Origin of the sequence: Sphingobacterium sp. UBA5789, assembly GCF_002418355.1 — a bacterium.
GTDB lineage: Bacteria > Bacteroidota > Bacteroidia > Sphingobacteriales > Sphingobacteriaceae > Sphingobacterium.
This window is the reverse complement of sequence record NZ_DIDX01000008.1, coordinates 1-57671: the sequence shown is the minus strand read 5'-3', so window position 1 is coordinate 57671 and position 57671 is coordinate 1. Positions and strand designations below refer to the sequence as shown.

Sequence of the window (57671 nt, the reverse complement as noted above, 5' to 3'; positions counted from 1 at the left end):
TAAGATAGTTTACGGACTATATCAAAGATCGTGCAAAAAGCTTTGAATAGAATTTTGTATCTGAAAAGTCATCTTTTGCAAAATTTATGTTATAAAAAGTCATTTATTTAGTCTTTAATTTTGTTTTTTATTTTTTTCGCCTATTTTTGTGTTGTTAGTATAAAGTAACACGAACCAGAATGTTTAGCAGAAAGCACAGAAAAGTATCAGCATTAATTTGCTTTTTCATCTTCTTCACGAAGATGATGATTTCTGCTACACCTATCTTTTCTTCTTCTGTAGACAAGGATCACATCCTGCAAGTCGTACTACAGATTGAGATTGAGAATAACGCAAAAGCGCCATCTCAGGCTGAAGATCATCAGGATAGTGGTTCTAAATATTTCAGTGGAACTGCCGACATTACTACATTCTCCTGTCCGGAGACAGTCGTCAAGAATAATGAATTCCACTTGTGGGATGAAAAACACATCTGTGCCTTTCACCCGTCTGTACCCACCCCTCCGCCTAACTGTTAATCAACTATCGCATTAGTTGAGCTGAGCACCTGTATCCGGGTCTCAGACTATTATCATTAGATTTTTTAACAGTAAAACACCATTTTTATGTTTGGTACACGTATGTCTGCTTTTCTAAAACTATCGAAAAGAGACTTAAAATATGATTTCCCTTCAAGTATTGTCGTATTTTTAGTGGCTTTGCCATTATGTCTTGGTATTGCCATGGCATCGGGAGCACCTCTTTTTGCAGGCATCTTGACGGGAATAATCGGAGGTATTGTAGTAGCCTCTATCAGTAAATCACCTCTTAGTGTCAGTGGTCCGGCCGCAGGTCTGACGGTGATCGTACTTGGTGCGATCCAGCAACTGGGCGCTTATGAGACATTTTTATTAGCGGTAGTAATTGCCGGAATTATACAATTGATTCTCGGTATCGTGAAGGCAGGTATGATCGGAAATTATTTCCCTTCCTCTGTCATCATCGGTATGCTTGCTGCAATTGGTATCACTATTATCCTCAAGCAAATTCCATTAGCGATGGGACTAACGGAAAAACATGCTTTTGAAATGGATAACGGTGGAGGTGTTGCTGCTTTTGCAGATACATTACTGGATTCAATTAGTTATGGTGCATTGATCATCTGTTTGCTTTCATTAGCGATTCTGATCTACTGGCCTAAACTTCCGAAGGTAAACAAAATTCCGGCACCTCTATTAGTTGTAGCAGTGGGACTTGGTTTAGCGATGGCATTTCAGGGTACTTCCTTTCAGTTAAGTCAGGCACAACTTGTGACTGTACCTGTGGTAGGATCGTTTTCAGAATTTACTGGCCTATTTACGCTGCCGGATTTCTCTCAGATCTTAAATAAAGAGGTATGGATAGTAGCTTTTACAATTGCTATCATTGCCAGTCTGGAGACACTTCTTAGCATAGAGGCTGTAGATAAGATAGATCCGTTCAAACGCAACACACCAACTAACAGAGAGCTGATTGCACAAGGTGTGGGTAATATGGCCAGTGGTATGCTGGGTGGTCTTCCTATGACTTCGGTAATCGTACGTTCTTCTGCCAATGTAAATGCAGGTGGACGCACACGTCAGTCTGCGATGTTACACGGTTTATGGTTATTTATAGCCTTATTAGCTATACCTACTGTATTAAACATGATTCCACTATCTTGTCTTGCCGCTATTCTATTGCATACCGGTTATAAGTTAGCAAAGCCTGCTCTCTTCAAAGAGATGTATGTTAAGGGTTGGGATCAGTTTATTCCTTTCTTCATGACAATCGCTGTAGTAGTATTTACAGATTTGTTGACAGGAGTTGGTGTAGGTATAGTAGTTGCAACGTTCTATATCCTGAAAGCAAATATGAAAAATGCATTCAAATTTGATATTATCAAACAGGATGATAATGAGAAGGCTGTAATTACACTTGCCGAAGAAGTTACTTTTCTGAATAAAGTGCCGATTCAGCAAAAATTATACAGCTTACCCAAGAACATTGATAAAATCGAAATTAATGGGTCACAAAGTAAATTCATTGATAAAGACGTCATTGAGGTCATTAAAGACTTCCAGCAAAATGCGATTAGTAAAGGGCGGGATATTCAATTAACAGATATAGTTTATAAAAAATAAAACATTTAATTACCGAGATTTGTATATATCAAAGCGGTAAATTTTCACGAAGTAATTTCAAATATTAACAATGGAAAATAAAGATTTAAAGTTAGGATTCGACAAAATTTTAGATGGCAACAAGGAATGGATGGACTTTGTTAAAAATGACACCTCCGGCCGTTTTCAACAACTTGCAAAAGGACAAAATCCGGAAATTTTATGGATAGGCTGTGCAGACAGCCGTGTTCCGGCAAATGAACTTACCGGCACAAAGCCTGGTGAGGTATTCGTACACCGTAACATTGCCAATGTATGTGTACACTCTGACATGAATATGCTGAGCGTATTAGACTATGCGGTCAATGTTCTTAAAGTAAAACATGTAATCGTTGCAGGTCACTATGGATGTGGTGGTGTTGCAGCATCTTTAAGCCGTAAACAATTTGGTGTAATAGATAACTGGTTATGTCATATCAAGGATGTATATCGTTTACATGCTGCTGAAATTGATGCAATCGAAGATCCTGAACAAAAAACAAATCGTCTGGTTGAACTAAATGTTGTAGAACAGGTATTCAATCTTTGTACCACATCTATTGTACAGAATGCATGGAAAGAACGTGATGACTTAGCCGTACACGGTATGGTAATCAATATTGGATCCGGAGAGCTGATCGATCTTGACACCACATTCACAAATAATGAATCTTTAGGAAAAGTGTTTGCCTACTCTTAACTAAATCAAAGGAGATCCGAATCGGATCTCCTTTTTTACTACCTGATTATTTTACCGGACTGGTCTGTCCGTACAACAAAAGGTTTACAGTATTTATCGACAATAACAGCAAACTGATATTTGCTTACCGTTTTAGTACTATCATATTCCCCTTCAAATTTTAATTTTTTATGCCAGTCCTGCATGATCTGTTTATCCAGCTCATCTCCCCGCTGACTAACATATTTAATCAGACTCAACAGGTCTTTCCACTTTATAATATCTCCTCCATTATCTAAAAACCAGATCTGACTTCGGGAATACAACTGATTAAACACGGGTTTGATTTCATCAAACCGTACACTATCCTCCCCGTTGAACAGATATCTTCCTTCTCTGAATTCACCTTTCAACACTCCGGCAAGACCGAATTTTTGTAAACCTGTGGCATGCACATCGTCTACCGGAATATCCTCATAAGGGATAATCTTTGCATCATACTGTAGTAATTCATCCTGCAACTTACGGATATCAATCTGGTCAGCATCTGTTTTGAAAAATGCACAATATGCTGCCATGGCGCCCAACGTCTGTCCGACAGCACTTCTGAACGGGATATCATCTGCAGATGCGGACTTAAGTTTGTTGCCTAACGGATTTTGGAAGTAATTATCCTTCTGGCTTTGCAAAAATACGTTTAAAGGAATAGACAATGTCTTTTCAGCCAGACGTCCGCTAGCCAGAATCGTCCGTTGATCCTGAAGAGTATATGCATCCGGCTCCTGCAATTCTATCGTATTCATGAGAGATAACCCGGCCAATGCGACCAGCTCATTTCCTGCAGAAAGATCTATAACAGACAACACTTCATATTTAGCTTTATCAGCTAATACAATATCCCACCGTTTACCCGTTCGTTTTAAGGAGGTAATTTTTTGATTTTTAATCATCCGGAGATTAGGTTCGCCGCTAACCATTCGTTCAATGCCATTCTTAAAAAGCTGAGGATTCGTATCGATTCTTAATAACCGGACTGATGAATCATTTTTCGGAAGAGCTGGATTTGCAGCAAACAGCAGCGATCTCCATAATCCGGCATCCAGATTGTGCTGACCAGACAATGTAATACTTTTTTCTGTGAGAGAAGGAACTAACGTCTGCTGATCGACGATCCACAAAGTAGCCACTCCTGACTTTGCACTTTGCAAGGCTGCAGAAAAAGCTTCAATGTCATTCCCATAAACTAATAATGCTGGTTTTTTGTTTTTTTGAGCAAATGATAAAAAGGGAAGAAACAATGCGAGCAAAATGCCTGTAAATCTGATCATAATGAATACTTGTCAATTAAGGAATTAAAGATAGGAAAACCTTTGAAATACGCGTCTTATGTACGGTGATTAGCATATAAAAATATCATGCTTAATAGCTAACTTTGTAACATGGAAAATGAAGTAAAATCATTAAATTTTATTGAAGAGATCGTTGAGGAGGATCTTCGGACAGGCAAGCACGATGGTCGTGTGTTGACCCGATTCCCTCCTGAGCCGAATGGTTACCTTCATATCGGACATGCTAAATCCATCTGTCTGAATTTCGGATTAGCAAAGAAGTATAATGGAAAAACAAACCTTCGCTTTGACGATACGAACCCTGTGACTGAGGACACAGAGTATGTAGAAAGCATTAAGAAAGACATTCAATGGCTTGGTTTTCAATGGAACCAGGAATTATATACATCCGATTACTTCCAGCAACTTTATGATTTCGCACTCGAACTCATCAGAAAAGGATTAGCTTACGTAGATGACAGCACTGCTGAAGAAATAGCTGCAGCAAAAGGCACACCTACTGAGCCAGGAATACCTACACCTTACCGGGATCGTACAGTAGAGGAAAACATCACACTTTTTGAAGAGATGAGAGCCGGAAAATATAAAGAAGGTGAAAAAGTTTTACGTGCAAAGATTGATCTTGCTAATCCGAATATGCATCTGCGTGATCCGCTTTTGTATCGGATCAAATTTGCAGACCATCACCGTACAGGCAATACATGGCCTATCTATCCGATGTATGACTTTGCACATGGACAAAGTGATGCGATTGAAAAGATCACTCACTCCTTGTGTACACTGGAGTTTATTCCTCACCGCCCGCTGTATGACTGGTGCATAGATAAATTGGAGATTTACCCTTCAAAACAGTATGAATTTGCGCGACTGAACCTGAATTATACGGTTATGAGTAAGCGTAAATTGCTGCAACTGGTAAATGAAAAACATGTTGAAGGGTGGGACGATCCGCGTATGCCTACGATCAGCGGTTTACGTCGTCGCGGCTACACACCTGCCAGTATCGTAGACTTCTGTGAGCGTATTGGTATTGCTAAACGCGAAAATATTATCGATGTAAGTCTGCTGGAATTCTGTATCCGTGAAGATCTGAATAAGACAGCATGGCGCAGAATGGCAGTGTTAGATCCTGTCAAAATGATCATTACCAACTATCCGGATGGACAGGTAGAAGAACTGGAAGGAGAAAATAATCCGGAAGTAGAAGGCGGGGAAGGCTCACGTAAAATTCCGTTCAGCAAGGAAGTATGGATAGAACGTGAAGACTTTATGGAGAATGCTCCAAAGAAATTCTTCCGTTTAGGGCCTGGTTTATCTGTACGTCTTAAACATGCTTATATCGTAGAATGCCATGATTTTGTGAAGGATGAAAATGGTAATATCACAGAAATTCACTGTAACTATATTCCAAATTCAAAATCCGGAGAAGATACAAGTGGCCTTAAAGTAAAAGGAACGATTCATTGGGTATCTGTGCCACATGCACAAGAAGCTGAGGTAAGACTCTATGACCGTCTGTTTAACGTAGAAAATCCTGCTGCAGAAGAAGACTTCAAATCTACCATCAATGCAGACAGTCTTAAAATTATTCCTAAAGCTTATTTAGAGCCTGATATGGCCAATGCGGAATTAGGCAGAGGCTATCAGTTTATCCGACTGGGATATTATACATTAGATACCCGTTCCGCTAAGGATCATCTGGTATTTAACCGTACTGTCACCCTTAAAGACTCCTGGGCAAAAGAAGTCAAAAAAGGATAAGCATATCTCCACAATTAAAAAAAAGTCCTGTTCTGCGAAAGAAGAACAGGACTTTTTTATGTTGCCTGTCTGCATTATTTTCTTCCATTTTCTGAAATATAAAATTGTCTCTGCACTTATTTTAATTCCTGATTCCGATCATATTTTTAAGCTCCTATGCTACTTAGATTTGAAGTAGTTAAACAAATATTATATGCTATGAAAAAGTTATTATTCTCAATTATTGCAATGTTACTTATCGGTACAGCAGCTGTTCAGGCTCAGGGATTCAAAGGAAAATGGTTTATCATGGGCGAGGCAGGTTATTCCACTCAATCGGACGGAAATATTCAGCATTACAGTGTCCTTCCTGTTGTGGGTACATTCGTTGCCCCAACGACCGCAGTTGGTATTGGCGTAGGATATTTAGGTCAGAAAGATAAAACGGTTCCTGATGTTATCGGCAAAGAAGAAGCATTTATCGTACAGCCATTGGCCCGGAAATATTGGAGCATCACGGACAACTTTTTGATTTTTGGTCAGGCAGCAGTTCCTTTGACTTTTGGCAAAAATACCATTGATGCAAATGGGGTAAAAGCTGACAGCAAATTCACCGGATATGGTGTACAGCTATCTCCGGGAATAGATTATTTCCTGAGCAGTCATTTTTCAATAGAAGCATCTTTCGGACTGGTTGGCTGGTCTGCAGTGAAACCTAAGGATGGAGAAACAGCAAATGATTTTAATATTGGTGTGAATTCCGGATTTCAAAACGGAGTCAAATTCGGACTCAAATATATCTTTTAACCCCCAGCATCCTATTTAACAAGCAAGGCCTGTATATGTAATATGCAGGTCTTGTGATTTGTTGATTTAAAACGAATTTAGAACAACTGTTCCACAATTTTTTTGGTGGGTCCCGGATTACTCATGGTATAGAAGTGAAGCACCGGAGCGCCAAATTCTATCAGTTCCTTACACTGCTGTACCAGCCATTCATGTCCTACCTGTTTTACATCGGCATTAGTATGACAATCAGCAATGGCGTCACTAAGCTCTTCCGGAATATCCAGGTGAAAGACACGAGGCAATGTCACCAATTGTTTTTTGGAAGTAATTGGCTTCAATCCCGGAATAATAGGTACATTAATATCATGCTCCCGGCATTTGATTACAAAGTCTTTATATTTCTGAACATTAAAAAACATCTGAGTTACAATAAACTCTGCTCCCATTTCTATCTTCTTCTTTAGAAATTTGAAATCCGTATTAAAGTTAGGGCTTTCAAAGTGCTTCTCCGGATATCCGGCAACACCTATACAGAAGTTGGTTTTTTCTGAAGTTTCGACATCCTCATGCAGATATCTGCCTTGATTCATATTTGACACCTGTTGCAGCAGATCTGTCGCGAAAGAATGTCCTCCTTCTGTCGGGATAAAGTTTGCATCTCCTCTGCGTGCATCTCCTCTTAGCAACAGCACATTATCAATGCCCAGGAAGTTGAGATCAATCAATGCATTTTCAGTTTCCTCTTTCGTAAATCCACCACAAATAAGATGAGGAACAGCATCTACCTTATATTTGTTCATTATTGCAGCGCAGATTGCTACTGTTCCCGGACGTTTACGATAGGATACTCTTTCCAAAAGTCCGTTTTCATGTTCTTTATACAGGTAATCTTCGCGATGGTAGGTAACATCTATAAACGGAGGTTTGAATTCCATCATTTCGTCCATGGTTTCATATATACTCTGTATGCTCTGTCCTTTCGCAGGAGGCAATAACTCAAAGGAAAACAAGGTTTTACCTTTGGCATTTTGAATATGGTCAATAATTTTCATTTAGCCGGCCAAACTTCAACATGTTCATTCATGTTGACACTTTTTAATTTCAATAATAAAATAATGTATGAAGGCTCGTAGAGAAAGACACCAGGTATTCGGTGTTTCCGCTTATCTTTCCCTTCTTTAGTTGGGGTAGAATGTAGCACCTTGTCTCCAAGACAGGTTGCCAAGGCTTCATTGGGTCTAGTCCCTCTGCCTTTCACTATAAGCGTAACTAATATCGATATTCAAAGTGAAAAGTCAAAATTAAAAAAGTAAAACCTGTCACTTATCTCTATTTATTGTTTGTCACTGAGGGCATTCCGGAGATCTTTGAGGTAATAGAAAACAACCAGAAGACCCGATCTTTTATATCGGTTGGCATCTGTATTCTTAAATGTTTCGTACAACATCTCATACGCTCGGTATGCGTCGGTCTCATCATAAAAGATATCTTTCCAGCTCTGCGGTACATCATCCCATTCCCGGAGTACGATACCATTTTCAAGATATCGCAGCGGAGTAGGAATTCCGTCCATTTTGTATCCGTGATAGACCCCTGAATGGAGTACATGCTGAACATATGCACAGACGTAATCCAGATTATTCAATAATCTTGTCTTGATTTCGGCATCCGATTCGCTGTCCAGCGGAGCAATTCTCCATGTATTGACTTCGTATGTAAATTTACTATCCGTCTCAACAGATTGGGTACTATCTAACGTAAAATTAAAATACAGACGCTCATTTGCTGATATTGCACGGCTGCTGACCTCATCAAAAACACCCACAAGCTGAATACAATCCGGTCGCTGTTCCTTGATCTCCAAAATTAATTCAGAACCGTCCTTGTCCTTCAGCTTAACTTCATTCTTTACCAATTCATAATCCCCGTGCATTAGGACATCCTCGATGGCCAGTACGAAAGTATTATCCTTATTCAATACGAGAAAAGAGCGGTGATAAATCTCATGTTCACAGGTAACGTTACACCCTACACTTCCCCTGTCGGTCTTTTTCATAGCCTTATAAACAGACTCTTTATATCCGCATGTCATTTGATAATTCCCCGGTTGAAGCTGGATTGTTTCGGTACACGATCCGATGAAGAAAGGCAAGAGGAATAAAAGAATATATTTCATAATACAGGATTGCAGCAATTCAGTTTTGGTTCCCGAATATAAATAGAAAAAGCTACTCAGAAAAGAGCAGCTTTTTGTTATTCGCTATATAGTTCTACCAAACCTTCCGGCAGGTCTACTTCAATAATCTCTTCTTCAGGATCAATACCCAGTATCAGATCATCATTCAACGGAAACATCAGCTCCTTTCCCTTAAAATCAACCCTTGCTATAAATTGCTGAGGCAATTCCTGAACTTCTATGATTTCCCCCAATTCACCATGTACCTCATCAATAACCAGAAAGCCTTTGAGATCAGTCAGTCTGAAATCATCAGGATCACGCTCTGGCATCTTATCATTAGGAAGATACATTTTCTTGTGTACCAATGGCTGTGCTTTATCAATATGATCTACATCTTCGAGATTGAGGTAGGCCGTACTATTGGATTGTAACTTGATATTTTCTACAAAGTAAGGGACAAGCTTCTTATTGATCTCCACAAAAAGTACATCAATATCCAGATCCTGATAATCTTCAAATTCAAAAAACAGCTGCAGTTCTCCCTTCAGTCCTCTTGTCTTGCTGATGTATCCAATATAAAAACTCTGATCTATGGTCATGATGTAACGTAAAATATAAAAATAAAGATTCAGACGGACTATCAGATTCCATCTTTTACAAAAAAGCCGTCCCGGTTTGCGGGGCGGCTTAATTTTTTACTTCGTGATATGTGATTATCCTTCAGTTTCTTCAGTGTTTTCAGCGCCTTCAGTAGCTTCTGGTGCTTCTACTTCTTCAGCAGATTCTTCTACTGCAGGAGTGTTTTTTGCAGCGATAGCAGCTGCTTTGTCAGCTTTTTTCTTAGCTTCAGCAGCTAATGCAGCTTTCTTAGCTTCTTCTTTAGAAGAAGTCAGACTATCTTTTTTACCATCGATTTTAGCAGTTTTTTCTTTAGACCATTCTGCGAATAGTTCTTCAGCTTTTGCTGCATCGAAAGCACCTTTTTTCACACCACCTTCTAAGTGTTTTTTGTATAATACACCTTTGTAAGAAAGGATAGCGCGAGCAGTATCAGTAGGCTGAGCACCTTTGTTCATCCAATCTAACGCTTTTTCGAAATCCAAAACGATAGTTGCAGGATTTGTGTTAGGGTTGTAAGAACCAAGACGTTCGATAAATTTACCATCACGTGGTGCACGTGAATCTGCTACTACTACGTGGTAAAAAGGTTTTCCTTTTTTACCATGTCTTTGCAATCTGATTTTAGTTGCCATGTTTTAATTTTGTTTTATGTATTCAACATATCCCCCGTACTGTATGTAAGAGGGGACGCAAAGATAAAAAGATTATTCCGGATTGTCAACTCTTATCTAATCAAGGGATTAAATTCATCTGTCTTCAGCCTATAGAATCTTCATAAACGAATTGCGGGCTGACTTTTTGATTAGGAGAAGAGCTCTTGCCAAATAATATGTAACTTCATCCTTTGTAAAACATATGTATTCATTTATGTCAGGGATCTTACCTCTAAAAATACTTAAAGCTTCAGCAGGATCAGGTAAAACATTTAGCCTTGCAGTGCACTATCTGACGCTGTTATTTCATCACGAATATAAATATCGGGAAATATTAGCTGTAACTTTTACAAATAAAGCCACGGAGGAGATGAAAACCAGGATTCTGGATGTATTAAAAGGACTGGCAAACAATGATCCATCTCCAGGAACAGACAACTACAGACAACTGCTTTTAAAAGCCTATCCGCAGTATTCCCATATCGAATTACAGGAACGGGCACAGAAAATATACCGTCGTATCCTGCATGACTACAGCCATTTTTCCGTCAGCACTATTGATGGTTTCGTACAAAAGGTAATTCGGGGATTTGCCTTTGAACTAGGACTTGATGCCGCATATAGCCTTGAAATGAATCTCGACAAAGTGCAGGATCAGTTGGTCGACAGACTGGATCTGGAATTAGATGATAAACCGGAGCTGGTAGAATGGATTGTCGATCTCGCAAAAGAACGTATCGATAATGATAAAAGCTGGAATTATAAAGGAGAACTCCTGAGCCTTACCCGCGAAATATTTAAAGAACGTTTTACTGATTTTGAGACGGGACTTAATGAAATTGGTTATTCGAATATAGAAAAGGAATTTTCGAAATATGTACAATTGACCAAACAGCACATCAGGTATGTAGAAGAATCTTTGGTATCAAAAGCGCAGTCGGTATTACAAGCATTCCGGGACAGCAATCTCTCAACAGACGATCTCAAGGGTAAATCCCGCAATCCTCTGTTGAAACTGACCAAGATCACAGAGAAAGACTTTGGCCAGATTTCCTCCCTGCACAAACTGATTGACACACCGGAAGAGTGGTTTCAGAAGAATACAGATACCAGTCCTTTCTATTCCATCAATCCGTTATTAAAAGACCTGTGTACCTATTTTCAGAATGAAGAAGCATCGTATATCCTGGCCACTCAATTCCAGAACAATGTGTATTACCTTCGTCTTATGCAGGAACTTGCTCTCTTACTGCGGGCATACCGTGAGGAGAGTGGAAATCTGTTAATCAGCGATGCACAGCATTTATTAACCGGAATCACTGAAGATGCGGGAGATAATCCTTCTTTTATATGGGAAAAAATAGGCAACCGGTATCGAAATTTTCTGTTTGATGAGTTTCAGGACACTTCCGTTTCCCAATGGAAAAGCTTCAGATCCTTAGTGCAGAATGCAATCTCTGCACCCAGCGAAGAATTTATTGACCACCTTATCGTTGGCGATACAAAACAGTCTATATATCGTTGGCGTAATGGCGACTGGAGCATACTTGAAAGCGGAGCCAAAGCAGATTTGGGTAGCCATCATATTGTGGATGACAATCTGGAAGATAACCACAGAAGCAGTTCGGCTATTATTGAATTTAATAACTTTTTATACGCTTCCTTTCCCCGTCTACTGCAGGATAAACTCAATTTATTAGTAGCAGAAACCGAAAAGACAGAACTCCTGGACTGGTGGGTTGCCAAAGGCTATCACGATATTATCAATTCTATTTTTGAAAATGTCCGGCAGAATACAACTCCAAGAACCCCGGAGGGGGGAATTATCAAGATCAGCAAATTCAGTAAACAGGAAGAAGAGGAGCGAATATTCAGCGATTCCGTATTTAGAGAATACGCACTGCAGGATACCATTGAAGAAATCCGGCGTATACAGCAGGATTTCCATTATATCTACAGTGAGATGTGTGTACTGGTGAGGACCAATGGAGAGGCAGAGTCCGTTGTAAACGAACTGATGGCTGCAGGTATTCCTGTTGTGTCCGGAGATGCGCTGATGATTACAAACAGCACAGCTATAAAGCTGATCATCAACACTCTGTATATTCTGGTAGGATATGATGAAAATACATCTTTGTATAAGGCTAATTGTATTTCGCTTTATCATAAAATCCGGGACATTGCCATTGACCCTGATATATTCCTGACGATCAAAGGAAAGAGCTTATCACAGCTTTCAGGAATACTCCCTCCTGCCTTATGCGAAGAAGCCAATAACTGGATGCAACTGCCTCTACCGGAACTGGTGGAACGTATCATCCATGCATATGGTCTGGACCAGAAACAGGAATATCTGGCTTACCTCCTTTCATTCCGGGATATTACCGCAAATGCAACAAAACAAGGAGAAAAAGGGATATTAAGTTTTCTGAACTGGTGGGAAGAAGACGGCGTACGAAAAACACTGCCTTCTCCTGATGCTGCTAATGCAGTACAGGTCATGACCATTCATAAATCCAAAGGTCTGGCTTTCCGCGCTGTATTTATTCCATTCTGTAACCTGGATCTGGGCGGAAAGACAAATGGAATATTCTGGGTCCCCGCAGTTAATACGCCCTATGAGGCCCTGAAAAGTATACCTTTGAAATACAAGGATGAATTAGCAAAGTCCAGTGTGGCAAACTATTACTTTGAAGAGAACTTGTACAGCCACATCGATGCCCTTAACATGATCTATGTGGCAACCACACGGGCAAAAGATTATCTGTATATAGGGATCAAGGAAAAGAAAGATTTGAAAAAGATAAGCAATACAGGCGATCTTTTCCAACTTGTTTTAGCAGAACATTTTGAATCTGAAGACGTGTATAATATTGAAAAACCGGTTCGGACAGATCGAAAACAAGATGCTCCTCAAACGATAGGCATGCATACCTACCCTACTTCCGACAGATTATCTGATATATATATTCCCCGGGAGGAAAAAAATGCGGCTCACGTTCTTCATATTGGACAGGCAGGAAGGCAGGGAAGTATACTTCATACCATACTTGCCGATATAAAATCTTTAGCCGAGCTCCCATCCTATCTGGATAGTCTCCTGTTAGAAGGAACAATTATGGAAGAGGAAAAGCTCCTGTTTCTGCAGGAAGCAACACGAGTATTACAACACGAACAGTTAAATGAGTTATTGACTAAAGCAGAGCAGCATTTTTCGGAAAGATCTATTGTCAGTGCGGACGGACATGTCTATCGTCCGGACAAAATACTGATTCAGGACAATTTTGTAGCCGTCATCGATTATAAATTTACATTTCAGGAGCATTCGGAACATTTGGATCAGGTTCGTATCTATATGGATCTTTTAAGTCAGATGGGCTATAAAGATGTGGAAGGATATTTATTCTATGCTACCACTAATACACTTAAACCTGTTATTTAATTGCGCAGTATGAAACCATTTTTAAAAGAAGTTGCAGAAGATTTAGTAGCCAAATTTGGAGATCGCCTTCAGGACTGTGCTATTATTTTTAATAACAAAAGACCTGTGACCTATCTCAATCAATATTTATCAGAAATATACCAAAGGCCTTTCTGGAGTCCTTCCGTATTCACTATACAGGAATTCTTTGCACAATCTACCCATCTGAACGTTGCCGATTTCTACACCCAATTCTTTACTCTTTTCAATCTGTATAATGAATTGTTATTAAAAGAATCCGGGAAACAGATCGAGATGGACAAGTTCTTTCCCGTTGCCAAAACAATTCTTAGTGATTTTGGACAGATCGACATGGATAATGTAGAGGCTGACCGTTTGTTTAAGGAGCTGGAGGATATTGCGGTTATTAATCAACAATTTGACTTCCTGACCGAAGAGCAGCATCAGTTTCTTTCCAGATTCTGGACTTCTTATACAGAAGGCAAACACAAAAGACAGCAAGAGAATTTCATTCGCATGTGGCGCAGAATGCCTCTTTTATATCGCTTATTTCATGATGCACTTAAAGCGAAAGGTCTGACCACTATGGGGCAGATCTACAGACAGCTGGCTCATCAAACCTGCTCTAACTCTCAGTTTGTCAACAATTTTGACCAGGGCAAAGTCATTTTAGTCGGGTTCAATGCCCTAAGCCAGACGGAAGCTATTGTTTTCAAAAGATGGCAGGATCAGGGAAAAACACTCTTCTATTTTGATACCGACAGCTACTATCTAAATGATCCGCTCCATGAAGCTGGTTTATTTTTGAGGAAGAATATCGATCTGTACGGCTTAAAAAATGAGCTGAACAATCAACGGAGTTTGATCACTGAGCTGGCTACACCGACAACTGTATATAAAGTACAGGGACAGACGACACAGGCTAAAATTCTCAACCAGGTTCTAGCTGAAGATTATAAGCAATTAAAACAAGATCCTTCTTATGGCCAGACGGTGATTGTACTGGCTGATGAAAGCTTATTACTACCGACACTGCAGACTATCCCTTCTGATGAACAAAGCATACAGGTTAATCTGAATGTAACTATGGGACTGGGGTATACCTCTTCCCCCTTATTCGGACTGGCAGATTTGTGGTTATCTCATCAGGTTGATATGATGAACACCCGCTCTGCTGAAGAACTGAACGTTCCATACAGAACTGTAGAGAAGTTTTTGACACATCCGCTTATTGCTGTCGATGAGAAAAAACGCACCCAGGTACTGGCTGCCTTTGTAAAAGAGCAATTGGTGGTCATTCCGCTAGAACGGTTAGTTCAGCAAAAAGGCATATTCCAATTCTTTTTCCAAAAAGTCCCGGATGCATTAAGTCTGACCAGGGAGTTAAAATCTCTGCTGGAATATCTTGCCAAACGTCATTTGGAACAGCAAAATTTACGACAGCTGGATGCAGAGTTGTTTGTCAAAACGATTCAGGAGTTAAACAGAATGCACGACACGCTGGCGCAGCACATACAAACCTCCGGAAACAAATTTGCTCCTAAATTTGCCGCAGCATTGATCCGGAAAGCATTGGAAGCTATATCTGTTCCACTAAGTGGCGACCCCCTGAGCGGCCTGCAGGTAATGGGACTTCTGGAAACACGTAATCTTAATTTTGATCATGTGGTAATCTTAGGTCTTAATGATGGTATAATCCCGCAAAACAGTGTCGGAAACAGTTTTATACCCGATAGCTTAAGGCGTGCCTACGGCTTGCCGGTACTCGAAAATCAGGATGCGATATCGGCCTATATCTTTTACAGACTGGTGCAACGTGCGAAAAAACTAAGTTTTGTATACAACAGCCTGACAGACGAAAGTAACACGGGAGAGCCCAGCAGGTTTTTGAAACAGTTAGAGTTTGAAAGCAATTTTGAATTCCGTTATCAGGATCAACATTTGCAAATCAAAGTAGAAGATCAGCAGGAATTGGTGATTCCCAAGACAGCAGCAATAATGGATAAATTAGGGTTATACTTATCCGGTAAACGAACATTATCTGCATCTGCACTTACTACATATATTGCTAATCCTATTGACTTCTTTTACAAGTATGTTGCAGAAATCAGTGAACCTGAAGAGGTCAATGAAGTCGTAGAAGCTAATAATCTCGGAACCATATTACATGGAACAATGGAAGATTTTTATAATCAGCTGAAGGCCGAGAGTAATTTTATCAGTCCTGAACGTATAGCGCAAAAGCGAAAAGAACTCACTAAACTGATTGAGCTAAATTTTATTAAAGAATTCTATCCCGAACACAACAAAAAGGTAAACTTTACAGGTATACAAAGGGTCATCATGGCCATTGTAAAAGAGTATATTCATATTATCCTGGATCATGATGAGCGTTCTGCACCTTTTACTATTCTTCAGATGGAAGAGGAGATGATTGTTCCTTTTGAATTTAACGATATCAATGGCCGGCAACAGGTCATTCATATGAAAGGAATTATCGACCGTGTGGATATCGGACAGGACGGAGTAACCCGTATAGTAGATTATAAAACCGGAAGTGACGAACTGGATTATAAAAGCCTGGAAGAGGCATTCAATACAGATGGCAAAAAGTTGAATAAGGCTCTGGTACAGACATTATTCTACACGTATGTATTTGAAAAAGCGAAAAACATTCGAAATGTAGAACCGAATCTCTATGTAGTAAGGAAAATGAAGAATGGAGGAACGCTATTTCAGACGAAAGTAGAATTTACAGATGATAAAAATAAGATAAAAAAGGCAGATCAGGATCTCTCCGGAGCTTTTCTGGCGGAAGAAAAAGAACGTTTCGCTAATTTGCTGGCTAATAAACTTCAGGAATTGTTTGATCCGCAGGTGTCATTCAGAGTAAGTCAGCACAGCGAAAATTACATATTCTCCCCATACAAGTCGTTAATGACGACATAAAGTGGGTATAAAGTGAAAAGGCTTGATCATATACAGAACATGATCAAGCCTTTTACTATAAGAAGCATGCAAATGCTCCTTACTTATATTTTTTCATTGCGCGGTTTGCCCGGACTTTAGCTGTCTGGATTTTGTAATCAAACCACTTGTCTTTAAATATTTTACGCATTGTATCATCAAAATAACGCGTAATAAACAGATTTCGGGCACCCTTAAGCTTCTCACTAAATGAAGAAGGCAATGCTCTTACTGAGATAGAATAACCTTCCGTAGCATACTGAATATAATGCCACCAACCTGCCGGCATATATAGTGTATCTCCGGGATGGATTTCGGCTTCATAACCGTTTAATAACCTAAGCGCCGGATACTCTTCCAGACTGCTGAACTTCGGATTAGCAATACTATGAAAATTGTAAGGCAACTTATACATCAGATCGGACTGGCTATTCGGAAACAACCATATTTTCTTCACACCCTGAAACTGGGATATAAAGACATGCGACATATCTATATCAAAGTGATTACGTGTAGATGATCCCTCTCCTCCGAAGAACATATACGGCAGCCACTGTAATACTTTGCCTCCGGTTACGTCATTATAGATGACATCTTTTTTCAGTTCCGGTCTGAGTTTTAACAAATCAAACAGAAATAAACGTAATTCTGTAGGCTCTTTTGTAATCAGGTTTAAATAATCACCAAAGGTCATTTTACCTACCGGTGCGCTCGCCGCACGATCCCTGGACTCTTCTTCCTTTCCATATACAGAAATCATTTCGTCTCCGGCTATTTCCTTGAAATAGTCATAGCTCCATTTCTTCCAACATGTACTTTCAGGACTTATGAAGTCCTTTATAATGACAGGTTGACCCTTTTTCAAGTAATCTCTGATAAAATCACTTGGAGCTATTCCTGAGATACTATTGACTGGTTTTAATTTCACAAGATTGACTGTATAATTTATCTTCTAAATACAAACTTAAAAAAAAATATTCCTATTAAGTGCTCTGAGTAGTGATATAATATTTCCTTTTATTAAGACCACTAACTGAGGAGACAAGTTAATAAGAATATTTCTAAATAAGGGTGACAGAGGTCACATTTTTATCTTAATATGACCACAAATCCTGCTCATAGTCCATTAATGTTTTCTTAATTCGCTCAGACTCATATAGTCTGTCTACACCGTCCGCCATATAATCTTTTATCCTCAGATCTTCCGGATTAGACTGCTTTACAATATAGCTGGAGAACATTCTCTTGATAAATACATCATCATAACTAAGCCCTGTAGCATCATTATGTCTGTTTACCACTTCTTTGTTTACAAATACATGTCTTGCTTCCGGGAAATAGATCCAAAAAGCAGGAGTAGCATCTACCTGAGGGGTGAACGTATTCTCCTGAGCTGGCAAAGCTGCTGTTGCAGGTGTCTCTGCTGCAGGTGTTTCCGGTTGTACTGCAAACGGATCAAAAGGATTTCCTCCTGTTGCTGCAGTTGAGTTACCGGGAAGAACTGGTGTAGTTGCCAGACCCTCTATGTTTGGAGTGATCAATGGAGCAATACCCACAATACGTGGCTCAAATACAGAACGTTGCTTATCAAATATCCAGTCTTCTTTTATTCTGAATTTGACAACATTCTCGCCACTGAATTTTCTTGCTTCATAATGTGATTTGACGACCTCATTATTCTCATTGTACTCTTCTACCAAAGTACTGTCTCCCCCAAAGCGGGACATTACCTGATCCACAGGAAGTACATTTTTGAAGCTGTCACCGTTTGGATCATTTTCTGTAGGAGTAGGATCATATGCTGTTAATTCACCTTTCATGACAGCATCTACGATAATATCGATCAATCTGGACTTAGGAGATGCAAATGCCTTATTCATCTTCTCACGCAGATCGATTTCTCTCCATACCCGTTTGCTATAAGCAATATCAGTCTGTCTGACATTCGCATAGGGGATTACTTTTCTTTCTGCGATATCGGATTTCACGGCATATCCATCAACAGGAGGCTCTTCTACCTGAATAGGTTTTGTACTATTCGAGAGGTTCTCCTGTTGTGCAAACACAAATGGTGTGTAAGCAGAAGCCAACAGCAATAAAACACCTAACTTTTTCATCCGTATATTTTTTATTTTTAAACGGCTAAAACACTATCAGATTTTAGATTCCTTGTGGATTTAAAAAAATCTTAATAGTGTCCTATCCCTGTATTTAATTTGTAACCTGGAATGAAATAGGATCCAGATTTTGTGCTACTCCGTCAGGACCAACACCCACAATATTGTAAATCGCAACTAACGTACCAGGAGTAATTGCTCCTAATCCTGTTTTCATCTGTGCCGAGAAGCTCGAACCAGAAGATTGGTAAGGACCAATAGGATCAACTCTTGGTTTCAGGATATACATATTAAATTTAGTAATGCTGAATTTAGCATCAAACTCAAAATTATCTAATGCTGCTGAAACTACATTCTGACCTCTAAGTTGTGCTGCCGAAATAGCGCCACCTGTTTTTCCTGCAACTCTTGCCGCTGGTTTAGGTATACGTTTTACACGAAACTCTGTTGTTCCCAGCTGCTGTACTTTACCGTCAATCTTAGCAGAAACACTTACTGTTGCCTTTCCAGGAGTAGTCACTTTAGCAGCATATTTACCACCTGATCCGGAGATTGTCACTCCGTTTCCTGCCACCTGAATACTACTCATCGGAATACCGGGAGCAGATACTGAAATTGGATTTGAAACTCCAATATACAATACGTTCATAGCGTCCGGAGATACTACTGCAGATGGTTTTGCTACCTGATAAGTCATAGGCTCAGTCAGATACTCTTTCATTGTTCCGTCTGTCTGTTTTACAAGAATTTTACCTTGCCATTTAAACTCTCCTACGGAAGAGGTGTTGACCGAATAAAGTCCCTGACCATCCTTCACATTCAGCGCACCACCGTTTACTGAAATACTAGGATTGGATTTCGAATCATAAGCAGTCAGAAATACTTTAGCAGTATAAGGCTGTCCCTGGATCAAATATGACGTGGGAGCCACTGCTACAGCAGAGAATCTATCCAGATTCACAACAGCCTGATCCATTTTACCGAAAATATGTTTTACAACGGCTGATTCTGTATTCTTAGCATCTGCTTTGATTTTTTCTAATGCGGTGATCGCTGCAGTCAATGGAATACCATCACCGAAGTTAGAATCTTCCCAACTCTTTTTAATACCCGCACGTGGTGCCGGATCCTGAGCAAACAAACTGAAACTGACTTCTTTATTGGTCAATTTTTCTAATTCATCTTTTGTGGAATTAATCATATCCCGCAATTGCTTTCCACGTTTTTCAGTTATCATCAGGCGGTAAGCGATATCTGTATTGTTTCTTTTGATCAGATCTCCTGTTTCACTATCTTCTCCGCCACCTTCCTGTGCCAAAAGTGTTTTCAGTTCATCAACATAAGCTGTCAATTTTGCTGTCAACTGCTGTGCCTTCTCTGCCTTTTCTAGAATAGGTTTGGCACGCTCCGGGTTTTCTTTCATTTTTGTCTCCCGAAAAGACAAAAACATATTATCAATCCCAGCTTGCGTATTCTGGGTTGATGTACTTAAGCTGTTTGCTAAGTTTTTGAATGCATCTAAAATGGAATCACTAACATTCAGGGCTACTAATCCTAGTAGAACCAAATATAGGATCCCAATCATCTTCTGTCTGGGTGTTTCTCTACGACCTGCCATAATGTAATTTTTTAATTAATAAACTTCGATTATTAAAAGATTACTTATGATTTGTTTGGATTCATAGCAGAAAGCATATTTCCATAGATCGCATTTAGAGAAGCTAAGTTTTTATTGAACGTACTTACCTGCTCTTTAAATTGTTGCATATCAGTAGAGGATTCATTAAATGTTTTCAAATCCGCAGCTGCACGGTCAAATGCAGAACTCAGGTTTGCTGCACCTGCTGATGCCGCATTTAATTTATCTGCAAACAGATTTGTTGCAGTAGCGGTATCTGCGACTTTAGAGATAGAAGCGACTTTGTCACTGAATGTACGTAGTCCGTCTCCTAAATTACCAATGAGGTTTTCATCTATTTTAGCATCCTGCAATAATTTGTCTAATGCTGCTGTATTACCTGTTGCTGCAGGAACTGCTGCAACTGCAGGGCGTGCACCAGCTTTTGGCAACTCACCGTTATAATCTTCGTCCAACTCAGGATATACCCTTGTCCAGTCTACTTCTGATTCGCTCGCTAAAAAACCCATTATGAAGAACAAAAGAGCTTCAACAGCCAATCCAATACCTATCATCCACTCACCACCTTTAAAGTGGAGAATTTTAAACATCAATCCAATGATTACGACAGTAGCACCCCAGTTGATCAAGGTGTTGATACCAAATTTAAACTTACGTTTTGTTGCCATTTTCTTAAAAATAATTTATGTCTTTCTTAAAATTAGTAGTTCGCTGTTATTTGGTCACGCCTGTATATCGTGTTACAGATCTGAATCCGATATATGATTTTGCAGTGTCCTGATATTCATACTGACGTGTAGAGTTTTGCAGGAAATAACCAATATCTTTCCATGATCCTCCACGTACAACTTTACGTTTCATAGCATTTTGATCGCTCGCCTTAGCGCTGTGAGCGTAAGTGGGATTCATATCATGAACGAAAGAATAGGCCGATTCGTCATAGCTCGATTGTGTCCATTCTGCAACATTTCCGGCCATATTATATAAGCCGAAATCATTTGGCCAGTAGGAATATACCGGAGCAGTATACGCTGCGCCATCATCGATATAATTACCTCTTCCTGGTTTGAAATTCGCCATCAGACAACCTCTTGCATTTCTGGCTGAAGGTCCTCCCCATGGGTATTGCATACCGTTCTTTCCGGCTCTTGCAGCATATTCCCATTCCGCTTCGGAAGGAAGCTGATAAGGCATGCGTTCTACTTCTCTGTTTTTAGCTGCTGCATTATTAAACAGACGGGTTCTCCAGGTATTAAAGGCCTGCGCCTGTTTCCATGTAACACCAACGACAGGATATTCATCAAATGAAGGATGGGAAAAATATCCTTCTACCATAGGCTCATTCTGTGCATAGCTAAAATCACTTACCCAAACCGTTGTATCCGGATATACCAGGATTGTATCTCGCATTATAAATTCTGATCTGCTGCGGGAAGGATCATTTTTCGCTGCAATTGCTCTGCGGAGATCGTACCACTCGTAATGGTATTTAAGCAATCTTACGTCGATTTCATTTTTCCCGAAGATACGATCCTCTCCCTGATAGTACATGCTGTTGACACGTTCACGTTGGGTCTGATCTTTTGTTTTCCACGGAGATTTGCTCTGTACTTTATTCCAGTCAATATGGCGTTCTCCGGAAGTAGGAGCTGTTCCTTGATTCTGAATAAAATAAGAATCATCACCTAGAAAATTGGTGATGAGGATAGAGTCACGTACCCAGTTCACAAATTGACGGTACTCACTGTTAGAGATCTCTGTATCATCCATATAGAAAGGCGCAATAGTCACCTGTCTGTTTTGAGATACTTGTGAAAAGGTAATATCTTCATCGGACTGTCCCATAATAAAAGTACCTCCGGGAATAAGAACCATTCCATAAGGTGTTTTATTGGCTTTCAGTTTATCTAATCTCACCCCAAGTAACTCTCCGTTATTACCCGGGCCTTTGCAGCTACTGATAAGCAGCGAGCCCATAACAGCAAGAGTAAGAACTTTAAATAAATTATAATTCATTGTTAATTATGCAATTGAACAAATAAGCAGATCAAAATTCAGGACCCTCTTTAACAACATTTTATCGACGGTCAATGTGTAAAAATACAACGTTTAATCAATATTCAGCGTTTTCCTCTTTAATTTTTTTTTTATTGTCAGTATACCCCTACATAATTAACATAGAATTTGACTTTCTGTTCTTCTCAGAAAACAAAAAAGGCGTCATTATAGACGCCCTTTCCTATTAAGATTTTTTTTATTCTATTTATTTACCAACTTTATGTATTGTTCTACAGCCATTGTCATACTCGGAGCTGCAGGAGTAGGTGCCGGAATATCCAGAATCAATCCGTGATCCAATAACGCTTGTTGTGTCGTTGCTCCGAAAGCAGCAATGCGTGTGTTGTTTTGCTTGAAATCAGGGAAGTTTTCATAAAGTGACTGTACACTGGAAGGGCTAAAGAAAACAATGATATCGTAAAATACATCTTTCAGATCCGAAAGATCACTGATGACAGTACGGAACAAAACTGCCGGCGTAAAATTGTATCCATTAACCTGCAGCCAGTTTTGTGTCTCTTCATTCGCCACATCCGAACATGGGAACAGGAATTTCTCTTTGCTGTGCTTCTTCAAAACATCTTCCAGATCTTTTGCGGTCTGTTTTCCGAAGAAAATCTTACGCTTGCGATATTGAATGTATTTTTGAAGGTAAAGTGCAATTGCTTCTGTAATACAGAAATACTTCATTTCTGCCGAAACCTCAAATCTCATCTCTTCGCAAACACGGAAAAAATGATCGACAGCGTTTTTACTGGTAAAGATTACTGCAGTATGCTCTGAAAGGTTGACTTTATCCTTTCTTACATCTTTTGCAGGCACTCCCTCCACATGAATAAAGCCTCTGAAGTCTAACTTTAAGTTATATTTTTCAGCTAAATTAAAATAAGGAGACTTATCATTATCTGGTTTTGGAATAGTAACTAGAATACTCTTTACTTTCTTGGCTCTTTCTACATCAGAAGTTTGCATATTGTTCATTTATTTGCTCAACGTTCTCACTAATATCAATATCGGTGCGATTTCTAGGCAGCAAAGGTACAAAATTAAATAAAAAAGAGAGAACCTAAGATTACCAAACAAATGAAAAGCAGTACGTAAATACCTGTAAATAAACAAAATAAAAACTAAAATTATTGAGAATGATATTACGAATGTAAAATAAGCAGACGGCAATAAACTCAAAACCAAGACTGTTGGCATCAGAATTAACATACTGTTAAAATAAACTAAATATAGAACCGCAATGTATTCCCTTACCAATTTATCCAATTCGAATACAAAAGAAATAAATCTTATAAACAGAATTTTGAGAATAAACAGGACTCCAACGATCAGCGAAATTTTGAGAAAATTATTTAATGTCAACGAATAGCCGTTACCTGACATATAGGCATCGTACATCAATAAAAACAAGCCTAACGTGAAACTGAAGATAATATACAGAAAGATGTAAGACCAGGAGGTTGCCATGTTATCTTCTTTACTGACCTGTTGTAACAGCCGGTCCTTAAAATACGCTTCAATAATAACATTGAAATCCAATGGGAAAAACATGCGCACCAACGCTACTGCAAATACGAGTATCATAATAATGCTTACAATCCATACCGGACGATTTTCCCTAGCATCCCCTGACCTGAATGCATCCGGCTGATCTTTCTTTAATGTATCCGCGAACTTCATCCATTTAATAAAATCTCCGTTTGTAACAATTACCTTATCCTTTATTTCCTGTGGAATGCTAATTCCACGATCAGGATCCGGCATAATAAGCGGGTACATCTTTTGAAGAGAAGAGGCACTATCTACGTACAAGGAGTCAGTTTGTATACTTATATTTGCTACCGAACGATACGGCAACAAAAAACCCATTCCGACTATCAAAAATAAAATAACGAATTGCTTCGCAGATATAGACATAGCTCTTTTTTTGAAGATGTAAAGTTAAAATAAAAAATCAGAAGACCACTTAAACATAATCAATATGCCAAAATCAGTTATAAGGTGTTCCTGGTGTGGAACAGACGAACTATACAGTCAATACCATGACAAGGAATGGGGTAAACAGGTAAAGGATGAAAAGACACTATTTGAGTTTTTGGTGCTTGAATCTGCACAGGCGGGTTTGAGCTGGATTACCATCCTGAGAAAAAGAGAGAATTATCGCCGTCTCTTTGCCAACTTTGAATATAAGAAAGTGGCTGAGTTTACAGAAAAGGATGTGGAGGAATTAATGCAGGATGCGGGTATTATCCGTAACCGATTGAAAATAAAGAGTACGATCGAGAATGCGAAGATCTTTATGAAGGTACAGCAGGAATTTGGCAGTTTTTACAATTACCTGTATTCCTTCCTGCCGGATAATTCCCCGATCATCAATGAAGTAAAATCCATGAGCGATGTACCCGTCAGCACACCGGAGTCAGATGCGATTGCAAAAGATTTAAAGAAAAGAGGGGTGAAATTCTTTGGGACAACGATCTGCTATGCTTACATGCAGGCGGTAGGTATGGTGAATGATCACATTGTTACATGTTCCTTCAGAGATCGTTAAGATCTCGAAGGAATGTGTTGATAGATATCCGGAAGATTACGGCATTGTCCGTTATAATCGAGCCCGTATCCGATAACGAACTCTTTCTCTATTTCAAAACCTATATACATGATGTTATCAAACTGCACCTGAAGATTGGCCGGTTTCATTAACAATGCACAAACTGAAATACTGGCTACTCCTAATTTTTCCAAAGCATCCATTGTATATTTCAATGAGTGGCCCGAGTCAATAATATCTTCGACAATAATGACATCCCTGCCCGTGAGATCCATCCCTACGCCTATCAGTTCTGCAATATCTTCTTTCTCCACTCCCTTGTATGAGGCTAGTTTAACAAAGGAAAGTTCTGAGGGAATAACAACCTGTTTCATCAGATCTGACATAAACATAAAACAGCCGTTTAACACACCGATAAATACAGGGTGCTTATTTTCAAAACGCATATTCAGATCAATCCCTATCAAACGTATACGTTTTTGTATCTGATCATGATCAATCATAATCTCAAATTCCAGATTATCTACTGTAAGGTATTTCATATTATTTATTCTCCTCTTCGTCTGTTTTCTTTCTTCCTAATATTTTATCAAAGAGGCTTCTTTTTTCCTTTTCTTCATTTTCCAGTTCCTTGATCATTTCTTCCTGTTCATCATCCATATTCTGCAAGGAATCTACAACCAGTCCGGCAGGTCTTGACGGTCTGAGATGCGGTTGAAGAACAACGGTATAGAATCCGTAATTAGCCACAGTGGTATCTCTGGCCAGTTGACCGGTCTTGACCATGATATTTCCATAGGTATTAAAATACCTCGACATCTGTGGTTTCAGATGTCCTGTATAATCAAAGGCGTACAGTCCTTTTTTGGGACGGGGAACAATGCTTGACAAAAATAAGCTTTCCCCCAGCGTGATTTCAGAAGGCTTTTTACCAAAATAATAATTTGCAGCCTCTGTAATACCGTACACATTATTTCCCCATTCGATTACATTCAGATAGACCTCGTACAATCGTTCTTTGCTCACCTGATGAGAAGATTCCATCAGCCAGACGAGTACAATCTCTTCCAGCTTACGAACCAGTGTCTTATTTCTGTTCAGAAAAACATTTTTCACTAACTGCATGGAGATGGTACTTGCTCCACGTTTAAATTTTCTTTCTTTTATGTTGGTAACAATAGAAAGCTTGAAAGCCTCTTCCTGAAATCCGTTATGTTTAAAAAAGAAAGGATCTTCTGTATTCAGTAATGTGGTACGCATATACCTGGAAATACTTTCATACGGAGCAAATTTGGGGTTTTGAGGACCAACCAGAATTTCGCGCATAACTTTTTCATCTTCATACGCCGTATATACAAACGGAGAATTGAGTTTACTGATATCCGCTTTTCCCCACTTAACAATCTTGAGGTCCTTATCATCCATACGGGAAGAAAAGTTAAGCTGATCCGGTTTTTTGAGATTGACCTCAAAGTCCAGATCATACTGAATCTGTCCCGAAACCTGTATGCCCTCTACAGATTCAAAAAGTCCGTTTGGAATAGCATCAAAGAATTTCTGTGCTTCAAATTTACCGGTATGAACAGCTAACGCAACGATCTGCTGGGGTTTATGAATATACTTTGCCTTCGGACTGAATTCGAAATCCCTGACCCTGACTTTGCTCCCCTCTTGAAGCTCTATAGATTGCGCACCAATATTTACTCCTCCCTCTAAAGTGGCTTCCGGCAGATTAATATCATGATCAGACAATCTCCAATGATGCAACTTCAGGTTTTTAAAATGCCAGTCCCCGCCAAGGGTTAACATCTCTTTCCCTTTTCGGTCTACTTTATTTAAATCAAATTCGATTTCATCAAAGCTTAGTCGCACTCCGAATTTACTCTTCAGAAAAGGAAACTCCGTATCTTTCTGTTCAGAAGACAGTTTGAGATTCAGTTCCTGCCGGTCAGGATTTACATATCCTGCCACATTCCATTGTGCATCATTATCATTCAGAAACAAGGCAGCATCTATATCACCTCCGCTAATCTCGGCACGGGGTATCCGTAAGCGCTGATAAGTACTGTCATCTCTGAAAGACACTTCAAAATCCTGAACATCCATATTTCTGGGAATTTTGAAGAAAACCTGTTTCAGAATTCCATCTGCTAAAGCTGCCAGATTTTTTTCGGCTTTGGGCGTATCAACAGAATCCTTATTTTTCTTTCTAAACAGGAAATCATAATTGCTTATGCTATCCTTTTTGATCAGTGTAAAATTGGCCTTATTCATTTCAATCTGTCCGATTTTTACATCTCCGAACAACAAAGGCCATATACGCACCGACACGGCGAAATCATCTATATGTGCAAGCTGATCTTTTCCTTTAGGCGTAACATATACGTTTTTGAAAATAACTGTTGCTAATCCCTTAAATCCGTAATATTGAATTTTCAGATCAACCCCATATTTTTTATCCATTTTCTCTTTGGCAGAAGCTATTGCTCTTTGCAAAATGGCATCCCGCTTACTCAACCCATAGGAAACGCCGACAATCATCAACAATATAATGCCGGACAGTATCCCGATGATCCACCGCTTCTGTGTAGGAGTAATTTTATTAAAAAACTTTTTGAGCATAATAAATGAACGAAAAAAAGCCTGTTTTCTTATCTGTTATACAATACAAGTATAGGCAAATTACATCATTCTTGGAGCAGGAAAATAAACTAGTTTCTTTGATTTGGAATGTATTTCAGAGCTCAGGAATATTGTTCCGTTCGACCTTTATCTATATTATCACAGCTCAAAAGAATGAGGTAAGATCAAAATTGCACTTTAAAAACATCCAAATGACAGGATTATGTTTTGCAATAGTTAGTTTTGTAGTTTGATACCATAGATATGATCACAAAAGAACAGATATTAAATGCCCTGAGTCATGTAGAAGAACCGGATCTAAAAAAGGATCTCGTAACACTTAATATGATTCAGCATATCGAAATATTTCCGGATAAGATAAAATTTGATGTTGTATTAACTACGCCGGCCTGCCCGCTTAAAGGGCATATCGAGCATGCCTGCCGAAATGCGATAGCCTTGTTTATAGACAAAAATCTAACTGTAGATATCAATATGACCTCCAATGTGACGAGCCGGGAGGGTAATCAGCTTTCGGGTATCAAAAATATTATTCTCGTTGCATCCGGAAAAGGTGGAGTGGGTAAATCTACGGTCGCTGCAAATCTCGCCATTGCACTTGCTGAAAAAGGTGCAAAAACGGGGCTTTTGGATGCAGACATCTATGGTCCTTCAGTTCCGATTATGTTTGGACTGGAAGGAGCCAAACCTCAATCTGTCCAAACGGCGGATGGTAAAACAAAAATTTTACCGATTGAGAAATTTGATCTTAAGTTATTATCCATCGGTTTTTTCACAGATCCAAATCAACCTATTCCCTGGAGAGGTCCTATGGCCACATCAGCGATCAAACAATTATTCAATGACGCAGACTGGGGAGAACTGGATTACCTCGTGGTAGATATGCCTCCCGGAACAGGCGATATTCATATTACTGTTGCTCAGACTTATCCTATATCTGGAGCTGTCATCGTAACGACTCCTCAGCAGGTAGCCTTAGCTGATACCATAAAAGGGATAGGGATGTTTATGATGGAAGGGATTAATATTCCTATACTGGGAATAGTAGAAAACATGGCTTACTTTACGCCTGCTGAATTACCGAATAATAAATACTATATCTTCGGAAAAGATGGAGGGAAGAGATTAGCGCAGGAAAATAAAGTTCCTTTTCTTGGAGAAATTCCTTTGGTAAAGGGAATTTCGGATGCCGGGGATAATGGATTTCCTATATTACTGGATAAAGATGACCCAGTAAGTACGGCCTTCCTGGATATTGCAGGACGTACTGCACAGCAGTTATCGATTGAACTGGCCAGACATTAAGTTCGCTTAATGCGTAACGATATTCACCTATCTTAATTATCACCAGACACATGTGCTTTTATTAGTATGGATGGTTTGGTGATAATAAAATATTTTGTTAACTTTAGTATACATCCGACTCTCCTGTTTTAGTTGCTGAAAATTCTATGGAAAGAATCAATATCATATATGATGTATATCAAAGAGCTATTGGCAAGTATACCGTCTCTATCAGGTCATTCTATTCTGCGGAAACGAAGTTAGGAATTGGCTTATTTGTAAATGAGGTAGACACGCCTCTTTTCTACTATAAAACAGACAAAAGCAACAGCATTCCTTATCTGGGCTTCAATCACAGCCAGATAAAGGTATTTATGGATTCCGATAATTATGAGAATAAAAATGTGGAATCCCGTTTTATTAATTTCACCTCTCTGATCAAAATGTTTGAATTCTATGCATACGCACACTTTGACGCCAAGCCTCAGGAATTTATTACTGAAAATCAGGTCTACATAGCTTACATTACCGCTTTCGAAAAGAAAATGAGTCTATTAAAATAGATCCCTGATTCTATCTTAAGAATATTATTCAAATGAGGATGTCACAGCCGGAGTAGCAGACTGCTTCTCGTTTGATGCAGTCCCACCCAGAACAGACTGATTTTGTCCACTCTTATCTCCACTGGTTGCAACATCATTTCGCTGGCTGAATATTTCAGGAATATTCAACTGACTTACGCCCTTGATTGTCATTAACCGGGAAACATAGAATTTTTGAGTTGTAGTTTTTGTTTCTACCTTATTATTTACCTTATCAACTACCGCAAATGTGAGGTAACTCTCCATATTCATTGGTGTAGCATCTACTGAGAAGGAATCAAAACGCGCTGGCATCAGATTGCCGTCTATAGTTGTAATATTCACTTTTTGAGACAAGGGTTTTTGATAGAGCGATCCAAACTGACGCTTTAAAGACAGGAAGTTATTTTCAATATAGGAATGGGGAGGAACAAACAGCATACTTTTAGGTAATGTTGCACTTCCATTTACATTTCCGCTTAATGAAGAATAACCGACGCTGTTGCCATTACCAAGATCATAGCCGCTTGTCCAGGAACCAGCGTTAACACGTGCATTGAGTTTAACTTCATTTCCTGAATAGCTAATCGCCTGACCGTTTACCACTAAGGCAGAACTGCCAAGGTCTACAGCGATAGGTACACCCAATTTATTAGTAATACGGGTGTGTACACTTGTATTACTGCCATTAAATCCATATTCTATTTTAATAGTGTCATTCTCAAACACAAATTTTCCTGATTTCGCATCTTTAGAAAGAGATTGACTGTCAATGGTTGTTAAATAGGTAGTAGAACAACTGTTTAATATAAACAAAGTGCACAGTGCAACTAAAAAATACTTTAATGCCTTCATATCCAAACTTTACTTAATTTCAAAGTAAGTTAAACAAAAAATATAATACTTATTACAGGACGACTCATATTTTCATGTTAAGCTTTTGTAAACTATTTTTCAGTTAACATTGGGTAATAATAAGACGTATGATGGCTTCAAAAAGAAGGCCTTCCGGAGTTTTCCGGAAGGCCTTAAGATTAACTATATCGGTCAATAGATTACTCTAAAGCACCGTTATAATCTGACTCACGAAGAGGGATTCTCCATGTCCATTTATTATTTTTTTCCGGTGTAATGACTTTTGCCAGGTCGGTTATAAAGTTTCCTCCGTTTGCGTATATTTTGCGGTCAATAGAATCGCCCCATCTCTTCATATCAAACCAGTCAAAACCTTCTCCCCATAATTCGATTGCTCTATACTTTTTGATTTCTGCCAGCAGATCTTCTCCTGTAGCAGTTGCATTGTACTGCGCATCTCTTCCCGACTTAGCAGTCAGGTTATTCAACACGGTCTGTACTTCTGAAGCGGATTTATTCTGGAAGTATTTAGCTTCTGCTTCTATCAGGTACATCTCAGATGAACGGAAATGATTCAAATTACCTACACCAGGCATATCTGTAGCCTTAAGTTTAAACTGCATATAAGCATATGTTGTAGCATTTGACTGCAAGGCCGGGAACAGTTGAAAAGCTCTTGCTTTCAAAGCCGTTCCTGCAACACCTGTACTTGTTGTATAAGCATCTGTTTTAGGATCTAAAAACAAACCTTTTCTGATATCCGTAGCAGGGATTTTATTGAACAACTCTCTACTGATACATTTTGGTGTATTCCTTACTGCACCTGCACTTGAATTATATCCTATATATGAGAAAAAAGAATAAAAATGTAAATTCTCATCCAACGCTCCATAACTGCTCCAGATCCATTCAGCATTCGGTGTGCTGAATCCCGCTTTGTAATCATTTACAGACATTAACGGATAATCCTGAACAGCTAATTTTGCATATTTTTCAGCGTTAATATAATCCTGTTTATTTAAAGCCGCACGTGCATAGATAGCATACGCAACATCCTTGTTGACTTCAAAGTTTTTAGCTCTCTTCAATCCGGATTGTTCATATAATGCTAATGCTGTGTTCAGATCATCATATATTTGCGCATAAGATTCTCCCAAAGTAGATAATGCCTTATCTCCTGTTGACATATCTGTACGTAAGATCAATCCTGAAGTACTTCCGTTATTAGAATCACTCCATCTGTATCCGTAGATCTGCGCAAGCATCATAAAGCTGTAGGCTCTGTATGTCAGTGCTTGTGCTTTAAGAAATTGTTTCTCACTTTCCGGACCCGTAGCAGCGTCCACAGAGTGAATAATGATGTTAGCATTACCGATTATTTTGTAGTAGTAATACCATGGATAATACAAATAAATGCTTGTTACGTTCTCATTATATCCGGCATTGATAATATTGGCCCAACCACCTAAGTTGACAAAGAAATTGTTTCCCGGGTAATTTCCATAATACATCTTTATGGTTCCTTCACCATTAAAACCTTGCGATTCCAGATATTGTGAAGTCATCATTTTTGCCAGACCGTTTACGGCAAGCTTTACATTGGCCGTTGTCTCAAATACGGTAGGTGTACCAATTTTTTCTGTTGGTACGGTATCTAAATAATCCTTATTACAAGAAGCCAGGAACAAAGCTCCTAAAGCTAATATTTTTATAAAACCTGTGTTTTTCATGTTCGTTTATATTATAATCCTACTTTCACCCCTACTGATACTGTTCTTGGAGTCACCCAGGCATTGGTACTGACTCCGTTCCACTGTTGTTGCGGATTCATTCCTTTTAACTTTGTAAAAGTTGCCAGATTCTCGATCCCCGCATTTACAGAAACAGAAGATAAATCAAATCTGTTCACAAGAGTTTTTGGAAGGGAGTAGCTAATTGCTATATTTTTGATAACCAGATAAGAAGCATCTTTCAGGAATCGTGTAGATGTGAAATTGTTAAAATTACTTTGAGAGAAGTTAATTCCCGGAGTTCCGTTAGGATCAATTCTGTTTTCAGATGTTAAAGTCATTCCTTCCGGAGTACCATTCCAGGAATTTAACAGATCAGCATGCAGCGAGCTTGGTGTACCTGACATGCTCATCAATGTTCTGTATGACTCATCAAAAGTTTTACCACCGATAGCGTATGTAAATATTCCGGACAGACTGAAACTTTTGTAGGTAAACAACGTATTAAAACTACCGTTCATTTTAGGGATAACACTTCCTGACCAGTCTCTCTTACCATAAGAAGATGGGTTTGTAACATAGTACTTGCCATTGATCTCAACCAAATCAGCAGCAGGAATAGGGTCTTTTCCAGGGGCAGATCCATTGACATTGAAACGCTCGGTATCTGCAAGATACAGGGACTGACCAGTCATTTGATCAACACCGGCAAATTGCCATAACCAATAATCGTATCGGCCATGTCCTTCCATCCACTTGAAGTATCCGTTTACAATACCATTCTTTCTGTTTTCCTCAGGTAAGGACAACACTTTATTTTTCAACCAGGTCGCATTCGCTCCGATATTCCATCTGAAATCCTGATTTTTGATAACATCCACATCGAAGGTCACTTCAATTCCACGATTAGACATCGAACCAATATTCTTGGTAATAGTAGATACAGCATTTGTATTAGATGTCGCTCCTGCAGAAAGTGGAAGATTAAGATCAAAAATCAAATTCTGTGATTGTTTATCAAAATATTCGACCATGAAGTTCACTCTATTGAACAGTCTTCCTTCTAAAGCTGCTGAAAATGAACTTGAGGTTTCCCAGATCAGGTCTTTAGCTGCATTTTGAGAAAGATATAAAGCAGCTACATTTGCATTTTGTGCAATGTTATACAATGCAAGGTGTGCGTAATAATCAGCACTTTCATCATTGCCAACTTCACCATAAGAAGCTCTTAATTTCAAATTGTTTACCGTATTAAGCGCGTCTTTAAAGAAGTCTTCCTTAGAGATAGACCAGCTACCGCCTAATGACCAGAAGCTACCCCAACGGTTTTCAGGAGAAAAGCGGGAAGATCCGTCTCTTCTGAATGATGCTTCCGCAAAGTATTTATTAGCGTAATTATAACGTGCTCTTGAAAGGAAACTCTCCGTTCTGTACTCTTGCTGATAATCGTATAAGCTGGTAATATTTGTGAAATTATTAAGATCTGGCTTACCTGCAAATGTTTCTGTGGTTTTAAATCCATACAGATAAGTACGGTTGTACCAGTAATTTTCATGACCAGCCAACACATCTATATGATGCTTTCCGTAATCCTTATCCCAGGATAATAATTGTTGAGTAGTATAATTTTTATAACGATAGATTCTTCTTACTCCTCTACCTTTATTCCCCATACCATCACCAATAATAGCATTATAATAATTCCGGTCTTCGGAGTTTCTTAAATTTAAGTCCCCGTTTACGGAGAATTTAAAATCTTTTAGAAAATAAAAGTCTAAGTAGACACGACCATTCAGGGTGCTGCGTATAGTATTATAGCTATTCAGTTCATTCTCCCAAATATTATGACGGCCCATATATTGCATACGTGTATCTGAACCTTCATCATATTGTTTGTTACCGGCAGCATCCAGAGCATAGGAACCATCGGCTTTATGCAGATGAATAGGATAAATCGGAGCTATACTTCTGGCATAATTAAATGGATTTGAATAAGAACTTTCATCATCATTAGTCGCAGGAATCATATTTGAGTTTTGATGAGAACCGGATAGGTTCATTCCATATTTAAACCATTCCTTTGCTTTCAAATCTGCATTTACCCTTCCTGTAAAACGGGAGAAATCTGACCCTTTTATATAGCCCTTCTCTTTCAGATATCCGGTAGAAAAATAAATATTGCTTTTTTCTGTGGCATTACTTCCGTCAATGTTGTAATTCTGACGGTGGCCTAAACGATCTACAGCACCCATCCAATCTAAATCTTCCTGATAACCTGGCAATATCTGTGCGTCGCTTACCATTTTACCATTACTGTCAAATAACTGATCACTCGGCTTATTGTAAATATTTAATTTTAAATAATCGCTGACCAGAGCTTTAGTAGCCTGTGCACCAGCTAATTCCTTTGTCGGATAATCTTTTGGATTACTAGTCAACAGGTTATTTCTGAAACCCTTCCACATGGCTTCCATAAACTGATTTGGATTCAATCTGTCATACTCTGCTATACCTCTGGAATAAAATCCCTGATCTGTACCTACATTTATTTGGGAGCGTCCAAGTTTTCCTTTCTTGGTAGTGATAATAATCACCCCATTTGAGGCACGGCTTCCATACAAAGCAGATGAAGAAGCATCCTTCAGGACAGATACACTTTCGATATCATTTGGGTTAATATCGGATACATTTCCACCAAAAGGCACACCATCTACAACATATAGAGGGTCATTTGATCCGTTCAGAGATGAAAATCCACGGATTCTTATGGTTGGTTCGGCACCAGGCTGACCTGAGGTATTATTGATCTGTATACCTGCCGCAGACCCTTCCAAAGCACCCAAAGCATTTGTAATAGGTCTTTTTTCAAGATCTTTAGAAGTAATTGAAGAAATAGAACCAGTCAAAGACTCCTTCTTCGCGGAACCGTATGCTACCACGACAACTTCTTCAAGCGCATGCTCATCGCTGTTCAATACAACATTTAGTTGTGTCTGACGCGTCAATTTAATTGTCTGACTTGCAAATCCGACGAACCTGAAGACCAGAGATGAATTGGCAGTTGCAGAAATACTGTAGTTACCATCAGTATCTGTTTGGGTAGCCTTACTAGTCCCTTGTACTATTACGGATACTCCGCTAATAGCTGACCCATCAGAGGAAGATGTGACCTTGCCTTTTACTGTAAAATCCTGTGCGTATGAAACTCCTATAAAAAGAGCGAACACAAGAATAAAACTGAGTAATTTTTGTTTCATATGTATATAATTTGTTTTTCAATTGTCATCTGCCCGTTGGCGGATCCAAACATATTCATCAGTACTTCCGCAGATTGCGCTACATGGATAATTATATGTCCTTTATAAAAATGTCCAAAACAGGACGGTAGTTAAGCAACGAAAGTTGGCTCCTTTTAAGAATTTGTGTTCAAAAAATGTCGAAAAAGAGTAGATAATGAGGTCGTCGTCAGCAACTGTTAAAAAATGTTAAGCGCAAAAATATAGTTAAAATCGAGAAAAACAAATAATTGCATAAAAAACTATTATTAGTTATAAATCATCTATTTATAACCTATTAATTATAAATAAATAGTAGAAAAACCATTTAGCAAAATTTGTAAAAATTAATTGTCTATATTACTACAGTTGTGACATGTAAGTATGAAAACTGTTTATATACCCTTAACATTATGTAAATCAGCACCCTATTTTCATCATAGTATTATCTCTGCCATCCTCCTTCATTTATAGGTATCCCTCTGTTATCATATATCTTCTTACAGATCGATCATAAGCATGCATAAACAGACATGATGCTTTTGTAATACATTTAAACCCAACCTTATAAATATAACCCCAGGTTGTGGTTTGTATCGCATATATTAAATAAATTTAATTCGATATATGGACGAACTATATAAGCTAATCAATAACAAAAACCAACAATATGAAAAAATTAAAAATCCTAAAGGTATTACTATTACTAGTGACGATAACTACAGCCTTCAACTCCTGTAGAAGAGATATTGAAACTGCTCCGGACAATCAAATGCAAGGAGATACGACTTCTTTTCAAAAGCTCTTGATTAATGGTAATGAAGTACTTATTAAACAGGAAAATGGAAAATACTATATCTCTGATGATGAGGTTCTAAGTGAGAGACAATTGAATATACTTAAAGATCTTTCACGCAGGAATACAGGCACAGCCAAAAGAAGCGCTGCCATCAGTGATGTAGTAAAAAAATGGCCAAATGGTGTCTGGTATTACAAAATTGCATCTTCCAGGGGAACAGAAATTTTGCAGGCAATGTCCTGGATATCCGCTAATTCAAATATCACATTTGTGGAAAGAACAAACCAAGCTAATTATGTAACCATTTATGATATCAATACAGGAACATCGGGATCGAATCATGTTGGTATGGAAAGCGGAACAAAAGAAATACACTTAGCGGTATCCCAAGGAGTCGGAACAATAGCACATGAAATATTACATTCGTTAGGTTTTTTTCACGAACAAAGCAGGCCTGACAGGGATCAGTATATCAATGTTTATTTAGATAGAATTTCCGACAACGATACAAGACGACAGTATCAGATAAATCCGTTGGCAACAGGTATCGGAAATTTTGACTTTAATTCGATTATGATATATTCATCAAATGGAATTATGGAAAAGAAAAACGTACAAGGTTGGAACGGATGGATCGCCCAACGGAATTTCTTATCCTCAGGCGATATAGAAGGACTGGCGTACCTCTATGGTCCAAAGATTACGAATGGTCCATCATTTATTTGTAATGAAGGAACATATACTGTAAATGCGGGAACAGTAACTCTTGAAAATGCCACCAATATAGCAACACTGAGTTCATTAGGAAATAACCAATATAAAGTTACCAGAATTGCTAATTCTGCAGGATCTGTTACGTTAAAAGCGGTTTTTCAAGGAAAAACTTATACTAAAGATATTTTAATTGGAATTCCATCTTCTTTAAATATTTTATCTAATGCAGGAGGTAATATGCAGGGAGGTGCAATATATGGCTTTCATCTAGAAGAAAACTATCCATTAACATCTATTAATTGGAATATAACCGGAGGAACTATTCTTTCCGGACAAGGTACCAGTAATATTTCCGTAAAGGTGGATCCAAATCCATTTCAAACATATAATAATTTAGGTATAAGCCTGCAGTATACAAGCGATTGTGGAAATGGTTCAGGAAACAAAACTTTTTATATTGCACCTTCCGGAGGAACAAGTCCTATTGATCCAGGAGAGCCTTTGTAAATAGAATTTGAATAACATAAAATGGCTTTAAACATTAAAATTGCATTTATTGGTGCGAGCATATGCTTGCACCATAAAAATCGTTTATAACAACTAAATAAAAGCTTAGAATTTCTTGCTAAAACAGGAATCTTATCTTCTAAAAATTCTGGCTAAAACATATTAACTTTATTCCATCCTTGAAAGATTCTTCGATATGTAAACGTGAAAAAAATCATTACACCATTATGCATACTGGACTTAAGCAACAAATCAAATCCTATATACCGATATACTCTTCCAATTTTAAATATAATAAAAAATGCCTCCAAAAGTCTTGGAGGCATTTCTATTGAAATTCAGATTACTTACTAGTAATCCTGATTTTGAACTAAATTTGGATTTTGCTGAGTTTCTGCAAAAGGGAATGGGAAAACTACACGAGCTGATCCCCAAGCCTGCAAAGGAATTGTTCCGTGAGCAGGAATATCTCTTCCTGTGCGTAAGAACTCAAAAATCCCGTGACCTTCAAATGCCAGCTCAATTCTTCTTTCCGTCAATATAGCACTGATTAATGCCGCCTTGTTAGCAGCTGCAATTGTTGTTGTAGGGTCTGAACGATGTCTGATTTCATTTACCAAAGCAAGAGCATCAGCATCTACAGTTGTTCCTGTCGCAATATTTGCTAAAGCCTCAGCTTTTGTCAACAGAATTTCACTGTAACGAAAAATTGGTGCCCAATCTCCAATATTGGTATACTTGGCATTCCAAAATGAACTCTGAGCAACAGTAATCAGATCTTTTCTTCTCAAATCCTCTGGCTTCATCAAATTCACCAACTCAGAAGAAGCTTGAATGTCTGCTCTCAAATTAGGGGCATAGTGCTGTGCCAAAGCATTATTTGTATTTGGATTGTCACTACCATTATGTGCTACAGAAAAGATACTCTCCTTAGTCGTAAATTCTGTAAATGTTGTTTTAGGAGAAGCATTTAAAGCATAGCTGTTTGTTGTAATTACTTTATTTGCGAATTCTAAAGCTTTTGGATAATCTTGCTGATACAGATAAATTCTAGAAAGCAAAGCATTAACAGCATTTTTATTTGCACGAGCAACGCTACTAAAGTCTCTGGTAGTTGGATTTACATCCGGAAGACCAGGTAAAGCCTCAGTTAAATCAAGTATAATTTGATCATATACCTGTTTTACTGTACTTCTAGCTACTCTATTCGCTGGATCAAATGGAAGATCACTTGCAGTAAGAACCAAAGGAACTCCCAAATGAGATGCATCAGCCGTAAATTTATAAGGCTGTGCCCATAGATTCACCACATAAAAATACGTTAATGCACGAATAAATTTAGCTTCTGCTTTATATTTAGCTTCGTTCTGAGGTGTAGCAACACCTGCGTACTTTTCTATATTCTTTAGAAAAAGGTTTGCTTCATAAATAGTTCTATATGCCCCAACAAAAGCCCTCTCTACAGTCAAGTCATTGGAATTAAGGTTTCCAAAATTTGGAACATTTGTAAAGAAGGTAGGAACTCCTCCATCAATACCTCTAATATCAGCATAAATTAAAACACGTCCTCCCAGAAACTCTCTGTTTTGTAGCGCATCATACATCCCAGTAGCTGTTTTCTCAATTCTTTCCGGAGTCGAAAAAGCACTTTCTGGAGGTAAGTATGCATACGGATCTTCAAAAACCTGCTTTTCACACGATGAGAACAAAGATCCTAAGATCAATGCACCGAATAGTATATAATTAACTTTTTTCATTTCTATCAAAATATTTTATAGTGAAACATTCAATCCAAATGTATAAGTTCTAGGCTGAGGCACTGCTCTGTTGTCCACCCCTATAGCAATATTTGAATTATTTCTATTTGTATTAACCTCCGGATCCTGACCAGAATAACCTGTAATTATGAAAGGATTATAGACTTGAGCAAATACCCGTAAGTTATTTATTCCGATTCTTGAAAGTGTTTCACCACCAAAGTTATATCCTAAACTAATTGTTCTAAATCTTAAGAAATCACCTTTTTCCAAGAATCTGGTTGATGCTTGATTTGCAGCAGGGTCACTTAAGAATACTCTAGGTACATCAGTTTGTTGACCTACTGTAGTCCAACGATCCAAGATCTCCGTACTGTTGTTAAGGAATGAGTTCGTTAATAACCCTGATCTTGTTGTGTTATAGATATAGAAACCACCCGTGTATACAATTGATATACCCAAATCAAACTTCTTATATGTAAAGTTATTATCTAAACCACCGTAGTATTTTGGTAAACCACTCTTATCTGTATAAACCGCATCATTTCCTGAAATTGCAGATGTAGCAGTTCCATCTTCCAGTCTCCATGTTCTTGTTTCAGGAACATAAATTTTCTTTGTTCCATCAGCACTTAAGAACATTGGGTTACCAGTATTAGGATCTACACCAGCCCAACGAGTCAATTTGTATGTTCCTAATGAACGGCCAACACTTGCTACTGAGTTTCCTTCAATAATATCAACATTTCCTGTAACTAACTCTTTAACTTCGTTTTTGATTGTTGTAAAATTCAAAGAAGTATTCCAGGTGAAATCTCCTCTTTTCATTGTCTCTACATTTACGGTAAATTCTAATCCTTTATTGGACATTGAACCAATGTTTGTAAAGATAGCACCAGCTTCACTTGGAGTAGCAGAAGGAACCCCTACTGTATAAAGTGGTTTCGCTTGCAATACTAACCCAGAGATATTATTATAGAAGTAATCGATAACAAAGTTGAATCTATTATTCAAAATATTGAAATCTACTCCAACGTTATATTTGTTTGAAGTTTCCCATTGCAAATCAGGATTACCTAACTGATATGCAGAAAAACCATTCTGAGTTGCGTAAGAACCTCCTGTATAAAGAGTTCTGGAAGCATAAGAAGCTATACCTCTTGAGTTTCCTACTTTACCATAACTCATACGCAATTTCAGATATGAAAGCCAATCTGTATCTTTCAGGAATTCCTCTTCAGATGCCACCCATCCCAAAGAAGCCGATGGGAAATATCCCCATTTTGAATTCACTCCAAATGCGGAGAACGCATCTGCTCTAAAAGCAAGATCTACTAAATATTTATTGTCATATACATACCCTAATCTTGAGAAGTAAGACTGAAGGCCATTTGAAAAAACTGTACCGCCAGTTAAGCCCAATACATCTTCTGATCCAGGAGCAGTACTTGTAAACGTACCATCAATAATGTCAGTAAAAAATGGATCACTTATGTTACTAGCTCCTGCATAAACTTGCTTTTCTTTTGTATACTGATATTCTGTACCAACTGTAGCTGAGAACCGGTGAACACCAGCAAAAGTCTTATCATAGTTTATATAGTTCTGCCATACCCATTGATTTCTGTTTCTGAAGTTATCTTGAATAAGACCTCCATAAGCAGTTCCTAATCCACCAATTTTTGGGTGACTATATTGATGTTCATAATTGTTTAAATAATCGATTCCAAACTTACTCGTTGCTCTTAAACCTGGTAATGGCTGAATTTCAATATATCCATTAGCCAATAATTGTTCAGGAGTATTTTGATTTTTTTGAAGATTAAGAGTTGCAAGTGGATTGGCAATATTTCCGGAAAGATTGGTAGACTGCAAGCTGGTTATATTATTTCCAGCTCCAAGATATCCATTGCTACCTAAGTTATAACCGTCAATCTGATTCTTATTATAGACAGCTACAGTTGGAAATGCATTTAAAGCAGCAACAGTTGCACCTGCAATATATCTATCTGTTAAAATTCCATCATTTGCAGTTTTAGAATATGAAACTGAGATACCTGTTTTCATCCATTTCGTAGGATTTATATCTCCGTTCATACGTACTTGACCCATCTTCAACTGATTCTGCAAGATAATTCCTTTTTGATCCAAATATCGTGCTGAAGCAAAGAAATTTCCTTTTTCGCTCCCTGAAGAGATAGACAATGAATTATCATAACCATAGCCTGTCCTGTAAACTTCATCTAACCAATTAGTTCTATCATTTACACCGTCTCCATCGATATCACTTTCTTTTGCAATCTCAGTCACTACACCTCCAAAGCGAGGGGCAGCATTTCTAGCCTTTTCGTTACTGATCTCAATAAACTGATCACCATTTAATAGCTCGACCAGTTTAGACGCTTTACTTGAAGTGAATTTTGATTCGAAACTAACATTCGAGACACCTTTTTTACCTCTCTTGGTTGTAATGATTATTACACCATTAGCAGCACGAGATCCATATAATACTGCAGCACCAGCATCTTTCAATACTTCAATGGATTCGATGTCGTTACTATTTATCATAGCTAACGGGTTAAAACGAGTTCCGTCACCACTATTAAATGTATTCACATTTTCAACAGTATTCATCGGAACTCCATCAATCACATAAAGAGGTAAAGAACTAGCTGATATAGAGTTTACACCACGAATACGTACAGAAACCCCATCTCCAAGTGTACCACCTGTAGAACCGATCTGTACACCCGCCAATTTCCCAGACATAGCCTGTTCAAAACTCAATATTGGTTCTGCCGCAAGTTTTTCACCTTTAACACTTCCCTGAGATCCCGTTAAATCCTTAATCTGTCTTACACCATAACCAGTCACAACAACTTCTTCCAGAGAAGTTTCATCACTTGTTAATTGTACATTGATAGTGGAGCGGTTGCCTACTGCAACTGTTTGACGTTGGTATCCAACATAGGTGAATACTAATGTAGCATTTCCGGCTACATTAATGGAATAATTTCCTGATCCATCTGTCTGGGTCGCAGTTGAGGTTCCTTGCGCTGCAACAGACACACCTTGTACAGGAGAGCCGTCTAAAGCAGAAGTAACTTTACCACTCACCTGACGATTCTGTGCATAAACAACTCCTACCAGAAGTGTACACACAAGAAAAACTTTGAGTAATTTTTGTTTCATATGTTTGTGTTTATTAATAAATATCTCCGAAGAGATGTTAGTTAAGCAGAAAATATTTGTCTTCTAGGATATAGACACATCATAGCTAGAAAACGGGTTAGTAACGTACTTTAAAAACACTTTGTTAAAAAATGTTAAAACAAAAATAATTTTTAAAATCATAAAAACAAACGATTGCATAAAAAACTAATTTAGAACAATACCTAAAAAGAGCATAACTAATTGATTATAAGTTATTAAAAATACAATGCAGACATAATAATTTATTAATAAACATGTCGAACTAACGATAATTATGTAACAAAAAAAGCGGCCGTAAAATTTACGGCCGCTTTGCTTGCGTTTTTATTATAGGTATCCTGAGATCTTATTATTTAACGTCCCACCACACCGGATTGGAAACGCTGATTGTACCCGGATATTTGGCATTGGTAGTTGCCTCACTATTCGGATACACCATTCTTACCGGAAACAAACCAGCTCCGATAATAGATTCTTTTGACACGGTGAAGAAGGTTGGGTATCCTGTTCTTCTCCATTCATTCCAGGCTTCAAATCCCTGAAAGCCACACATGGCATAATATTTCTGTGTAATAATAGCTTTCAATTGCGCTTCTTCTCCTGTTCCAAGCTCTGCATCAGGAGCTGAAGTGAGGTATGCGTTAGCTTCAGCAGAAAGTCCTACTGCTTCAAAAGCAGCACGTACACCAGATTCGTACAGTGACTGTACAGAACCTGATCCCCAACCCTTCAGAGCAGCCTCTGCCTGCAGAAAGTAACTCTCGGCCTTAGAAATAAGTTTAACAGGAGCTAAAGCAGAATTTGGAATGTTGGCATTCGCCCCCACTATTGCTGAAGGTGGCGAAACCAGTTTTCTATTCATCCCTCTGTATCCTCCCTGAGCGATCCACGCAATTGTATCCTGACCAGAAATCTTTTCAAACAATACGAACTGTCTTGGATCATTATTTGCTTTGAAAGCATTGATCACTGTACCGCTGGCAACAACATTCTGCACACGTCCTAAAGCAACCATTTCGTTGTACATAGGATTTTCATTACCTCCTGTAGTAGTATATGCAATGGATACATCTTTAGAAATAAAGGAAGGATTAGCAGCATACAATGCTTTGATACCCGCTTCTGCTTTCGCAGGATTGACATTGGAGATTCTCAGATATGCCCGAAGTTTCAATGTATTTGCAAAAGTAATCCATTCATTTGCATCTCCTTTGAACAGCATATCCTGATCACCCGGATTATTCGCGATCGATGTATTCAAAGACTTTAATTCACTTATCCCTTTATCGATATAAGTAAAGATACTATCATATACCACCTCTTGCTTTTCATAAGCAGGATTCAGATTATCTCCAGCTTTTAACGCTTCGGATAAAGGTACATCACCGAATGCATCCGTCGCCAGCTGAAAAGCATATGCTTTCAGAATGTAGGCCGTTGCCCTGTATTGTGCATGTGTAGGTCCTTGTGTATTAATAATAATCTCTGCATTATTTAATGCCCCACGATACAGATTAAGCCAGGCACGATCTGAATTCGTACCTCTCATATTGTATTGATCTATGGTCTGATATTGAGAAGATGACGGGTTTTGAGTCCAGTACTGTGCCCACATGTTTCCATAGGTCTGAAATTGATTTCCGACAACCTGACTTATTGCAGCTTCTACAGAAGGCAATAAAAGGCTAGGGTCAGATTTTTCCGGATTATTTGGATTATCATTAATATCCAGATATTTATTACAGCTTACTAATGCTGCAGATCCCATTACTGCAGCAAAAAGCAGTGATTTAATATTTTTTCTCATTGTTTTCTTTTTACTAGAATGAAACCTTAACATTTATTCCATAATTTCTCAGAGAAGGCTGAGCAGTATAGTCAAATCCTTGTGCATTGCCCGCTCCTGCAGAGTTTACTTCAGGATCCGCATATTTATTTTCACTCGGAGTCCAGATAAACAGATTATTTCCAAACAGACCTACTGATGCACTACCGAACGGTGTATTTTTCAGTTGGTTTTTAGAGAATTTGTAAGAGATTGCCAGACTACGTAATTTGACATAAGAGGCATCTACCACATTTAATCCGGCTTCTCTGGTTGGGAAGTAATCCACTTTATCGTATGTTGCAGTAGTATTAACTATACTGTTACCCGCATCATCCAGATAAACTGAATTAGGGAAAATCTGACCAAATCTATCTCCTCCTGTCTCTTCAGAAGTACCTGTGAAAGCCATGATATCTCTTGTTCTTGAGAAAAATACACCTCCATGTTTCATATCAAATAAAGCGTTCAGTGACCAGTTTTTGTAGTTTACGTTGGTTCCTAATGAAGCCTGAAACTTCGGATTGTAACTCCCTAAGTATTGAGGTTCGTCTGTGATTACCGGCAAACCTGTTTCTGCGTCAACAATTGTTCTTCCTTGTGCATCTGTTGCGTTTGTTACCGCATAAAACTCACCATATGGTTTACCTTTTGCTGCTACAATAGACATTCCGCTAAATCCACCTAAAGAAACCTGATCTACACCTTCCATCAGTTCTATTACCTTACTGTTATTTTTAGTGAATGTACCCATCAGTTCCCATGAGAAATCTGCTGTTTTAACCGGCGTACCTCTCAGAGATAATTCGATACCTGAGTTTTCAACTTTCCCTGCATTAATAACGCTGAATCCATATCCTGTAGAATTCGGGATCGGAATACTTAAGATCTGATTTTTCGAACTGTTTTTGTAGTAAGAGAAATCTAAAGATAATCTGTTCGCAAAAAATCCTAACTCTGTACCCACCTCATATGAAGTCGTGATCTCTGGTTTCAACAGAGCATTACCGATAGTTGAACTCGACATTAAAGCAGATACATTACCAAAAGGGAATGTAGTCGTACCAAAACCGCCATTAATCTCTCCTCTGGAGAATGTGGTAATTAACTGATAAGGATCTGTATCATTACCTACTTTCGCAATATTAGCTCTTAACTTACCATAACTCAGGATTTGTCTTGCTTCAGGTGACATCAGTTCAGAGAATACAAATGAACCGCTTACACTTGGGTAGAAAAATGAATTGTTGGCTTTTGGTAAAGTTGAAGACCAGTCATTACGTGCTGTTGCCTGTAAGAACAAATAATTTTTATAAGATAAATTTAAGTCTGCATATACCCCAACCAATCTTCTTTTACTCCATGAATCTTCAATCAGATCCAGTGGTCCGTTACTGTTTGCCAGATTATACCATCCCGGCATCACTAGTCCCGCACTCGCATTTGTAGCGGTGCTATTATTAGTAGTCTGACGCTGACGGATATTGTTTCCTAACATTAAAGAAGCTTCAAAATCATCGTTAAACTTATGATTAGCGGTAACCATGAAATCATGAATAATTTCTGTTACATTAAACTGGTCAATGCGGTATTGGCCTACTTCAGTTTGTTTATTTGCGGATTGAGAATAGTTATCAGTTGTATTGTCTGCCGGAGCAAAAGTAAACTTAGGAGATTCTGACCGGCGTCTGTCTGAATAGTGGTCTACACCAATACGTTCTTTAATATCCAACCATTCAAAAGGCTTATATCCCACATTTACATTACCCATGATGCGGTTTACATCATTGAAGTTATTATAATTGTCCAATACCCAATACGGATTCATAGAATATGCACCATAATAACCGTATAGATCTTCTCTCAGGTTACCGGAAGCATCTCTTATCTGACCATAACCGTTGTACGGGTTTGTCAGATCGCCCATATCCGAGACTGGAATATCTCTTGGGGTCTGCAACAAATTATTGTAAACAGATCCGCCTCCTTGCCCTCCGGCAATATTATTACTGTTTATTTTATTGTAATTCGCGGAGATTCCGGCATAGAATTTATTAGAAAATTCTGCTGTTCCATTGAAACGAACTCCGTATCTGTTGTATGTATCTTTTTTACCCGGATACACACCGTTTGAATTCAGCGAGTTAAGACCTAAGTAGAATGTTGTCTTTTCTCCGCCTCCGGACAAACTCAGGTTATTATCAGAAGCAACTCCCAGATCAAAGAAATCTCTTACATTATTTTTGACCGCTGAATATGGTTTTGTCTGACGGACTCCGTTAATAGCTTGTCCCCACTCTTGTGTTTCTCCGGTAAAAGGAGCGCCCCATGACCAGTTTTCTTTCGGATCGTTTTCGAATAATACATTACCTGCATCATCATAGTAAGAATATCCTTGTCCATATTGATTTTGAAAATCAGGAAGTTTCAGAATAGAGGACAGTGTATTTGTACTGTTAAAAGTGATCTCTGTTTTACCTGCACCTTGTTTCCCGCTTTTTGTCGTAATGATCAACGCACCGTTAGATGCACGCGATCCGTAAAGAGCAGCGGCAGCCGGGCCTTTTAACACTGTCATGGAAGCAATGTCATCCGGATTGATATCATTTCCTCTGTTACCAAAATCGACACTGCTCAAAGAAGAAGCTCCACCAATTACACTGGAGTTGTCAATTGGTACACCATCAATAACGATCAATGCCTGATTATTTCCGGCAATGGAAGATCCTCCTCTTAAAACAACTCTTGAAGAGCTTCCTGGCGAGTTGGATGTAGAAGTGATGTTAACACCAGCTACTTTACCTGCTAACGAATTGATTGCACTTGCATTTTTTCCGGAAGTCAGCTCTTCATTGTTCAGGGTAGGAGCTGAATACCCTAATGTTCTTTTTTCTCTCTTAATTGCATTTGCTGTTACGACAACTTCTGCCAGTGCATTGTCCTGATCGTCTAATGACACATTAAATGAAGTTGCTGAAGGAGATACAACAATAGTCTTTTCGTTAAATCCAATTGAACGAAATACCAGTGTCTTTCCTGCCGGAACATTTAACGTGTAATTACCATTTGCATCTGTTTGTGTAGCAAGGTTTGTCCCTTGTACAACAACAGTAACACCTGGTAAAGCCTGTCCTGTAGCGGAAGTTACTTTACCACTAATTTTCTTCTCCTGACCAAATGCTACTGAAGTCAGTATCATTGTCCCAACGAGAAAACTGAGTAATTTTTGTTTCATCTGTTGTTTTTTAATTAATTATATGATGTATTAAAATGCATCCAACTTATTGTAATGGTCTTCAGATTAGTGTAAACCATGTTATGCCAACAAAAGCCATTTGAAATCCATTCTATCAGATCCGCAAAAGCGAATAAATGGTAGAGAATATAGTTGAGACTATTATTATTGGGGAGAGCAAATATATAAACGCACTGTTGTTATTGCAAGTATTTTAACATTACACACCTTACGTTTCATTATTTTCAGAATAAGAAGACAAAATTTATCTTTTTGAAAAAAGAATATAGTTTGGAATGTATTAACAAAAACAGAATATCAGACACAATTAACAATTGTTAACAAAATTTTTAACAAAATTTTAACAAGACAAATTTTACACTGAGGAATGTAAAAAAATCGTAACAAAAGCAATTATTGTATAAGCAATATGTGTTTTGACTTATAAATATCAGAAAAGTTACAAAAACAAAAAAAGTCCGCTATGATAAGCGGACTCCTTCAAGGTTAATAAATAGGTAGTTATTAATACGCTAATACTTTTATTTCAGTACGGCGATTTGCCTGATGTTCAGCGTCTGAACATTGCACGCCATCTGCACATTTATTGACAAGTTTACTTTCACCATATCCTTTAGCAACAATCCGATCACGCGCTATGCCGAGACTTACAATATAGTCTACTGCTGCCTGTGCACGATTCTGAGACAACTTCATATTGTATCGTGCGGTAGCACGGCTGTCTGTATGACTGGAAAGTTCGATCTTAAGTGTAGGATTATCCCGCATAGTTCTTACGAGTTGATTAAGGATTGGTTTGGCATCCTCCCGAATATTATATTTATCCAGATCGTAATAGATATTTTCCAACACAAAGCTAGTTCCTTTTTCTATTACTGGTTGTAAACGAAGAGTCAACCTGATCGTGGTATCTTTTTGGGGATAGAATGCAGCAATAGCCACAGAATCACCGTGGAACTTAACTTTTTCCGCTACTATACGATAGTTGGTACGGGCATCTAACGGAAATGTAAATGCACCGCCTGCATTACTCAACCTTCTTAACACCACCTGTCCGTTATCATCCAGTAATGTAAGTTGTACATCTTCTATCTGATCTGAAGTCACTTTGTTAAGTGTCTGCCCTTCCAGACGGATAATAATTTTTGGTTTATCGTACGAAAAAGAGTAGATATCATCCAATCCTTTACCTCCGTTGCGATCTGAAGATACATATCCGTAAAATGATTCAGGACTATCACTTACCATCACATAGCAAAAATCATCGGAAGCTGAATTAACGGGAAAGCGCAGATTGTGTCGGTTACGGAATGCATTCTGCTGCCCTTCCGCAACAAATACATCCAGCCCCCCCATACCTGCAAAACCGTTACTGGAATAGTACAATTTATTGCCGAATACTGAAGGAAACATCTCATCGCCGGCAGAGTTGATCTCTTCTCCTGCATTTACCGGGCTACTCCAGCTACCATCTGCCAGACGAGTGGAATACCAGATATCTACACCACCTTTACCTCCGGGCATATCTGAAGCAAAATAAAGTGTTTGTTCATCATCACTCAAGGCTGCATGTCCTACAGAATAGTTCTTTACATTATTATAAGGAAATGGGGTTTCGGTCCAGCTATCTCCTGAGCGGGTGTAGATTAACAGTTCCAGATTGTGTTTTTTAAATCTGTAATTACCTGAACGCTGTTTCTCAGCATCTTCTCCCGGATGAGTGCGGGTAACAAAGAGTACATTTTCTTCTTTATTAGCGGCTACAGGTCCTACGTGATAAGGTGCATTATTAAATACATCAGGCAAGATACTTGGATATTTTAAGGTAATACCATCAGCTTCTTTGCTTGAAGAATAAATACGCAGATAAGGGCGTCCTGTCATACCTGACGTTTTTCCATCCCATCCACTTGGCTCGCCGACATACAAGACACTGTTATAAAGCGGTGTTGTACCAAATTCAGAGTAACGTGTATTGATTGTTTCTTCATTCTTCAGCTTATGAAGGGTCGGATTGGCCATCCATAGTACTGCAGAGTCTGCTCCTTGAATCGCCAGAGCTACTTCAGAAGTTTTTCCGGTACGTGTACCATATTGGGTAAACTGTTCTTTTGCTGCAGCATAATTACCGTTCTTTTTAAGCGTTTCAGCATAGTTCAGTTGAGACTGATCCGAAAACTTACCCCCGTCAATTACTCGGGCATACCAGTTTTGGGCTAACGTATAATCATTAATCCGGTAATAGCATTCTGCAAGGCGTTCCATATCCTGTACACGAGGCTTTTTGGTGTCTACCAATTTTGCATAAATCCGCGAAGCATTATAATATTCGTACTGATAATACAGTTTCTCTGCTGTAGAACGGAGGCTAATCTGCTCCTGACCTTTGACAGAAGTTAATACGCCTATCAGGAGTATGGTAATAATGAGCGCCCTATATATATTCTTTACCTTCATTGTATTTGTATGTGATCGTGTATGTTGTACTATATAAATCCGTATCCGGTATCTCTAACAGTACTAAAAAAAACGTGGACTCAGATACTGACTTGCTCCTCTGCGGCCAAATGTAAGTCCCAGCGTAATCTCATGGGATCCGTTTTGCAATCCGCTCATTCTGTTAATCATAGCATCGTAAGAGTATCCGATACGAAGACGTTCTGTCGCGTAGAACTGTGCAATACCTGTGATCGCATTCGTCGCACTTAATTTGTCTACTGTTCGATCCTGATAGGTACGGTTGAAGATCCGGGCACGTGTACGGTATCCCGCTCCGATCCAGAATTTACTGTTGAATACGAACATGGCATTTACATCCAACGAAGTAGGTCCTTTAAAATCTTCTTTGATCAGCATACTTGGTCTCAGGTGTACGCCCTGACTCAATTCGAAAAGAGCTCCTGCAATCAGATATCCACTGATTGTACGATACAAACTTTCCGAAGTATTTTGGTTAAATCGGTAATCTGATCCCGAATTTGTCCCATTGAACAAATCCTGAACGGAAACCCCTGCATACCAACGTGGATTATAATAATATACACCTAAACGAATATCCGGAGCCCAGTCTGATATTTTGCCTGTCGGAATGGTTGGATCTCCGGGTTGATTTGGGTCCAGCTTATTTCCATCAAGACTATACTGTGTAACTCCCCCCGCAATACCAAGACTTAGTCGCTGGGTATCTTCTTCATCCAGCTGAAGACGGAAAGCATAATTGCCATATATGGATGTTGCGGCTTGAGCACCCAGTTTATCGGCAGTGATATTCAGACCTACACCATGACGTTTGGATACAGGATCCACTACTCCATCGATAGATACTGTACCCGTTTTCGGAGCTCCTTCCCAGCCCGTCCACTGGCTACGCAGACCAACCTGTGCAAACCACTCTTCCTTGTATCCGGCATAGGCCGGATTGACACTCATCGAATTGAAGATATATTGTGTAAACTGGATACTCTGCTGCGCTTCAACCATACGCAGGCCTAGTATTCCCACAACCATCAGTATATATTTTCCGTATTTCATCTCAACTAATTTTGATGTCGATTTCTTATTTCTTTATCTAATTCCGTTTGATCAGCACGTCCCCTTTAAATATACGGCTTTTACCATCTTTCACCGCTTCGATAATATAGAAATAGGTGCCAGAATTAAGGCCGCTACCCTCCCATCTGTTATCATAGCTGTTATTGCGGTATACTTCATTTCCCCAACGGTTCACAATAGTCACTCCTATACGGTCATAATATTCATAACCGATAATTTCAAAGTAATCATTGATTCCGTCTCCGTTAGGGGTAAATACATTCGGAATATGCAGGTCACGGGCATTTACATTAATGGTAACTTTGCCTGTATCAGAAAGACCGTTTTCATCCGTGATACTATACTCGAATTCATCCACTCCAACAAAGCCCGGATCCGGAGTATATGTGACGGTTCCATCTATATTTACGGTAATCTTACCGTGCGACGGAGGTGTTACTATCGTTACAGATGATACGACTATCGGGCTGGTTCCGGCCTCATCATTCTGCAGAATATGGAATACATTTTCATTTTTTGTATAGTCATCTGCGTAAGGCAGATCAAAGGTATCGTCATTGGCAACAGGTCCTTTGAAACTTAATTTGGTCATCCAGGTACCTGAAATGGTTCGGGCAGCATAAGTTTGAAGAGCTTGTCGTGTGTGTACACCAGAAGATTCCAGCTTAGTCACATCTCCTACCCAGTTTCCGTTGCCGGTATACTGCATAATTTCAGCTGTTTTATCGACATACATTTTACCGTTAGTAATTGACTGATGGATAAGTGTATAATCTGAAAGCAGGTTTTTATCAGCGAACACATGCCATACTCTGTCCATACCGATCTCCTTATCTTTAAGTTCTATATTTGCGCCTGCAGCCTCATAATCTACCACTCCGACATAAAGTCTGGTCTCTCCCTGAGGAGTCAAAATTGCAGGTGTATAACTGCTCTCATCAATGCCTACCGGAAACAGGAATTTCTCTCCTGCTTTTAAACTTTTAATCAAAAGACTCTTCGTAATATTGCCTGTAACCACATATCCATTTATATTCTGATTAGGACTGTTGACACTGCCTGCGTTCAGCAATTGTGCTTCAGATCCCAGTACAAGCTCATATCCATTCAGCAGAATATCTCCGCCCTTAACATTGAAATCTATATTGGAAGCAACTTTCAGGGCTGCAATATTATCTGTTGTCTCTTTCAGGTTATATCCCGGATCGGCTATATCGGCCAGCTTAATATTTGAAGGATTATCAATGATGATATTCACAGCGATAAATTCTCCGTTATTACCATCAATAACTGTTGCCTGATTTCCCCAACCGGCATAGTACGGATTAGTCCCCGGATCTTTGAGAATCAGTTTACCTGTACCACGAATCTTGGCAGTAGGTGCTATCCAGATTTGTTTACTATATACATACAGATCTCCGTTGATCTGCCAGTCTGCATTAGGACCAATATATAGACTTTCTGAATACAAAACATCTGATGTTCCTTCAGCCACCACCATACGTCCGTTGTCTGAAAACAAACTTTTCTTACCATCCTGTGCAAACCCTTTGAGCGCGAATGGTAACATCAGAATTAACAAAAATATTTTTATCTTATTGATCATATCAGTTCTTGTTAGAATGATTCATTCCTTTTTATTTCCTGCCTTTACCGGGCAACATCGGATTTGTTATTGCTGACACGTTAGTAAGTGTCTGATGGTGTTTTCTATATGGGTTTGTATCAAAAGCAGCTGTTGCAAACCTTCCGGAAGGAAGGGTACGTTGTCCGACGACAGCTTGTTGCGTAAGCAGGTTACAAATAAATACAAAAAACAAAATCTTTCTCATACACTATTGTCTACGGCCCCTATTGATCAACATGGGGTTAGTTATTACCTTACAGTTTTTCACTCTGATAGTTACGACATTTGTAAATCCGGATTCACAGGTATTTCCTGAGGACAAAGATACTGTGATTCTACGGAACTGTGTGGTTTTATTTAATTTACCAGGTTGCAATGTTGAGGAAGTTCCGGCAACATTATTCCAGGTCGATCCACCATCTAAAGATTGTTCCCAACGATATGTTAGTGCTGTATTTCCCGATATTGTACCATTCTGAACAGAAGTAATTAATTGCGGCACCGTATTTTCGCATATCACCTGATCCGTGCCTATACTACCTGCAGTAGGAACCGGCTGTACAATTACCTGAATAGGCGTCATCGGGCCTTCACAATTACCATTTGTCTGAGACACGTAGTATGTAAATGTACCAGCAGTACTGGTGGAAGGTGTAGGCGCATTTGCCAAAGGCACTCCTGTTGTCTGTGTATACCATCTGAGGATATTCGATCCGTTTGCTGTTGCAGTAAGAGGAACGGCTTTTTCACCCAGACAGTAATATATAGGGCTAAGAGCAGCAGGGGCAACAGGAGGAGCAACCATATTTATGGAGAGACTGTTATTGCCTCTGTTGGCTACCGGTTCTAATTCGGTTGTACTTGTAGTTGTTCCGGAAAGATATTTGACAGAAGTCTGGTCCGTATATGAAGTCACACCACTGTTTGGTTTGAGGTTATACTTAATCGGATTAGGCGCAACTATTCCTGATCCCAGAGCTAATGTAGCGGTATAAGTATAAGTAGATCCTGATACGGTACGCGTCCATCCGGCATAATCAGATGCAGCCTGAGTAAATACAACATTGGAAGGGATCACTTTTGTCACCACAATTCTGTTTGCTGCTGTTGTGGGTTGATTACCTTTATTTACAACTTTGATTTCAAAATTGTTTCCTGCACCTGGGTCTATACATGCATCCGGAACATTACTTAATAAGGTAAGATCCACATTTTCTGCTATGACCGGTGTATTAACGACTGAAGTATTATTTTCCAGATCCTCATCAGTAATATCTGTAGGCATCACATTAGTCGTATTTGTAAGAATATTTCCGACCGGAATTTTATTCAATGTCCCGGTGACAGTTATTCTTCCTGTAGTCTTTTTTGCCATGTTTAACGATCCGGAGAATTCATTCGTTGCAGAAGTTGACGGAAGTGTGGTTCCTGCTGAAAATCCGGAATAGGAAATACTGTTAATTGTAAACATGTCAGGAGTAATCAGGTTTCCGTCTCCGTCTGTTATCTTGTCCTTAAAATCAATTTTTGTCAGATCCGCATCTGTGTCGTTAACAACTTCTATGGTATAAGTTACCTTATTTTCATTTCCTGTGCCTGAAATACTTCTTAGTATGTCTTTATCCGCTTTTTTCAAAACCCTGAGGTTTCCCGGCGTTGTTACCAACAGATTACGCAGTTCGTGAAAGTTCACTGCCCACCCTGTAGAAGCCGCAAAACCTAATTTCAGAATTGATGGGGGAGGTTCGGTAGTGGTATACGTAATTAACTCTTCAAAGTTCGTCTGTCCCTCTCGTTTCCATCTAAGTGTAATATTATACTTATTTCCTGCAATCGGAATAACCTCCAATTGCACTCTTCTGTAGAAAACAGCATCCGTAGGTCGTGATGTAGGATAAGATCCTGCACTGGTTCCGCTACTTTTATTGTAATCAATATGATTTTCCCAGCCATTTCCCAGAGTTCCTGTAAAATTAGCGGGAACATCGGTTTTCGTACCTGTACCTGAGCCTGATATATTCACACTTTTCAGAAATGGATTTGATGTAGCATCATCTGCTGTTTTAGTACTTCCTCTTAATGTAATGGAATTTGAGACTAACTGATTAGCTCCGGTAAATTTATTCGGCGAATTTTTATTTGTAAAATTACCAAAAGCATCAAAACCGATGCCGATGTAACCGTTCTTTAATCCGGGTATATTACTCGGAGCTTCTTTATTTCTAGCGTATCCTAATGAACCTCCATACCCACCAAGGGCAAATTGAGAAGCTGTGGTCGTTCCGTCAAAAAGAAAGATAGAAAATCCGTCCCCGCCATCATTTAATCCACCACGACCATCCTTGGTTCTCCACATTTTATACTCAAAATCTGCAATAATTCCCAGTGACGATGGAAATGTCTTATTTATGAAAGCGTATCCTTTTTTATTCTGATCATCCGGAGTCAGTCTTAACCATCCTGCACCTACAGGATCTTCCTGACCAGAGGTAAGTTTGGCGTCATCACCCAGGATAATATCCGGGCTTACCGCCCCTTTGAAGTTCTCTGTTATTGTAAATTGTGCCTCTGCATTTTTTTGCATAAAAAAGAATGCAATAGCCAGGACTGTCATTTTTAAGACAGCCCTGAATTTAATATTGTGCGTATTCAAATTTACTTGTGTCATTTTTATTATGGTTTTACAGCAAACACAATATTCATGAATGACCCTACTGTTACGTCAGCATTTGCTTTTATTGTATACGTCAGAATCCCTGAATTGTTTACAGACACACTCGCAAATACATTTGTATCATACCATGTAATATAGTAATCTAATTCACCTGAAGGTAGAACCGGTAGCGCTGTTGTAACACCAGCGTTCTGAGCCATAGGTGTACCAAACTGTTTCTTGTAACGGTCATAAAGATTGATCGTTCCGAAAGATTCTCCTGATACGCCTGTTTCTGCTACAAACTGATCTGCAGCTGTAGGAATAATAATAGAAGGCATATAGAAGAATTTCGGCATAGTTGCTTTAACTTGTTTCAATACACCGCTGGCATCAGCTACAACTACTCTATCTGTACTTATTCCATTTGTACCGTTATAAGCCGCTGCTGCTGTATTCTGTAATCCTGCTACCGCAAGCGTATTTGTCGCTGTTGCTGTGATAGTAGTTGCTTTTGTTAGATTACCACCAAGCTGTACATTATTTCCTGTTTTTGTCAAACCATTATCTGCAGTTGTATTATCCGCCAGAGTAGACTGCGCAACCCACTGTGCATTTGCACCTGTAGCATCTGTCACTAAGACCTGATTTGCTGTTCCCGGTGCAATCTTACCTGCAGTAACATTTTTATCTGCTAATTTAACCGTTGTAATTCCGGCATCTGCCACTTTCACATTTGCATCAACCAGTGTCGCTCCGCTTCCTGCTCCCACAACAATTGATCCATCTCCTGCTGTCAGATTCTTAGCATTTGTAAGATTGGTTGCAGAAATAGCCTGATAAGTAACTGTTCCATCCGCGTTTGCTGTAGCCACTTTTCCGGCATCAGCCGCTGCTGCACCTAATTTGGCCGCTGTCACATTTTTATCAGCTAATTTGATAGATGTAATTCCTCCATCTGTAACCTTAACATTTGCATCGACTAAAGTTGCTCCTGTTCCAGAAGCAACTGAAATAGATCCGTCTCCTGCTGTCAGGTTTTTAGCATTCGCTAAGTTTGTAGCAGAAATTGCCTGGTAAGTAACCGTTCCATCTGCATTTGCTGTAGCTACTTTTCCGGCATCGGCTGCTGTTGCGCCTAACTTGCTTGCCGTTACTGCTTTTGCTTTAATATTAGCTGTAACATCCTTTAATAGAGCTGTCGGTGCATTAGCAGACAGATCCAGATCTGTTGAAGTCAATGCTTTACCTCCTGTCACACCTGTTACGTCTACTGAAGGTACTTTCGGAGTCCAGTTTGTACCATCATATGTCAACACCTGATTTGTAGTAGGTTTAGTTGCGCTTACAGGTGTTCCCTGAATTTTTTCTACTTTAGTTGCGTTTGCTGCACCAGTAACATCACCTGATAATGTAAGAGTCGCAGGGTTTGCAGATACCGTATAAGTAGTAGTATTCGTTCCCTGAGTAGGTGTAACAGTGATACCTGATCCTTCAGCAACTATTGTTTTGTGCTGACCCGCCTGTATTGCATCTTTCAGATCCACAGAAGCAGAAGCTACTCCGTTTACTGTAGTCACAAGTCCGGTTCCGGTGATTGTATTACTTACTCCGTTTACAACCGGCGCTGTAGCCACCTTACCATTTACTGTAGAAGTAAGGGTATTTGTACCATTATTTGCTAATGCATTTGAGGTTTCAGGAGCAATGGTAGTTTTATCAACCCATTTAGTAGTTGTACCTTCTGTTACCAATACCTGACCATCTGTACCTGTAGTGATCTGATTATTTGTTACTTTACCCCCAATATTCTGTAAACTTAATTTTGATTCATCCACATCTATAGAGAAAGCTTTCAGAGCTGCTCCGGTTGGAGTTCCTCCTAATACGACTTTGTTCGTTGCTGCAGTAACATTTTGACCTGATATAGAAGTGCTTGGAATAGCATTTGAATAAGTTACATTACCATCCTTATCTGCAATTGCAACACGTCCGTCTGTTCCTGTCCCAGCAGTTAATTTATCAGATGTAACATTTTTACCTGCTATTTTAGCTGTAGTAATTCCTGCGTCAGCAACTTTAACATTTGCATTAACTAATGTTGCTCCGGTTCCGTTACCTACTACAACTGATGCGTCTCCTGCAGTCAAATTTCCTTTTGTGCCTTGAATAGTTTTAATCGTTGCAAGTAATTCATCGATCGCACCCTGTACATCTTTTGATGTCAAACCCGAAGTCGTATTATTATAGGTAATATGATCTGCATTTGTATTGATTGTTGTCAATACATTTCCTTCCGCATCTTTAAAAGTATAAACTCCGTTTGCAAAAGTCACATTAACCATACCAGGATCCAGAGTTACCTCTTGTTGTTTTTCATTTTTATATGTATACGTTCCGTTAGCATTCTTTACTAAGGTAGTAACAGTCTCGTTCGCTTTTACAATGTTT

Annotated in this window: 38 protein-coding genes and 1 riboswitch; of the genes, 11 read left to right on the top strand and 27 right to left on the bottom strand. The window is 38.9% G+C overall.

Translation table 11 applies throughout. The features are described from left to right. Positions 1-242 precede the first annotated feature (242 nt). The 3 genes from B4B65_RS21225 to B4B65_RS21215 all read left to right on the top strand — a co-directional run bounded on the left by B4B65_RS21225 (position 243) and on the right by B4B65_RS21215 (position 2859). Positions 243-518, top strand: coding sequence for a hypothetical protein (locus B4B65_RS21225; RefSeq protein WP_201681660.1), 276 nt, complete (start codon positions 243-245; stop codon positions 516-518). 87 nt (positions 519-605) lie between these two features. Continuing rightward, positions 606-2141 (top strand): SulP family inorganic anion transporter, encoded by a 1536-nt coding sequence (locus B4B65_RS21220; protein WP_201680800.1) that lies wholly within the window; start codon positions 606-608, stop codon positions 2139-2141. Between the two features lie 70 nt (positions 2142-2211). Beyond that, positions 2212-2859, top strand: coding sequence for a carbonic anhydrase (locus tag B4B65_RS21215; RefSeq protein ID WP_115168940.1), 648 nt, complete (start codon positions 2212-2214; stop codon positions 2857-2859). Between the two features lie 38 nt (positions 2860-2897). Here the strand turns inward: B4B65_RS21215 and B4B65_RS21210 are convergent, their stop codons facing one another. After that, positions 2898-4166 (bottom strand): hypothetical protein, encoded by a 1269-nt coding sequence (locus tag B4B65_RS21210; RefSeq protein ID WP_293918666.1) that lies wholly within the window; start codon positions 4164-4166, stop codon positions 2898-2900. A gap of 111 nt (positions 4167-4277) precedes the next feature. On the opposite strand from B4B65_RS21210, the gene B4B65_RS21205 reads away from it, so the two are divergent. Next, a complete protein-coding gene (locus tag B4B65_RS21205; protein ID WP_201680802.1) occupies positions 4278-5948 on the top strand; it encodes a glutamine--tRNA ligase/YqeY domain fusion protein in 1671 nt (556 codons plus the stop codon). Positions 5949-6146: 198 nt separating this feature from the next. Beyond that, complete coding sequence (locus B4B65_RS21200; protein WP_236582310.1) at positions 6147-6734, top strand: outer membrane beta-barrel protein; 588 nt, start codon at positions 6147-6149, stop codon at positions 6732-6734. A 77-nt stretch (positions 6735-6811) separates the two neighbouring features. Here the strand turns inward: B4B65_RS21200 and B4B65_RS21195 are convergent, their stop codons facing one another. From B4B65_RS21195 to B4B65_RS21180, 4 genes are all read right to left on the bottom strand, one after another. Then, positions 6812-7768 (bottom strand): methylenetetrahydrofolate reductase, encoded by a 957-nt coding sequence (locus tag B4B65_RS21195; protein WP_293918662.1) that lies wholly within the window; start codon positions 7766-7768, stop codon positions 6812-6814. 108 nt (positions 7769-7876) lie between these two features. Beyond that, positions 7877-7982, bottom strand: a riboswitch (SAM riboswitch). A 67-nt stretch (positions 7983-8049) separates the two neighbouring features. Further along, on the bottom strand, positions 8050-8772 hold the full coding sequence (locus B4B65_RS21190) for a hypothetical protein (protein WP_293918660.1): 723 nt from the start codon (positions 8770-8772) through the stop codon (positions 8050-8052). A 197-nt stretch (positions 8773-8969) separates the two neighbouring features. After that, the gene (gene rimM, locus B4B65_RS21185) at positions 8970-9494 is read right to left on the bottom strand and encodes a ribosome maturation factor RimM (RefSeq protein ID WP_201680806.1); all 525 of its coding nucleotides are present in this window, start codon (positions 9492-9494) and stop codon (positions 8970-8972) included. A gap of 114 nt (positions 9495-9608) precedes the next feature. Beyond that, entirely contained in the window at positions 9609-10148 is a 540-nt protein-coding gene (locus B4B65_RS21180) for a 30S ribosomal protein S16 (RefSeq protein WP_002999808.1), read from the bottom strand. A 235-nt stretch (positions 10149-10383) separates the two neighbouring features. On the opposite strand from B4B65_RS21180, the gene B4B65_RS21175 reads away from it, so the two are divergent. Together B4B65_RS21175 and B4B65_RS21170 are read left to right on the top strand one after the other, a co-directional pair. After that, positions 10384-13611 carry a UvrD-helicase domain-containing protein gene (locus B4B65_RS21175; protein ID WP_293918657.1) on the top strand — a complete coding sequence of 1076 codons (3228 nt, stop codon included), beginning with the start codon at positions 10384-10386 and terminating at the stop codon, positions 13609-13611. A 9-nt stretch (positions 13612-13620) separates the two neighbouring features. Beyond that, positions 13621-16560: a PD-(D/E)XK nuclease family protein gene (locus B4B65_RS21170; protein ID WP_293918655.1), complete on the top strand. Its 2940-nt coding sequence runs from the start codon at positions 13621-13623 to the stop codon at positions 16558-16560. 79 nt (positions 16561-16639) lie between these two features. Here the strand turns inward: B4B65_RS21170 and B4B65_RS21165 are convergent, their stop codons facing one another. The 7 genes from B4B65_RS21165 to B4B65_RS21135 all read right to left on the bottom strand — a co-directional run bounded on the left by B4B65_RS21165 (position 16640) and on the right by B4B65_RS21135 (position 24315). Then, positions 16640-17506 (bottom strand): cupin-like domain-containing protein, encoded by an 867-nt coding sequence (locus B4B65_RS21165; RefSeq protein WP_201680809.1) that lies wholly within the window; start codon positions 17504-17506, stop codon positions 16640-16642. Positions 17507-17672: 166 nt separating this feature from the next. Continuing rightward, positions 17673-18695, bottom strand: a complete 1023-nt coding sequence (locus B4B65_RS21160) for a gliding motility protein GldN (protein WP_293918653.1) — start codon at positions 18693-18695, stop codon at positions 17673-17675. Positions 18696-18789: 94 nt separating this feature from the next. Continuing rightward, complete coding sequence (gldM, locus tag B4B65_RS21155; protein ID WP_201680811.1) at positions 18790-20313, bottom strand: gliding motility protein GldM; 1524 nt, start codon at positions 20311-20313, stop codon at positions 18790-18792. A gap of 44 nt (positions 20314-20357) precedes the next feature. Further along, positions 20358-21002 carry a gliding motility protein GldL gene (gldL, locus tag B4B65_RS21150; RefSeq protein WP_201680812.1) on the bottom strand — a complete coding sequence of 215 codons (645 nt, stop codon included), beginning with the start codon at positions 21000-21002 and terminating at the stop codon, positions 20358-20360. A gap of 46 nt (positions 21003-21048) precedes the next feature. After that, entirely contained in the window at positions 21049-22350 is a 1302-nt protein-coding gene (locus tag B4B65_RS21145) for an SUMF1/EgtB/PvdO family nonheme iron enzyme (protein WP_201680813.1), read from the bottom strand. Between the two features lie 243 nt (positions 22351-22593). Continuing rightward, positions 22594-23373, bottom strand: coding sequence for a uroporphyrinogen-III synthase (locus B4B65_RS21140; RefSeq protein ID WP_293918649.1), 780 nt, complete (start codon positions 23371-23373; stop codon positions 22594-22596). Then, on the bottom strand, positions 23374-24315 hold the full coding sequence (locus B4B65_RS21135) for a DUF4271 domain-containing protein (RefSeq protein ID WP_293918647.1): 942 nt from the start codon (positions 24313-24315) through the stop codon (positions 23374-23376). It abuts the gene before it with no gap. Positions 24316-24379: 64 nt separating this feature from the next. Between B4B65_RS21135 and B4B65_RS21130 the strand changes: the two genes are divergently transcribed. After that, entirely contained in the window at positions 24380-24949 is a 570-nt protein-coding gene (locus B4B65_RS21130) for a DNA-3-methyladenine glycosylase I (protein ID WP_293918645.1), read from the top strand. Here B4B65_RS21130 and B4B65_RS21125 read toward each other — a convergent pair. Both B4B65_RS21125 and B4B65_RS21120 read right to left on the bottom strand, forming a co-directional pair. Further along, positions 24946-25491, bottom strand: coding sequence for a phosphoribosyltransferase (locus tag B4B65_RS21125; protein WP_201680817.1), 546 nt, complete (start codon positions 25489-25491; stop codon positions 24946-24948). The genes B4B65_RS21130 and B4B65_RS21125 overlap by 4 nt on opposite strands. A gap of 1 nt (position 25492) precedes the next feature. Then, entirely contained in the window at positions 25493-27571 is a 2079-nt protein-coding gene (locus tag B4B65_RS21120) for a transglycosylase domain-containing protein (protein WP_293918643.1), read from the bottom strand. A gap of 264 nt (positions 27572-27835) precedes the next feature. On the opposite strand from B4B65_RS21120, the gene B4B65_RS21115 reads away from it, so the two are divergent. Next, complete coding sequence (locus B4B65_RS21115) at positions 27836-28897, top strand: Mrp/NBP35 family ATP-binding protein (protein WP_293918641.1); 1062 nt, start codon at positions 27836-27838, stop codon at positions 28895-28897. 146 nt (positions 28898-29043) lie between these two features. Further along, positions 29044-29439, top strand: a complete 396-nt coding sequence (locus tag B4B65_RS21110; protein WP_293918639.1) for a hypothetical protein — start codon at positions 29044-29046, stop codon at positions 29437-29439. Positions 29440-29463: 24 nt separating this feature from the next. Here B4B65_RS21110 and B4B65_RS21105 read toward each other — a convergent pair whose 3' ends face one another. The 3 genes from B4B65_RS21105 to B4B65_RS21095 all read right to left on the bottom strand — a co-directional run bounded on the left by B4B65_RS21105 (position 29464) and on the right by B4B65_RS21095 (position 35299). Next, positions 29464-30312, bottom strand: a complete 849-nt coding sequence (locus tag B4B65_RS21105; protein ID WP_293918637.1) for a hypothetical protein — start codon at positions 30310-30312, stop codon at positions 29464-29466. 200 nt (positions 30313-30512) lie between these two features. Next, a complete protein-coding gene (locus tag B4B65_RS21100; protein WP_293918635.1) occupies positions 30513-32042 on the bottom strand; it encodes a RagB/SusD family nutrient uptake outer membrane protein in 1530 nt (509 codons plus the stop codon). A gap of 11 nt (positions 32043-32053) precedes the next feature. After that, positions 32054-35299 (bottom strand): SusC/RagA family TonB-linked outer membrane protein, encoded by a 3246-nt coding sequence (locus B4B65_RS21095; RefSeq protein ID WP_293918633.1) that lies wholly within the window; start codon positions 35297-35299, stop codon positions 32054-32056. A 688-nt stretch (positions 35300-35987) separates the two neighbouring features. Between B4B65_RS21095 and B4B65_RS21090 the strand changes: the two genes are divergently transcribed. Continuing rightward, positions 35988-37337 (top strand): M12 family metallopeptidase, encoded by a 1350-nt coding sequence (locus B4B65_RS21090; RefSeq protein ID WP_293918631.1) that lies wholly within the window; start codon positions 35988-35990, stop codon positions 37335-37337. A gap of 350 nt (positions 37338-37687) precedes the next feature. Here the strand turns inward: B4B65_RS21090 and B4B65_RS21085 are convergent, their stop codons facing one another. The 10 genes from B4B65_RS21085 to B4B65_RS21040 all read right to left on the bottom strand — a co-directional run. Further along, entirely contained in the window at positions 37688-39094 is a 1407-nt protein-coding gene (locus B4B65_RS21085; protein WP_293918629.1) for a RagB/SusD family nutrient uptake outer membrane protein, read from the bottom strand. A 15-nt stretch (positions 39095-39109) separates the two neighbouring features. After that, a complete protein-coding gene (locus B4B65_RS21080; protein ID WP_293918627.1) occupies positions 39110-42286 on the bottom strand; it encodes a SusC/RagA family TonB-linked outer membrane protein in 3177 nt (1058 codons plus the stop codon). A gap of 370 nt (positions 42287-42656) precedes the next feature. Further along, positions 42657-44114: a SusD/RagB family nutrient-binding outer membrane lipoprotein gene (locus B4B65_RS21075; RefSeq protein ID WP_293918625.1), complete on the bottom strand. Its 1458-nt coding sequence runs from the start codon at positions 44112-44114 to the stop codon at positions 42657-42659. Positions 44115-44127: 13 nt separating this feature from the next. After that, complete coding sequence (locus B4B65_RS21070) at positions 44128-47367, bottom strand: SusC/RagA family TonB-linked outer membrane protein (RefSeq protein WP_201680828.1); 3240 nt, start codon at positions 47365-47367, stop codon at positions 44128-44130. 525 nt (positions 47368-47892) lie between these two features. Next, on the bottom strand, positions 47893-49845 hold the full coding sequence (locus tag B4B65_RS21065) for an OmpA family protein (protein WP_293918622.1): 1953 nt from the start codon (positions 49843-49845) through the stop codon (positions 47893-47895). A 63-nt stretch (positions 49846-49908) separates the two neighbouring features. Further along, the gene (locus tag B4B65_RS21060) at positions 49909-50919 is read right to left on the bottom strand and encodes a PorP/SprF family type IX secretion system membrane protein (RefSeq protein ID WP_293918620.1); all 1011 of its coding nucleotides are present in this window, start codon (positions 50917-50919) and stop codon (positions 49909-49911) included. Positions 50920-50956: 37 nt separating this feature from the next. Further along, on the bottom strand, positions 50957-52546 hold the full coding sequence (locus B4B65_RS21055; protein WP_293918618.1) for a gliding motility-associated C-terminal domain-containing protein: 1590 nt from the start codon (positions 52544-52546) through the stop codon (positions 50957-50959). A gap of 31 nt (positions 52547-52577) precedes the next feature. Then, a complete protein-coding gene (locus B4B65_RS21050; RefSeq protein WP_293918616.1) occupies positions 52578-52772 on the bottom strand; it encodes a hypothetical protein in 195 nt (64 codons plus the stop codon). A gap of 3 nt (positions 52773-52775) precedes the next feature. Further along, the gene (locus tag B4B65_RS21045; RefSeq protein WP_293918614.1) at positions 52776-55235 is read right to left on the bottom strand and encodes a hypothetical protein; all 2460 of its coding nucleotides are present in this window, start codon (positions 55233-55235) and stop codon (positions 52776-52778) included. Between the two features lie 5 nt (positions 55236-55240). After that, the coding region (locus B4B65_RS21040; protein ID WP_293918612.1) for a beta strand repeat-containing protein at positions 55241-57671 on the bottom strand (2431 nt) is incomplete at its 5' end.

Coding starts and splice junctions, on each gene's coding strand:
- B4B65_RS21225 (WP_201681660.1), top strand. CDS start 243: ATGATGATTTCTGCTACACCTATCTTTTCTTCTTCTGTAGACAAGGAT.
- B4B65_RS21220 (WP_201680800.1), top strand. CDS start 606: ATGTTTGGTACACGTATGTCTGCTTTTCTAAAACTATCGAAAAGAGAC.
- B4B65_RS21215 (WP_115168940.1), top strand. CDS start 2,212: ATGGAAAATAAAGATTTAAAGTTAGGATTCGACAAAATTTTAGATGGC.
- B4B65_RS21210 (WP_293918666.1), bottom strand. CDS start 4,166: ATGATCAGATTTACAGGCATTTTGCTCGCATTGTTTCTTCCCTTTTTA.
- B4B65_RS21205 (WP_201680802.1), top strand. CDS start 4,278: ATGGAAAATGAAGTAAAATCATTAAATTTTATTGAAGAGATCGTTGAG.
- B4B65_RS21200 (WP_236582310.1), top strand. CDS start 6,147: ATGAAAAAGTTATTATTCTCAATTATTGCAATGTTACTTATCGGTACA.
- B4B65_RS21195 (WP_293918662.1), bottom strand. CDS start 7,768: ATGAAAATTATTGACCATATTCAAAATGCCAAAGGTAAAACCTTGTTT.
- B4B65_RS21190 (WP_293918660.1), bottom strand. CDS start 8,772: ATGAAAAAGACCGACAGGGGAAGTGTAGGGTGTAACGTTACCTGTGAA.
- rimM (WP_201680806.1), bottom strand. CDS start 9,494: ATGACCATAGATCAGAGTTTTTATATTGGATACATCAGCAAGACAAGA.
- B4B65_RS21180 (WP_002999808.1), bottom strand. CDS start 10,148: ATGGCAACTAAAATCAGATTGCAAAGACATGGTAAAAAAGGAAAACCT.
- B4B65_RS21175 (WP_293918657.1), top strand. CDS start 10,384: ATGTCAGGGATCTTACCTCTAAAAATACTTAAAGCTTCAGCAGGATCA.
- B4B65_RS21170 (WP_293918655.1), top strand. CDS start 13,621: ATGAAACCATTTTTAAAAGAAGTTGCAGAAGATTTAGTAGCCAAATTT.
- B4B65_RS21160 (WP_293918653.1), bottom strand. CDS start 18,695: ATGAAAAAGTTAGGTGTTTTATTGCTGTTGGCTTCTGCTTACACACCA.
- gldM (WP_201680811.1), bottom strand. CDS start 20,313: ATGGCAGGTCGTAGAGAAACACCCAGACAGAAGATGATTGGGATCCTA.
- gldL (WP_201680812.1), bottom strand. CDS start 21,002: ATGGCAACAAAACGTAAGTTTAAATTTGGTATCAACACCTTGATCAAC.
- B4B65_RS21145 (WP_201680813.1), bottom strand. CDS start 22,350: ATGAATTATAATTTATTTAAAGTTCTTACTCTTGCTGTTATGGGCTCG.
- B4B65_RS21140 (WP_293918649.1), bottom strand. CDS start 23,373: ATGAACAATATGCAAACTTCTGATGTAGAAAGAGCCAAGAAAGTAAAG.
- B4B65_RS21135 (WP_293918647.1), bottom strand. CDS start 24,315: ATGTCTATATCTGCGAAGCAATTCGTTATTTTATTTTTGATAGTCGGA.
- B4B65_RS21130 (WP_293918645.1), top strand. CDS start 24,380: ATGCCAAAATCAGTTATAAGGTGTTCCTGGTGTGGAACAGACGAACTA.
- B4B65_RS21125 (WP_201680817.1), bottom strand. CDS start 25,491: ATGAAATACCTTACAGTAGATAATCTGGAATTTGAGATTATGATTGAT.
- B4B65_RS21120 (WP_293918643.1), bottom strand. CDS start 27,571: ATGCTCAAAAAGTTTTTTAATAAAATTACTCCTACACAGAAGCGGTGG.
- B4B65_RS21115 (WP_293918641.1), top strand. CDS start 27,836: ATGATCACAAAAGAACAGATATTAAATGCCCTGAGTCATGTAGAAGAA.
- B4B65_RS21110 (WP_293918639.1), top strand. CDS start 29,044: ATGGAAAGAATCAATATCATATATGATGTATATCAAAGAGCTATTGGC.
- B4B65_RS21105 (WP_293918637.1), bottom strand. CDS start 30,312: ATGAAGGCATTAAAGTATTTTTTAGTTGCACTGTGCACTTTGTTTATA.
- B4B65_RS21100 (WP_293918635.1), bottom strand. CDS start 32,042: ATGAAAAACACAGGTTTTATAAAAATATTAGCTTTAGGAGCTTTGTTC.
- B4B65_RS21095 (WP_293918633.1), bottom strand. CDS start 35,299: ATGAAACAAAAATTACTCAGTTTTATTCTTGTGTTCGCTCTTTTTATA.
- B4B65_RS21090 (WP_293918631.1), top strand. CDS start 35,988: ATGAAAAAATTAAAAATCCTAAAGGTATTACTATTACTAGTGACGATA.
- B4B65_RS21085 (WP_293918629.1), bottom strand. CDS start 39,094: ATGAAAAAAGTTAATTATATACTATTCGGTGCATTGATCTTAGGATCT.
- B4B65_RS21080 (WP_293918627.1), bottom strand. CDS start 42,286: ATGAAACAAAAATTACTCAAAGTTTTTCTTGTGTGTACACTTCTGGTA.
- B4B65_RS21075 (WP_293918625.1), bottom strand. CDS start 44,114: ATGAGAAAAAATATTAAATCACTGCTTTTTGCTGCAGTAATGGGATCT.
- B4B65_RS21070 (WP_201680828.1), bottom strand. CDS start 47,367: ATGAAACAAAAATTACTCAGTTTTCTCGTTGGGACAATGATACTGACT.
- B4B65_RS21065 (WP_293918622.1), bottom strand. CDS start 49,845: ATGAAGGTAAAGAATATATATAGGGCGCTCATTATTACCATACTCCTG.
- B4B65_RS21060 (WP_293918620.1), bottom strand. CDS start 50,919: ATGAAATACGGAAAATATATACTGATGGTTGTGGGAATACTAGGCCTG.
- B4B65_RS21055 (WP_293918618.1), bottom strand. CDS start 52,546: ATGATCAATAAGATAAAAATATTTTTGTTAATTCTGATGTTACCATTC.
- B4B65_RS21050 (WP_293918616.1), bottom strand. CDS start 52,772: ATGAGAAAGATTTTGTTTTTTGTATTTATTTGTAACCTGCTTACGCAA.
- B4B65_RS21045 (WP_293918614.1), bottom strand. CDS start 55,235: ATGACACAAGTAAATTTGAATACGCACAATATTAAATTCAGGGCTGTC.